This window comes from Sporosarcina trichiuri (assembly GCF_030406775.1).
GTDB lineage: Bacteria > Bacillota > Bacilli > Bacillales_A > Planococcaceae > Sporosarcina > Sporosarcina trichiuri.
Genome location: NZ_CP129119.1, coordinates 2,673,450 through 2,731,120, shown reverse-complemented (window position 1 = coordinate 2,731,120; position 57,671 = coordinate 2,673,450). Strand labels below are relative to the sequence as shown.

Here is a 57,671-nt window from a genome sequence, read left to right as displayed (position 1 = left end):
GCCACATGGAGGGCTGTCGGGAATGTATCGTTCGAACTCTGCGATTTGTTGACGTCGTCGTTCGGATGGAGACGTTCTTCGCTGCCCCATTCTTCGAGGAGCTGGTTGCCGCGGTTTGCGAGCACTTCGTTCATATTCATATTCGACTGTGTGCCGCTGCCTGTCTGCCAGACGACAAGCGGGAAGTGTTCATCCCACTTTCCTGCAAGCACTTCATCCGCTGCCTGTGCGATCGCTTTCATCTTCGGTTCGGACAGGTTGCCGAACGAGTGGCTTGCGATGGCTGCCGACTTCTTCAGATGCGCGAATGCCCGGATGATGCCGGTCGGAATGCGCTCGCCGCCGATTTTGAAGTTCTGCTTACTGCGCTGCGTCTGTGCGCCCCACAGTTTGTCCGCAGGGACTTGAATTTCACCAAATGTATCGTGTTCAATGCGGTACTCCATCCTGAAAACCCCTTTTCGCAAATAATTTCACTCTCTTTCTATCATGCCGCAACTCGGCGGCAAAATCAAAGATATTCGATAGGGGATGAATGCAGAAAAGCCCGCCGGGAACGAAGCGGGCCTTACATTACAGTTCCTGGCGAAGCGCATCGATGACATCGATCTGTGTCGCTTTGCGGGCAGGTCTCCACCCGGATACCATCGCAACCGAGAGACTGATGGCCGAAGCGATCAGCACGAGCTGCCATGGGATGATCGAGAAGGTCACATTCAGTTCACTGAATTCCTCTTCGCCGAGCGCAGCGCCGACAATGAGCGGGAGGATATAATTGGCGAGCAGGCTGACGCCGTATGACAGAATGACCGCAATCACCGTACCGATCAGACCGATCCACGCACTTTCCAGGAGGAACAGCCGCTGGATGAGTTTCGGCTTCGCGCCGAGTGCTTTCATCACACCGATTTCACGCGTCCGCTCCGTCACCGCCATCGTCATCGTGTTGAAGATGCCGATCGACGAGATCAGGATGGCGATCGTACCGACGAAGATCAGACCTGCCTTCAGGGCAAGGAAGAAGACGTCGATCTGATCGAGTTCCTCGGATATCGAATAGACGTCATAGCCATCGTCCTTCAGTGTCTGCGTAATCGATTTCACATGTTCGAGTTCATCCGCATAGACATTGAGGTTCTGTCCGAACAGTGGATCGCTGTTTTCTTCCGACACTCCGTCCTGATAGATTGTCTCAAGCTCCGGGATGAGCGCAGCGTCGGCGTATACACGGTTATCCTGGATGAAATCCTTGGCAGGGGCTTTTGCGATGCCGACAATCGTCAGTTCCACGGGCTTGCCGAATGACTGGTCTTTCATGTAGTCGCCGAGTTCGTACGTGAATGTTTTGCCGAGCAGAGGCTCTTTATACGTCGGCAATTCCGGGTCCTCGGCCGTTGCGTCATCTGTCTTCTCTTGGGCAGCTTCTTCATCAATGAGGCTTATTGCGAAGTCATGACCGACGACGACTTCATGCGCGTCTTCCGGCAGCCGCCCTTCATCGAGCGCAAACCCGGCTTTCGCCTCTTCCTCAAAATCAGAGACCGACAGTGTACTGTGGCCGGTGAAGCCGTCGAGCTCCATCTTCTGCCAGGCTGTGACACTCTGACGCAGCACGACCGCATTGACATGCCCGATCTTCTTCATGTTTTCCGCTTTCTCTGCATTCAAATCTTGCGCATACACCTCGATCTGCGTGACGAGCCGGTTGTCGAGGATTTCCTTGCGCAGCGTGTCCTGGATGCCGAAGCCGACGGACGCCAGGATGATGAGGAAAGCCGTCCCCATTGTAGCGGCGAGCACCGTCATGAACACACGCAGCCGGTTCTTCCGGATATGCTGCCGGACAAAATCGAACTGGTCCTTAACCTGCATGACGGGCACCTCCTGCAAGAAGCACGCCATCGTGCATCTGATAGACCCGGTCCGCCGTGTCGGCCACTTCGTCGTCATGCGTGATGATGACGAACGTGATGCCGCGTGTCTTGTTCAGCGACCGGATGAGGGTCAGGATTTCCTGCTCGGTTTCCGAGTCGAGACTGCCCGTCGGTTCATCCGCAAAAATGACCGGCGGATTCGTAATCAATGCGCGCGCGATGCTGACCCGCTGCTGCTGGCCGCCCGACAGCTCATTCGGGTAATGATCGCGGACTCCCTGCAGGCCGACCTGCTTCAGCAGTTCCGTCACTTCTGCGCGACGCACCGTCCGGCTAACCCCTTTCAGCTTGAGCGGCAGTTCGATATTCTCAAACGTCGTCAAGCCGGGCATGAGCTGGAAGTTCTGGAAGATGAAACCGAACTGATCAAGCCGGAACGCCGCGCTTTCGGTCTCATTAAACCCCGAAGTCACCGTTCCGTTCACTGTGATCGTACCGGATTCCGGCTTCAGGAAGCCTGCCAGTATGTGCAGCAGTGTCGATTTGCCGGAACCGCTCCGGCCGACGATCGAGACGATCTCCCCTCTGCCCACTTCGAGCGTCAGGTCTTTCAGGACCGGCACCGGCCGCTCCTTGCCCTTCTTTCCTATTTTGAATGAATGTGATATATGTTCTGCTTTGATCACCATTGTGTCCCCCTTGGTTTTGCTGATAGACCAAGTATGACAGGCAAATCTTTAGATAAAGTGTGCAGGGAAATGAAGAAATTCTTAAGATTGGAAGAGTCGCGCAGGGGGAGGTGCATTGCGCCGCGGCCGAGGGGCGCTGGAGGACTGAATTGTGAAGTTATGAGCACTGGAACGTGGTTTATGATCACTTTTTTTGATTTATGATCACTTCGGAGAGTTTATGAGCGGAAACCTGTGTTTATGATCACTTTCGCTGATTTATGAGCGGTTTGACCAGGTTTATGATCACTTTGCTCTTGGCAGCACTCCCCGTCCCCGATCTCGCCTCAGAAAATATGAGCGCAGCGGAGCCGGCAAGCCAGCCCTTGACTTCTTCATTTTGCGCGGCCCGGGAGTTTGAAGTTGCAGCAGTTGAGCCGCGGCCGAGGGGCACTGGAGGACTGAATTGTGAAGTTATGAGCGCTTGGGTGTGGTTTATGATCACTTTTTTGATTTATGATCACTTTGGGGAGTTTATGAGCGGTTTGGCGCGGTTTATGAGCACTTTCAAGTTTTTCATGAAGGTTCCTCCATAACAAAAACTGCCGCTCCCCAGTTCAGGGAGCGGCAGCTGCATATCAGTCTTCTGTTTGCTTCGGTTCGTTCTTGGATGGCTCTTCCGTCGTTGCCGCGAGCGGCGAGCGGGATTTCTTCAGTTCGTCGGTCAGGCTGTCGATGCTCGGGCGGACAGATCCTTTGCCGGCGTAGCTCTCGAGCATCTCCTTGATGTTGAGACCAGTTGTCGCGCCGAGCGATTCCTGCATGGTGGACATGAGGTCGGTGGCGTAACCGGTGACTTTGTTGGCACCGCCGCCTTCCCCGCTGCCCGTGTCGACGACCGTGATCTTGTCGATGTTGCTGAGCGGACTCGCGACCTGCTTCGCATACTCCGGAAGCATGCCGACGATCATGTCGAGCATCGCGGCCTGGCCATAGTGTTCGAAGGCTTCTGCGATTTTGCGCTTCGCTTCCGCTTCCGCGAGACCTTTCAGGCGGATGACTTCCGCTTCGGACTCACCCTGTGCGCGCTGGGCGTCGGCGCGTGCCGTACCGTCGAGACGGACTTTCTCCGCATCGGCCGCTGCACGTGCTTCGATGCGGTATTTCTCGGCATCGGCTTCCGCGAGCTGACGGGATTTCTCCGCGGCTGCGTTCTGCTCGACGGAGTAGCGGTCCGCATCCGCTTTCTTCTTCACTTCGGAGTCATACTGGCGTTCACGGCGCTGGATCTCTTTCTCTTCGAGTTCGATCTGCTTCTGACGCTCGATGATCCGGATCTGCATTTCCTGTTCCATGACTTCCTGCTTCGAGCGTGCTGTCTGCAGCTCATACGCCTGGTCGGCACGGGCCCGTGCAGCATCCTGTTCAAGACGGTAACCCGCCACTTTCAGCTGGTTCTCTTTTTCGGCTTCTGCAATCTCCGTGGCACGCTCGATTTCCGCTTTCTGCGCTTCCTTCGAGGCTTCCGCGTTTTTAATCCGCGTCTCTTTTTCGGAAATCGCTGTGGCAATGTCCGCATCCCGTTTCACCTGTGCGATCCGCGGCTTCCCGAGCGAGTCGAGGTAGCCGTTCTTATCGCGCACATCCTTGATGGTAAAGGATACAATGACCAATCCCATTTTCGCTAGATCCTGGGAAGCAACGCGCTGCACTTCCTGTGAGAACTTGTCACGGTTCTTATAGATCTCTTCGACGGTCATCGACCCGAGGATCGAGCGCAGGTGACCTTCGAGCACCTCTTTCGCTTCATTCTCCCGGTCTTCCTTCGACTTCCCGAGGAACTGCTCGGCGGCAGTCGCGATCTCGGAGATCGAGCCGCCGATCTTGATGATCGCCGTGCCGTCCGCCATGACTGGTACGCCTTGCTCCGTATACACTTCCGGTGTCGTCACTTCCAGTTTGCTCGACAGCAGGCTGAGCGGTGTCGCCTGCTGGAATACCGGCAGCACGAATGTACCGCCGCCCCGGATGATCTTCACTCTGTTTCCGGAGTCATCCGTATGGACATTTTTCGATCCCAAATAGCTGCCTGTCACGATCAGTGCCTCATCCGGACCGACTGTACGGTACTTCGTGACGTACACGAGAATAACGGCTAACACAACAAATACGGCGATGGCAATGGCAATCCACATCGCTGGCAATTCTGCTGGCATGTCTTTTCCCCCTTTTTTCTGCTAAAAAGTTATTTGAAACGGAAAGGCTCGTATTCTTTGACGATGAACGTCCCGGCCGTCACCTCGATAATCAGAACTTCCTTCCCGTACTCGATTGGGGTGTTCTCATAGCCGGCGGCCCGCTTCGACAGCAGTCCGTTGACCGTCTCGATGACGATCTCCCCGAATCCGTCCGCCGGAATCGGGACAATCACCTTCCCGACCTTACCGGCAAGCGATTCATCATTATAGGCAAGCGATACTTCTGCGGATTTGAGCGGCAGCAGGATGAAGAAATACAGCAGGAAATCAAGCACGGCTGATGCCGCAAGTGAAATCGCCAGAACCCAGCCGCTGCCGAGCCCCGTAACCAGCTCCAGGATGTATCCCCATGTCGCCGTCAATGTGACGAACGGAAGCAGCACAGCTGGATCGAGCAATGGATGAAGTTCACCGGATCCATCTGTCAGATCACTGAAGAATAAGTATAACAGCGTAGCAATCCCTGAAATGATAAGGACAGGTAAGTATAGGTCGCCGATCGGGATTCCGAACACTTCCATTTCAAACACCTCCTTTGCCTATTGTATACGGGCAAGCAAGCGAAAGGATTCATTCCGCTGAAAAAATTTTGAATAATGCACTAAAAGTGAGAGAAGGCTGACAAATATGAATAAAAAATGGATAACCGGATGCAGAACTCGAGAAAATTGTCGAATCCTGAAAAAATCTATTCGTCTAAACGGCGGCGGTTTGCTATGATAGATGCGTTATCAAATTATTACATTCCGAATATCCGGATGGAGGTCAGCCATGTTCAGCCCGAGAAAAACAGATCCTTTCTTTGCAGCCCTGGTCGCCATTGCCGAACACGTGCAGGAAGCGATGCACTATGCAAATGATTATAAAGTGAATTCCGCTGCCGACTTGAAAGAAGTCAGCATCAAATTGAAGTGGTATGAAACGGAAGGCGATGATCTGATCCACGACCTCATCACCAATCTCAATACCTCTTTCATGACACCGATCGAGCGGGAAGACATCCTGCAAGTGGCCATCAAAATGGATGATATCCTCGACGGTGTCGAACATTTCGCTGCCAACCTGGAAATGTTCTCGCTCACGGAAATCGACGGATATATGCACAAATTCATGGAAAACATCGTGAAAAGCTCGGACGAAATCGTTAAAGCGATGAAACTGCTGGAGCGCAAGAAACTCGTGGAGATGCGCGAACACGCTGTCAGCATCAAGGAGTACGAACGCATCTGCGACGAAGTGCTGCGGACATCCATCAAGCAGCTGTTCGTGACGGAGACCGATCCGATCCAAATCATCAAATTGAAAGATATCTATGAACTGCTCGAAGAAATCGCAGACTACTGCCAGGATGTCGCCAATCTGATTGAGACGATCATCATGCGGAACGCCTAAGGAGGCCTACAATGGATATAGTTCTCCTTCTGACGATCTTAATCGTCGTCTGTGCACTCGCCTTCGACTTCATCAACGGATTCCACGATACTGCGAACGCAATCGCGACGTCCGTTTCCACACGGGCGCTGAAGCCGCGTGTGGCCATTCTGCTGGCGGCCACCATGAATTTCGCCGGCGCCCTGACGTTCACAGGGGTCGCAAAGACGATTTCAAAGGACATCGTCGACCCGTTCACACTGGAAAACGGCTCCCTGGTCATCCTGGCCGCCCTGCTGTCCGCAATCATCTGGAACTTGGTGACTTGGTATTTCGGTATCCCGTCCAGTTCGTCGCATGCGCTGATCGGCTCGATCGCGGGTGCTGCGATTTCAGCAGCCGGTTTTGCGATCCTGAATTACAGTGGATTCATCAAAATCCTGGAAGCCCTGCTGATCTCCCCGGTCATCGCAATCGTCGGCGGCTTCATCGTCATGTCGCTGCTGCGCCGGGTGCTGAAGAACCGCAACCTGTTCAAGGCGAACAAGCGCATCCGCTATCTGCAGATCTTGACGGCTGCAATCCAGTCATTCACGCACGGAACGAATGACGCGCAGAAAGCGATGGGGATCATCACGATGGCGCTGATCGCGGCCAACCTGCAGACCGGTGACGACATCCAGATGTGGGTCCGCATTGCAGCGGCCACCTCGATGGGAATCGGCACCTCGATCGGCGGCTATAAGATCATCAAGACCGTCGGCGGTAAAATCATGAAGATCCGGCCGATCCACGGTGCGGCGGCCGATCTCAACTCGGCTGCCATCATTTTCGGTGCGACGCTTCTCCATCTGCCGGTCTCCACCACACATGTCATCTCTTCGTCCATCATGGGCGTCGGGTCTGCACAGCGGGTCAAAGGCGTGAAATGGGGCACAGCGAAGAAGATTGTCATCACCTGGGTGATCACGATGCCGATCTCCGCAGCCATGGCAGCGGTTCTGTATCAATTGCTGGACTTGTTCTTTTAATTTGAATCGTATGGGTTGCACTCCCAGAACACCTCTGTTATGATAAAGAAGAATTATTTTTGTTCGGTGCGATGGTCGAGGTGCACTTGACCCTTTAAGACTTGAGCAAGGATAGTAACACAATGTATGCTGGTTGCATACGAGGAGGAAACAAACATGGAACATGGTAAAGTAAAATGGTTTAACGCAGAAAAAGGTTATGGCTTCATCGAGCGTGAAGATGGCGACGACGTATTCGTACACTTCTCAGCTATCCAAGGCGAAGGCTTCAAGACTCTTGAAGAAGGCCAGGACGTAACTTTCGACATCGAGCAAGGCCAGCGCGGTCTTCAAGCTACAAACGTTGAAAAGAACTAATTGACTTCACCCTTACAAAACCGCTCCCTCCGGGGGGCGGTTTTTTTATGGTTCTGGGCTTGCTGCGCGCGCGTATCTCGGCCTGGGCCGCGCGTATTTGGACTGGCGCCGCGCATATTTCCGGGCGCGCGCGTATTCTCTCCCCGGCCGCGCGTATCTGCTCCCCGGCCGCGCGTATTCTTCCCCACAAATCAGTTCCCTTCCCGGCAGTGAGCCGCTATGATGAAGGAAAGGATTTCCTGAGAGAAAGAAGGAGTATGCCATGAAGACGTTTTCAAGATTTATCGCCGCTCGCTACAAATGGGTCATCGCTGCCTGGCTCGTACTGCTGGCCGGGCTCGCCGTCTTTGCAATCCGGCTGCCGGGCCTGCTCGAAGGAGATGGGTTCCGGATGGACGGCGAACAGGAAGATGTCTCGCATATCCTGACGCATGATTTCGACCAGCCTGATGAAACGATGTTTCTCGTATTCGAGCGGAAGACCGACAGTGAAATCCAAGACGCCTTGTCCGCGGTCAGCCGGCTGACACTCACGGAAAACATCGTGTCCCCGCTCGATGAACCCGATCAGCATAAACCGGATATCTCCTATGCTCTCCTGCAGTTCGATGACAGTGAAAGCGATAAATCCGACATCGTCTCCAAAATCCGAGACGCGGTCGGCACCGATGACGGCATCACGCTGACCGGGCAGTCCCCGATCACGAAGGATATCAATACGGCGAGCCAGAAAGACCTGATGATCGCGGAAGCCATCGGACTGCCGATCGCCCTGATTGTGCTGCTGTTCGCATTCGGCACCGTGACCGCATCGCTCGTGCCGATCCTGATCGGTGTGGCGACGATCATTCCGTCATTCGGCATCCTGGCGCTGTTCGGCAAGTATGTCGACCTGTCCATTTTCGTCCTGAATATTATCCCGATGCTCGGTCTGGCGCTCAGTATCGACTTTGCGCTGCTGTTCATCAGCCGCTACCGGGAAGAGCGGAAGCTGCAGCCGATCCCGGGCGCTGTGCGGACAACCATTGAAACCGCCGGCCGGTCGATCATCTTCTCGGCATTCTGTGTGTTCATCGGTCTCGGTGCCATGCTGCTCATCCGGGTGGACATCTTCCAGAACATCGCCCTCGGCGGTATGATCGTCGTGACGATGGCGGTCCTTGCGTCGATCACCCTGCTGCCGTCCGTCCTGCTCGTTTTGAAGGAGCGGATCGACAAAGGGAAAGTGCTCCGTGTGAAGCATGACACGGACGGCTGGCGGAAGTTCGCAGAAGGCGTCATCAAGCGGCCTGTCCTGATTACGATTGTCGCGCTTGCTATCTTGGGCACGGCGCTCATTCCCGTCCGCAACATGACCCTCACCATCCCGCAGATCGACTCACTTCCCCTCACGTATGATACCCGATCTGCGTATGAGCATATGGAAGATGCATTCGGCATGCGGGATGAGTCGACCGCCTTCGTCATCGCCGAGCGGGACGGCGGCTGGACTGACGATGACGGGCTCGATGCCATGAAAGATGTACAGGAGGCGCTCGAACAAGATCCGCTCACGGGGCAGGTGACGACTGTGTTCAGTGAGAGCGGCATCGGGGACCCCACCGTCTTCAGCCAGGCACTTCAGGTCCCTGAACAGCAGGCAAAACTCGAGCCCCTGCTGGACGCCTTCACATCAGGGGACCGGCTCATGATTCCGGTCACTCTGAACGCCGACGGGGCCTCCACGGAAGCGCAGGACTGGGCTCGCACCTGGTCGGAGAAGGATACTCCCTGGGACATGAAAATCGGCGGAGAAGCGAAATTCAACCAGGAGATTTTCGATGAAATCGCGGACAATATCGTCTATGCTCTGCTGATCATCATCGTCTCGACATTCATCATCCTGATGCTCGCATTCCGGTCGCTGCTCATCCCGTTCAAGGCGATTGTGATGAACATCGGCGGCCTGTCCGCATCGTTCGGCCTGCTCGTCTATATTTTCCAATATGGCCATTTCGGACTCCATCCAGGGACGATCGCGCTCATCATTCCGGTCATCGTGTTCAGTCTCGTGTTCGGATTGAGCATGGACTACGAAGTGTTCCTCATCTCACGGATGCAGGAATCCTATCTTGAAACCGGTGATAATGACCGATCCACGGTGGAAGGGCTTGCAGCGACAAGCAAGGTCATCACTTCGGCGGCCCTGATCATGATCGTCCTGACGGGCGCCTTCGCGTTCACGGACGTCATGCCTGTCAAACAGATCGGCGTCGGGATCGCCATTGCGGTCGCCATCGACGCGACCATCATCCGTCTGCTGCTCGTGCCGAGTCTCATGAAACTGTTCGGTGACTGGAACTGGTGGCTGCCGTTCCGGAAGGACAAATTTCAGTGACGGATGAAAAAAGGCTGCTGCGCGGGAATCCGCACAGCAGCCTTTTGCATTTCATTGGATCACATAGACCGACTCCGCCGTATAGCCGGCGGCAGCCGGGCCGTTCTTCTGCTCATCCTGCTTGAACGTCGCCAGCATGAGCCAGATAATGACCGCCACGACAATGATTGTAATGGCAATGATGCCGATGGTCACCGTCCTGCCTTTCATTCGATCACCCCGTCGTCCCCGACTTTCCGGAAGCCTTCTTCTTTCAAATAGTCGACCGCTTCCTGGTAATCCCCGAAGCTGTCTTCCAGATTGAGGCCGTGGTAGACATTCCACGCATCGAGCTCCTCTTTCAGTTCCAGTTTCGAATTGTTGCCGTCCCGCCAGACCTCTTCGACTGGTTCCCGGTCATCATTGCTTTCGGACAGTCCTTTGATGGCATCCTCGATCACCTGGCGCAGTTCCGCTTCCGACGCTTCCCGCACATTGACGAGACCGCGGCCGTCCGGTTCGTATCCCGGTATATCCGCCACGTACACGAACGCATTGCCGTTCGGATGAAGATGCTGCACGACGACCGTCTTGTCGAACTTACTGTCGAGATAATGGTAGTTGACCCGTTTCATGGAGACGTCTTTCCTTGTCAATTCCGGGTAGGATTCAATAATTGCCTGTTTTTCTTCAAATGTCAGCATTGCTCGTCCACACTCCTCGTTTGGTTCGTTTCAGTATATCATGATTCCCCGTCCACCAATAAGCCGAACATACGGGCGAAGCCGACCGCCTGTTCACTTGATACGCGGCAGCCTTCCAGTTTTGAAGGGGTCACTTCGAGCCGTTCGAACCGGCAGTCCGACAAATCGATGCCGGCGAGGTCCGTCTCCCTGAAATTCACGTTCTCCAGCCGGCTGTTCTTGAACGATACCGGCTTCAGTGTACACTCGAAGAAGTCGGAATCCGACAGCTGGACTTCATTGAATTCCGCCCGCACCAGCCCGGAAAAACTGAAATTGCTGTAGCGCATGTCACATTGGGTGAACAGCACATCGGCAGCGGACGCCTGGGAAAAGTCCGCGCCCGTCAGCTTGCAGTTGACGAATTCACATCGCCGCACGTCCGCCCGCGCCGCCAGGACGTTCGAAAAATCGCATCGTTCGAACACCGTATCGATGAACACCGCCCCCGCCAGGTCGTTTTCCGCGAACGAACAGTCCGTCAGCACGGCATTGTCCGCGGTCAGTCCAGCAGTGTCTATGCTGCTAAAGGATTCATTCGCGAGTACGCAGTCCCGCAGTATCGGTCCGGCCTCCGCCGGTTCGCGAAGTGCCGTCAGTTTCGGCGTCTTCCGTTTCCATGCTGCCATGTCCATCATCTCCTTACCGCGTTTTCCACTCGGTGATCAGCACGATCAGGATGACCACTGAAAATGCCAGAATGTAGAACCAATCCGGAACCGCACTCAATCCGCTGAACATTGCCGTCACACCCTTCTCCATATGTGTCTGTACTCTTTCTTCTGAGTATACCTGCTTTCCCCTTTCCTGAACACCGGTTCACTCCGAGGAAAAAGTGTTCCTGCTGTATCCGGACAGCCCCTGCAAGGTATACTGGAGACAGGAGGCGACTGATGTGAAACGACTATTCCTCTTCATCCTGCTGCTGGCTGCCATCTACCTTGCAAAACCATACTGGGAAGAACCGGTCTCGAAATACGCCGACCTCTCCTTCCTGGATCCCGTGGATGAAAAGCTCGAAGGCATTATTTCCGTAGACACGATCGAATCGACATACCATACATTGCGCGACGCGACGGAAGAACTGATCGGTATCGTTTCGTCGAAAACCGATACTCTCCGTGACGCCAAGCAGCCCGTCGAAAAACCGGCGCTTGCAGCACCAACAGCTACGCCGATCTCCATCAGCAACCTGGAAATCGGTTCATCCGCCGCGGATGTCACGGCCGCCCTTGGCAAACCGCTGAACCAGTCGCTGAATGAGTACGGCACCGAATGGAACACCTACCATACCGACTATCAGAATTTCGTCATGGTGTCATTCGATGAAAACGATAAGGTCGCTGCGCTCTACACGAATGATGACCTCATTTCATCCACATCCGGCGTCCGGTACAAATCTGCTAAGGCGGATGTGCGGAAAGCGCTCGGGCAGCCGCTCACCAAGATGAGGAAAGGACTGAACGTTTATATGCTGCAGGACGATGAAGGCATGGACCTGTTCAAGCTCGGGGACGTATACGCCTACGTCTTCTATGATCTCCATCAGGACAGCCAGGTGACCGCCGTCGAACTGGTTTCGGCGGATCTCGAAGACCGGAAGAAAGGGTTGTATGGCGAACGGAGTGAAGCGCTGCGCAAAGGGTTCGAACAGCAGCTGTTCCATCTGACGAATGCGGCGCGCGTCCGCCATGGCCGGTCCATCCTCACCTGGGACAGCGCCGTCGCTGCCACTGCGCGGAAGCACAGTAACGACATGGCGGAACACTCGTATTTCAGCCATGACAACCAGGAGGGACAATCGCCGTTCGACCGTATCAAGGAAGACGGCATCCGCTTCAAACGGGCCGGCGAAAATCTCGCCTATGGCCAATCGAGCAGCATCTTCGCCCACGAAGGGCTCATGAACTCGAAAGGCCACCGGGACAATATCCTGCTGAAAGGCTACAGCAGTCTCGGCATCGGCGTCGGATTCAGCAAGGAGCAGCAGCCGTACTACTCGGAAGAATTTTTGCTGCGGTGATACTAAAAACCAGACCGTCCTCAGCGAGGCGGTCTGGTTTTGTTTTTGATTCACATGTGATTTCCCTGCTGGATCGCAGTGGTGCCCCTTCTATCTGCGACTCGCACGTTCTTTTCCTGCCGAGTCGCAATCGGAACCCTCCTCGTTTCATCAGGCCGCCGGTAAAGCGGCCGATCCGATAAGATAGGTGTCGAGCGGAACGAGTTTACCGTTCACTTCGAATTGGATCATGTTATCTTCCCCCTGACGCTGGAGTTCGAAGACATGGAGTTCCGTTTTGTCCGATCCGCCAGTTGTATCCAGACGGAACGTGACAAGGTCCCCATCGGTTTCGACCGACGAGGTGACACTGCCTGATGCACGGAAGACGAGATAGGACGCGCTGTCCCCGGTGCTGATCATATAAAGGTTGTGCTTGCTGCCCAGCATCTCCTGTTTCGTGATCATGTCCTGGACCTTGGCCGGGACGTTCTTGACTTCCTTAATATCAGCGCCTTTTGACTGGCATGCTGTGAGCAAGAGCACAGCGAAGAGCACCATTGCCATCTTTCTCATCTGTCATTCCCCTTTTCTCTGGGCGCCCCCTGTCCATAGTGAGACTGGCGGCCATGTGAATCTGCACGTAGTGTTTCAGCAGTCAGATAACTGAAGTATAGCACAGGTATATGCTGAAATAGCGGATAATTGGAAAAATAAAAAGCATTGCGCAGGGCAATGCTCGGACTATCCGTTTATTTAATTGGCCGAAAGGTGTTTCCGGGATCACTTGGCTTCCAATGCACCGCACACGATCCGATCGCCGGAATCGCCGGCCGGGTCGGTTTTGTAATCATCGGGTCCTGCGTGGATGACGAGCGCACTGCCGTCTTCATCGAGAAGGGAGTTCGGTTTCCCTTTCTGCAGGGTCACATTGTGCATGACCACTTTCACGGCGACTTTCCCGCTCTCGCCGACTTCCAGGTTCGGCAGATCGCCCAGATGGTACCCTTTCGGATTATCGAACCCATGCTGTTTGCCGGTCGGATTGAAATGACCGCCCGCCGATTTGAAGTCAGGCGGCGTGCAGACCGCTTTCTCATGCAGATGGATGCCATGAGTGCCCGGCGCCAGTCCTTCCGCCCGTACGCTGATCGTCAGTGCACCATTCGCTTCCGTGAAATGGGCTTCTCCGATTTCCTTGCCGTCCGTATCGATCAGGACGGCTTCCGCGGTCATCGCCGCCTCTGCGCTGACAGGAAGTTTTGCGTCTTTCGGATTACAGCCGGTCATCATGGCAAGACACAGCATGCCAGCCGCCGGCAGTAAGAATTGTTTTAGTATCATAATGGTTGGTCACCCTCCTTACAGGAAGGGTGGCTGGAAACCTGAGGATTATACGCCTTATCTTAGCTGGACTGCATCACTCATCTCCAGCACATCGAAGACGTCCTTCTGGATGATAAGTGACATGATCTTGCCGTTCTTCTTGAAATAATGGACATTGCCGACACGTGCCTCGGTCATCTCGGTCCAGCCCCATTTTTCGATTTCCGCCAAGTAGGCGGCGGGCGGGGTTCCGTCTTCATCGCCGATGCCGGCCAGCTTGTACTTTGCCGACTTGGCGATCTCTGTTGTGCAGTCTTCCGGTTTCAGCTCGTAGGCGTTTTTCGGCACGGGGAACCCCTCATTGATCACCGCCATCCGGTAGCCGTCTTCATGCGCGAACGTATAGGCGCAGCCGGATAGCAGCAGCACTGCGCCCAGCAGCAGCAGACCTGTCCATTGTTTCATCCCACTGACCTCCCGAAGTCGTTCTCATACTTCAAGCTTACTTCATAAGTCTGCCGCTGTCTCGGGCGTTTTTGTGACAGTACCTCCCTATTTGGGTTGCGGATCCTACAGAAAATGCTTCGCAAGGCGAAGCACACAAGCCAGTCTTGGTTTGTTTGCTGCGCGGCAGTCTTTGGGTGGATAAACAGGAAAACCGGCCGCGAGTAAGGGCTGCGGCCGGTTGGTTTATGAGCGGGTTGCGCTGGTTTATGAGCGGTTCTTCATGGTTTATGATCACTTTCCGCGTTTTATGAGCGGTCCCCATGATTTATGATCACTTTCCGCGCTTTATGAGCGGTTCCCTGTGCTTTATGATCATTTTCAGCGATTCATGAGCACATCGCCGAGTTTACTAATCATTCGCCAGGGTGTACGAGCGGGCGGCCCCGATCACTTCAGTTTCTGGATGATACACACTTTCAGATAGTTGAATTCCGGATAGTCACGGTTTGTGCGGAAGTCTTTCGGCAGTGATGAATCTTCCAGGATCTTATAACGGTGGCCTGCCGCCTTGAACGCTTCGTCGATGAACCCCTTGAATTTTTTCATGCTGAAGCTCGCGTTGTTCGTCGACGCGACGATGATGCCGTTCTTCTCAGTGATGGCGATTGCATCCTGCAGCAGGGCCGGGTAGTCCTTCGCTGAGCTGAATGTCGCTTTCTTCGAGCGCGCGAAGCTCGGCGGATCGAGGACGACGACTTCGAACTTCAATTCATGGCGCTTCGCATAGCGGAAGTAGTCGAACACATCCATCACTTTGATGTCCTGTGCTTCGTAATCGATGCCGTTCACACTGAACTGTTCGATGGTCTTTGCGAGACTGCGTTTCGCAAGATCGACACTCGTCGTCTTCACCGCGCCGCCGAGCGCTGCGGCGACGGAAAATGCGCCTGTGTACGAGAACGTATTCAGCACATGCTTGCCTTCCGAGTAGTTATCGCGGAGCGCCTTCCGGACGTCGCGCTGATCGAGGAAGACCCCTGTCATCGCCCCGTCGTTGAGATCGACTGCGAAATTCATGCCGTTCTCTTTGACGATGAGCGGGAAATCCGCCGGCTCGCCGGACACATAATCATCCTGATCGATGTACTGCCCTTTCGTATCGAACCGTTTCTTTTCGTAGACCGCCTTCGCGTCCGCAATCTTGTCGAGCACGCTATACACGTGATGCTTGAGCGTATAGATGCCTTCACTGTACCAGCTCACCATATAATACCCGTCGAAATAATCGATGGTCAGCCCGCCGATGCCGTCCCCTTCCCCGTTAAACAGGCGGTAGGCGGTCGTCTGTGTGTTCATGCGGAAGCTTTCCCGGCGCTCGAAGGCCGCTGCCATGCGGGATTCGAAGAAGTCGAAGTCGATCGCTTCCTCCTCTTTCCGGGTCAGCACCCAGCCGACCCCTTTGTTCTGCACGCCGTAATAGCCTTTGGCGATGAAACGGCGGTTCCGGTCCACAAGACGGAGCAGGCTGCCCTCTTCTTTCAGCACGTCCGGATTCATGACGGCATCTTTCAAAATCAGCGGATATCCTTTCCGCAGGCTGCTGGCGCTTTTATCGTTTACAAGTACATCAATTGTTTTCATCGTGTCATCCTTTTTGCTCCGGCCGCTGAGTGCTGCCGCGCGTTTTTTCCATTATCGCACGTTTCCGTCCGGATTGCGACGGGTTCATAAGATCACCCGGTCTTTCCGAGCCGACGCTTCATTAGGAAGCCCGGTTTCGTCTCAGCCAGCAGGATCGCTGCCAGGATCAGTCCTGCGCCGATCAGCATCCGTCCTGTGACCGCTTCATGCAGCAGAAGGATCGAAAAAACCATGCCCCATAGCGATTCCATCGACAGCAGGATCGCCGCTTTCGTTTCGGTGACATGTTTCTGGGCGACCGTCTGCAGCAGGAATGCAATCGTCGTCGAGAAGACTCCCAAGTACAGCAGCGCGGCAGCCGACTCCGGCGTTACCGGGATTGCGGCTTCCCCGCGCGCAATCACTGCCAGCCAGGCGATGACCGCAGCCGCCGCCATCTGGATAAGTGTCAGTATGATGGCATCTTCCGTCTTCACGAACTGGCCTGTGTAGAAAATATGGAAGGCGAACATCACCGCACAAAGGAGTGACAGCACATCCCCCGGATTGAGCGTCAAAGAGCCGTTCATGGACAGTAATGCAATTCCTGCCATCGCAAGAAACGCACCGGTCACCTCGAATGCACCGACCCGCTTGCGGTAAAGCACGAAGGCGATGAACGGCACGACAAGCACGTTGACGGCCGTCAGGAATGCGTTGTTCGAAGGTGTCGTGAATTGCAGGCCCACCGTCTGCAAGGCGAAGGCACTGTACAGGAAGATCCCAAGCAGACTTCCTTTCCAGACCGCCGCAGCGGTCACTGACTTCAATTTCCTATGGAACACGATGCCGAGCAGAACGGCACCGACCGCAAACCGTCCCGCGAGAATCTGGTATGGACTGAAGTAATCGAGTGCAATGGCACTTACCGGAAAGCCTGTCCCCCAGATGATGGCCGTGACCAGAAGGCCGATTTCCCCTATGTATTTCCTCATGATGCTTCCCCCTGTCTGTCTCCAGTATACAGGGCGGCCGGATGCCGGCGGAAGCGGAACATGAAAACCCCCGGGATTGTTCCTCCCGGGGACCATCCATTATTCAGGAGTTGCTGCTGTGGCTGCACTTGCGATCGCGTCATCCCAATCCGGGGCGTCCACTTCAAGCGGCACTTGAGCACGCTTCGCTTTCACCGCGGAATAGAAGAACAGCGCAACGAGGAAGATCGAGATGACACTCGCCCCGATCAGCGACACTTCCATCGGCAGCCGGAACCCGATCGGCGCATTCAGGATATATGTGGTCGTCGCCATGAGCATGAATGTGCCAGGCACAAGCGCAATCCAGTAATTCTTGCCGGCGATGAACAGATACATCGCAGCGACGAACAGGGCAATGACGGCCGTGGACTGGTTCGCCCACGAGAAGTAACGCCAGAGGATATTGAAGTCGACGAATGTCAGTGCGATCGAAACGGCGAACAGCGGCAAGGCGATCCAGAGCCGGCTCATGACCTTCAGCTGCGGGAACTTGAAGTAATCCGCGATAATCATACGGGCACTGCGGAACGCCGTATCGCCGGATGTAATCGGCAGGATGATGACACCGAGAATGGCGAGGGTTCCGCCGACCGCGCCGAGCATAAGAGTCGATGCTTCGCTGACAATCATGGCAGGACCGCCTGCAGCGAGCAGTTCGTTCAGGCCGACCGGTCCGTTGAACAGCGCCATGCCGGCCGCTGCCCAGATCATTGCGATGACCCCTTCTGCGATCATCATGCCGTAGAAGATCTTGCGGCCTTGTTTCTCACGCTGAGTCGTCCGAGAGATGATCGGCGTCTGGGTCGCGTGGAATCCGGACAGTGCGCCGCATGAGATCGTCAGGAACAGCAGCGGGAAGATGGGAATGTTATCCGGGTGCAGGTTCGTCAAAGACAGTTCAGGGATCGGCGCCCCTTTGATGAGCATGCCGCCGCCGACACCCAGCGCACTGATGATCAGCAGCAGGCCGAAGATCGGATAGAACCGGCCGATGATCTTATCGATCGGCAGCAGCGTCGCCAAGATGTAATAGATGAAGATCGCTGCAACGATGAGACCCATCGCCATCCAGCCGTTCATCAGGTTGTACAGGAGGCCTGCAGGTGCCGAGACGAACACCGTTCCGACCAGCAGGAGAAGTAAAATGGCGAAAGCGTTTACAAGGTGCTTCATGAATTTCCCGAGGAACTTGCCTGCAAGCTCCGGCAAGTGTGCCCCGCGGTTCCGGATGGAGATCATCCCGGTCAGGTAGTCATGCACTGCGCCCGCAAAGATTGCACCGAGCACGATCCAGAGGAATGCGACCGGACCGTACAGCGCTCCCATGATCGGACCGAAAATCGGGCCGACCCCCGCAATGTTCAGCAATTGGATCAATGAGTTCTTCTTCGTATTCATCGGCACGTAATCGACGCCGTCCTGGTTCGCAAACGCAGGTGTCTGCCGTTCTTCTTTCACGCCGAACACCCGCTCCACAAACTTACCGTACGTGAAATACCCGACGATCAGCAATGCCACCCCAAATAGAAACGTATACATATATCCCCCGTCCTTTCTCTGTCAGAAGTCTGCCTTGATTATAAAACAACTATTCTAACAATTGGCCATTCCGGGGATATCATGTCGTTTCTTCCTTCTGACGTGCCGGATCTCCGTACTGACGTGCAGCTTGTCACCCTTCCAGCTTACGCCGCAGCGCTTTGGCATAATTCCGGCTGACGGAAAGCTGTTCCGGCCTGCCTTCCAGTTCAAGCTGATAGGCGCCGTTGAACCAGGGGGTCAGGCGGCGGACGTGCGCAAGGTTGACCAGATAGCTCTTATGGATGCGAAAAAACGAGAAAGGGACGAGACGTGCTTCCAGATCTCTCAGCGGAAGCTTCACTTCGTGCTCCCCTGTCCGCGTGATGACCCGCGTCCGGTTCTCTTCCCGGCTGACGTACAGGATGTCAGGGATCGGCACGTACTCGATTTCCCCCTCCCGCTCAACAGCGAGCCGGCCGAGCGGCTGCCGGGCCGGTGCTTTCCCGCCTGCCGGCCGCTTTGCGCGGATCCGTGTGAGGGTCTGGGCGAGCTGTTCCTCTTCGTACGGTTTCAGCAGATAGTCGACCGCATCCACACGGAAGGCGTCCGCTGCGAACTGGGGATAGGCGGTCGCGAACACAAGATGCGGCGGATGCTTAAGACCGTTTGCAACTTTTGCCGCTTCGAGGCCGTTCATCTTCGGCATCTCGACGTCGAGGAACAGGACATCGGGCTGCAACTCGATCGTTTTGAGGATCGCCGCATCGCCCGAGTCCGCCTCTCCGACAATGTCAACGTCCGGATGGCGTCCGAGCAAATAGATGAGTTCCTCCCGGGCGTAGCGTTCGTCATCCACCACAAGAATCCGGATACTCATACGTGCACCTCCTCTTTCACTGTCTGCGGGATCCGGAACCGGACAACCGTCCCTTCGCCTTCAGGGACCCCGAACCGGAGGCCCGCTTCGCTGCCGAACGACATGACGAGACGGCGGTGGACATTATAGAGGCCCATCCCTGTTCCGGTAGCCGATTCGACAGGTTCCTCGCCAAGAAGCGGCAGCCGTTCTTCCGCAATCCCCTTGCCGTTGTCCCGGACCGTGATCACGGTCTCCCCTTCCTCCAATCCGATCGAGACGGTCACCACACTGCCGCTCGCCATATCGGCGATGCCATGCTTGACAGCGTTCTCGACGATCGGCTGAAGCGTCAGCGGAGGGATCAGCTGCGACAGTACGGATGGATCGACGTCGAGCTCCACCGTCAGTTTGTCGACGAACCGCGCCTGCTCGATCTGCAGGTAGGCCTGGACATGGGCCAGTTCCTGCTCGAGCGTCACACGCATCGCCGTTGTCCCTTCAACGTTCTGCCGCAGGAACTTTGACAGCGACATGAGAAGCTGGCGCGCCTGGTCCGGATCGGTCCGGATCAGCGAAATGATGACATTCAGGGAATTGAAGAAGAAATGCGGACTGATCTGTGCCTGCAGCGCTTTGATTTCCGCATCTTTCGCGAGTTCGTGCGCCCGTCCTGCGGCTGCGATCTCGAGCTGGTCGCTCAGCAGCGAGCTGAGCCCGTCGATCAGTTCGATCGTCACATCCGTGATCGCCTTCTCCGATGGATAATAGAGTTTCAGGGTCCCGACCACTTCATCGCGCTGCTTGAGCGGCGCAATGACAGCAGCGCCGAGCGGACAGTGCGCTTCGATGCAGTGGATCGCCCCGTCATCCGCTGTGACACGGCGGCCGTGCTGCAGCACTTCCTTCGTGATCGTCGTCTGGATCGGGCTGTGCGGCTGATGATGATCGCTCGCCACACCTACATGCGCCAGGATTTCGGACTGGTTCGTCATTGCCACTGCGCTTGGCTCCAGTTCCCTGTACAGGATCCGGCACACAGCGTCGCATGTCGCCGCCGTCATCCCCTGCCGCAGATGCGCAAGCGTCTGATTGGCGATGCGGAGCGTCTTCTGCGCCTGTAATGCGGTCGCCTTGTCCTGATCGCTCAGCACGTTGTAGACGATCAGCAAGAAGATCGCCGTGCCGAGTCCGTTTGCGAGTATCATTGGCAGGCCGATCGCCTGGACGAGCGACCAGGCTTCCGTGAACGGCTTCGACAGGATGAGGATCAGCCCCATCTGCATCGCTTCCGCCAGAGCACCGATCGCAAATGCCATGACCGGATGGACGGTTTTGCCTTTCCGATAGAACCAGCTGGCGAGGAGCCCGGAAAGGATTGTCGACAGGCCGCAGGAGAATGCGGTGAACCCGCCGAGCGTCATCCGGTGGAGCCCGGCGATCAGACCAGCGCCGAGACCGAGCCGCCAGCCGCCGAGAAGTCCGGCGACCACGATGCCGATGACGCGGGAGTTTGCGATCGCTTCATCTCCGGATAAATTCATTGACACACTGTTGAAGTGCAATGTCTGCGTACTGAAGGCGACGCCTAAATATGTACCGATCACGCCGAACGCCCCGAAGAACAAAATGGCATTCACCTTCTGGCGCCGGGTGAGCGTATCCTGATGGATGAGCTGTTTGAAGAACCGGAACCGTGTCAGGATGAACGCCACGGCGACAATCGTCCCGACCCGTTCGAGCATGATGATGAGCAGATCGAGCATAGCGGCCGCCCCCTTTTCATCTGATTATAAAGTGAATTCAGTCACTTCGAAAGAGGGAAACGCAAGGCGCTCCCCTCTTTCAGCTATCCAGGAACCGGGACAGGAGTTCGGCAGCCGTTCCGCTGCCCGCCGCGGAAACCCCTGTTCCTGCCCACAAGGACATATACTCCGCATCCCCGCGTGCGGCCGCTTCCTTCCGCAGCCGTTTCGTCAGATCGTTCTGGAACGGATACGGCGCAAGCGGAGCTCCGTCCATCCGGTCGATGAACGTATTGCGGATGCCGCGCGCCGGGCGTCCGGAGAAGACAGACGTGATCACCGTCCGGTCATCCGCCGCTTCCTGGACCGCCTGTTTGTAAGCAGGCGCTGCCCCGCTTTCTTCAGCCGCGAGCAGAACCGTACCGATCTGGACAGCGCATGCACCCGCATGGAGCAATTCCCGCATCCGGCTCGCGGACATGATGCCGCCTGCTGCAATCAGCGGGATCTCCAGACTCCCGGCAGCCTGCTGCAGCAAATCATCGAGCGGCACAAGCGGACCGCCGGGCGCAAAGGATCCCCGGTGACCGCCCGATTCCGATCCTTGCAGCACGGCCATATCCATGCCGGATGACTGGACAGCGGCCGCCTCTTCGAGTGTCGTCGCCGTGCCGATCGTCAGGATTCCGGCCTGTCGCAGCGCCTGCATGGTTTCCATTGACGGCAGACCGAACGTGAACGAACAGACGGCAGGCTTCTCCTCCAAAACCACCTGAAGCTGTCCGTCAAACTCCGGTTCCGACAGCGGCGCCTTCCAGAACGGCAGGCCGAGCTGTTCGCCGATCGGCTGCAGCGCCTCATACGCCCGGCGCACGTCCTGCTGATCGAACACCGGCTCATCCGGAACGAACAGATTGACCGAGAACGGCTTGTCCGTCAGCTGGCGGACCGCCCGGATGATGTTCCGTGTCGATGCCGCATCCAGGTAGCCGGCACCAATCGAACCGAGCATACCCGATTCCGTGCACGCTGCAACGAACTCTGCTGTCGTCACGCCTGCCATCGGCGCCTGGATGATCGGATGCTTCAGGTGGAATCTGTCAAGCGGATTCATCGGACTGCCTCCCTTCATTCCAATATGTCGCAGACCCTGCCGACCTGGCCGTCTTCGAGCCGCACTTTGATGCCATGCGGGTGGTGCGCGGAATTCGTCAGCAGATCCTTGACAACCCCTTCCGTCTTCACCCCGCTCCGCTGGTCTTTCTTCAAAATCACGTTCACCCGGAGACCGGGGCGGATATCGCTTCGATTCTTTCCATCCATCGCATGATCACTCCTTTCCTATCAGTGTAGCATATCCTGTGGAATCGGCTGTTTCTGCAGGAATCGAATGGGTTGACGGAAACTTGTTCACCCTATAAACTAGTAAACAGTTTAGGGGGTGTACGATGATGATGAAAGATACATTGCTGGAGGCAATCGAGCTGTTCGAAGAAGTGATGATCTACGGAACTGAGCATTTCCTGAAGTCCGTGCAGGCACCTGTCTGGAAGGAGTATTCCCCGGAACAGATCCAGACGCTGAAACTGCTGGCCGCCTACGGACCGCTGTCGAACGGCAAGCTGGCAGAATTGCAGGGCGTCCATAAGAGCGCCATCACTGCGCGCATCAAGAAGCTCGAGGACAAAGGGCTCGTCTGTACGGAACGGTCGATGACGGATCAGCGGTCGAAAACCGCCGGCCTGACCGCAGAAGGGCAGGAGATCCTCGAGACATCGAACCGCGCACTGAACGAAACGATCACCCGGATGTTCGAGAAGGAAATCTCTGAGGATGAGCTGCGCGCCTTCGTTCAGACATTCCGGAAAGTGAAGGACATCTTGAAAATGGAGGAAACTGACCAATGAAGACCATCTTGAAATTCCGCTGGCCGATTTTCATCGTCCTCGTCGGACTCGCCGTCGGCCTGCTGTTCGTCGCACCGGACCTCGCCAAACAGGCGGAAGAGGCCGGTTCGTTCCAGCTATCGAAGGATGCCGATTCCCAGAAAGCGGCGGATATCCTGGAGAAGGCGGGCGCGTCGGAAGACACCCTTTCGCTCGTCTATGACTACGACAAAGCGATCACGGATAAAGACAAAGACTCGATCCGTGATACCGTCAAAGAAATTGCAGATCTCGGAAAACCCGTCACAGATGTGATGGAGCCGTTCGAAAGCAAGGAAGTTGAAGAACAGCTCGTGTCCGAAGACCGCAAAACGGTCCTCGTCCCGATCACAGTTGACGGAACCGATGAAGAGATCATCGACCTGAGCGATAAAATCCGGTCGGAGATCCTTCCAAAGGACACGACAGTCTACCTGACCGGGGAAGCGATCATCAATAACGACGTCAACGACAGCGCGCAGGAAGGACTGAAGAAGACCGAAGTCATCACAGTCGTCCTCATCTTCGCGCTGCTGCTGATCGTGTTCCGCTCGATCGTGACACCGATCGTTCCGCTCATCGCTGTCGGGATCACCTACCTGCTCAGCCAATCACTCGTTGCGTTCTTCGTCGACTGGTTCGGCTTCCCGGTTTCGAACTATACGCAGATCTTCCTGGTCGCGATCCTGTTCGGGCTCGGAACCGACTATTGTATCCTGCTCCTGAGCCGGTACAAGGAAGAGCTGATCGAAGGACATGAAATCACGGAAGCGATCGTCAATACGTACAAAACTGCCGGCCGGACGCTGATCATCAGTTCACTTGCCGTGTTCATCGGGTTTGCAGCTATCGGCTTCGCCGACTTCCCGATCTTCAAATCCGCCGTTGCGGTCGCCGTCGGGATCGCCGTCTTGATCCTTGTGCTGTTCACGGTCGTCCCGCTGTTCATGATGCTGCTGAAAGACAAATTGTTCTGGCCGTCGAAACAAGCGACAGCCCACAATGACAGCAAACTGTGGATCGGCTTCAGCAAGCTGTCCGTTGCACGGCCTTTGCTGTCGATGGCAATCGTTGCAATCATCACTGTGCCATTGCTGCTGACGTACGACAACGATCTTTCCTTTAACACAGTGGACGAAATCGACCAGTCGAAAGAGTCCGTCAAAGGGCTGAACCTCATTTCAGAAGGATTCGGGAAAGGGGACTCCCTTCCTGTCCAGGTCATCCTGAAAGATGACAGTTCCATTGTCGATGAGAAAGACGTTCCCTATCTCGAGACAATCAGCCGCAACTTGGAAAAAGTCGACGGCGTCAAATCCGTCCGGACGATCACCCGCCCGACAGGCGAACAGATCGAGGACCTCGATGTCGATCATCAGCTCGGTCTGATTGCAGACGGCCTGAACGATGCCAATGACGGCATCAAGCAAGTGCAGGACGGCCTTGGGCAAGTCGAAGGCGGACTGAACGATGCGGCCAGTCAGCTGCCATCCGGCTCGGAGGCCTCTTCAGGCGGCGCAGGTCTGCGCCAGGCCGCCCAAGGTATCGGGCAGATCAACGCCCAGCTCGGCCAGATTGCCGGCGGCTTGTCGCAAGGTATGCCGGCTGCACAGGCTGCGGGCGGACTGAATGCTCTCAGCGGGGAGCTCGGCAAGATTTCCAGCAGTCTGAACGGGGCTGCCAGTCAGATCGAAGGCTCCGGCTCCCAGATCGGACAGCTCAGCGGCGGTCTCGGCCAGCTCGCGAAAGGGGTCACCGATTCGAAGAACGGGCTGACTGACATCAGCAAAGGGCTCACCGAAGTGACCGATATGCTGAAGGACATGAGTGACACGCCGAGCATCCGGGATACCGGCATCTACATCCCGTCCGGCACGCTCAAAGAAGAAGAATTCCAGCCCGTCGTCGACCGCTATACGTTCGGAGACGAGACCGGCATCCTGATGGAAGTCATCCTGGAAAACGATCCGTATTCACGCGAAGCGATCCAGACGGTCCATGACATCAAAGACAGCGTGAAAACATCTGTCATTGGCACACCGTTCGAAAAGACGGACGTAGCGTTCGCCGGGATTTCCAGCATGAACTCGGATCTCGATGACATTTCATCAAAAGACTTCACACGTACGGTAACGATCATGCTCGTCGGTCTGTTCATCGTCCTGACGATCCTGTTCCGCTCCGCAATCATGCCGCTCTATATGATCGGCTCCCTGCTGCTGACGTATTACACGTCGATCTCCGTGACGGAGCTCATCTTCGTCAATGGTCTCGGCTATGACGGCGTCAGCTGGGCCGTACCGTTCTTCGGCTTCATCATGCTGATCGCGCTCGGCGTCGATTACTCGATCTTCCTGCTCGACCGCTTCCGCGAAGAGAGCATGAAAGGCAGCAAGATCGGCGACGCCCTGCGCATCTCGATGGCGAAGATGGGCACAGTCATCATCACCGCCGCCGTCATCCTCGCCGGCACGTTCGGTGCGATGATGCCGTCCGGCGTCCTGAGCCTCGTGCAGATCGCGACCATCGTCATCACCGGCCTCCTGCTGTACGGCCTCATCATCCTGCCGCTCCTGATCCCGGCGATCACCGTATCGTTCGGCCGCGGCGTCTGGTGGCCGTTCCGCGGGTGACGGAATATCGATAATCGAATGAAACCGCCCGGAACAAGCATCTGCTGTTCCGGGCGGTTTTTCATTGTAGTTATGGAGTTATCAGCAGACACTTACCTTTCATGGACTATCTTCGGATTTAATTGGCAAGCCGGCTCTTCCTCACTTCCCGCACAGCCACCATCAGCAACACAATCGCAATTACCAATGTAACGGGCAATGCCACGTACCACATCCGACTGTTCTGCTGCTGGAGAAGATCGCCCGGTAACAGGTTCAGAAAGGGGTTGATCCACCCGGGGATGAACGCCCCGAACAGTTTTGTGAGACCGTAACCTGCGCCGAGTGTTCCGAGGACAGCGGCCAGCACGGGCAGCGTCTTCTTCACATACGGGGCTGGGACATAACTAGCCTCCAATGAACCGAAAAAGCGAATCCTCACTGGTTTTTAGTGAGAATTCGCTTTTTTCTTTCCCAAGTCCCTTGTTTCTAACTGGTGGACCTACTCACGGCCGTGTATTTTCGTAAATTCACAGCCATGAACGCAAATCCCATTTCATTCCTTGCTTTCTCAAGCCCCCTCACGGAGAATCGAGTGAACGCCAAATTCGCCTTCAGAAATCCAAAAACTGGTTCTACATCAATCTTTCGTTTCCCGTAGAGTGCACCGGTTTTCTCTTCTGAAAGCTTCTTGCGAACAATGGTCTTATGTGCTTCCCATGTTTCATTTACGGCTAATTTGCGATTGTTCCCTTCGGTCGCTTTTGTACAGCTGGCACGCAAAGGACAATCTGAACAGTTTTCACATTCGTAGATTTTGTAATGGCGTGTGAACTCATACTTATCCGTTCGTTTCGCAAAGTGACTGAATCCAAGCTTCCGGCCATTTGGGCAAGTATACACATCATTCTGTTCATCATACGTCCAATTCGCTGTGTTGAACGGATCCTCTTTCCACTTCTTTTTCTGTTCCTTGCGGTACTGGTTGTAGGTGATTAACGGAACTCGCTCACGGTTTTCCAGAATATCTCCATAGTTTTGTTCACTCCCATACCCTGCGTCTGCGACAATGTGGGGAGGGAGGTTGAAGAAATCTTGTTCAATTCGATCCAGAAACGGAATGAGTGTGCGGGTATCCGTGGGATTCGGATAGAGATCGTACGCAAGGGCATATTGACCTTCAGTCGCGACTTGTACATTATAACCGGCCTTGAGCTGACCGTTTTTCATGTGATCTTCCTTCATCCGCATAAAGGTGGCGTCATGGTCCGTTTTCGAATAGCTGTTCCGAGCACCGAAAATTTCCATGTCCTTGCGGTATTTCTCTTTTCGCCGCAAGAAGTCCTCAAATTGTTTTCGATAGTGTTTGGGTTCTTTTCGTTCGGAACGAAGCTTCTTGCGAACATGGGTATCATCGCTCGCTTCAATTTTTTGATCATACTCCTGGACGTTGTCTTCCAATTGATTCAGGATGCTGGATAGCTCGTCCGCCGAAAGTTCCTCCGCATCTTCTCTTTGTATCGCCGGGATGATATTCTTTTCCAACAGTTCCTCGTACATCTGATTCGATTTCTCCACCAGACCGGCACTGTACCGTTCCACTGCCTTACGCCAGACAAACGTATACTTATTCGCATTGGCCTCCAGTTTCGTACCATCGATGAAGATGGCTTCTTCATCAATGCGCTTCTCTTCGACCAGCCGGCAGCGAAATTGGACAAAGCACTGACGCAGTAATTCCTGGACTTGCGGATGGACGCGGAAACGATTGATCGTGCGATACGTTGGTTCGTACCCTTGCGCCAGCCACATCATGCGGATACTGTCTTTCAAAAGAGCTTCGATTTTCCTGCCGGAAAACACGGATTGTGTGTAGGCGCAGAGAAGAATCTTCATCATCATACGAGGATGATATGCAGGACATCCGGTTTCACGTAAAAAGCCTGTGAAGGCTTCTTAGGGGATGGATTCGACCAAGTCATTCACAGCGTAGGCAATATCATCTTTTTGCAATTTCATTTCCATATCAAGCGGCAAAATAAGTTGATTCATGGTATACTCTTTAAACATAGGGAGACCTCCGTTGATGGTTTGTGGTGAATCTATTTTAACAGAGAGTCTCCCTATTTACTTGTCTAAAAGATCAAAAGAACGGGCCTGGAGGTTTTATTCCTCCGGGACCCGTTCTTTTTAATGACTGGGTTTTGTCCCAGCCTCTTTCATGGTTTACAAGCCATTCCGGCAATGGTACCCTATTCACCGGACCAATCATCCTACAACTTTCAGGAGGGACGCCATGGTACGCAAAACACATCGCAAATCGCTGGTGGAGCAGGTGGCTGAACAGATGGAGCAGCTCATTGAACAGCAGCACTGGACCGTCGGCATGAAACTTCCGCCTGAAATGGAACTGATGGCGGAATTCGGTGTCAGCCGCAATACGCTGCGGGAGGCCATCCGGGCGTTAGTGCACGCCGGGTTATTGGAAACGAAACAAGGCAGCGGCACTCTTGTCCGTTCATCCAGTACGCTCGGCAGCGCATTGGCGCGCCGAGCTAAAAAATCCACGATGCTTGAAACACTGGAAGTCCGAGAAGCGTTGGAAAAGCAGGCGGCCCAGCTGGCCGCTGCACGAAGAACAGAGACGGATTTAACAAACCTGGAAGCGTGTATCCAGAGCTGCAGGCACGCCTCTGCACACGGAGATGTGGAGCAGTTCATCACTTCCGACCTGCAGTTCCACAAAAACATCGTGCTCGCTTCCGGCAACCCACTGCTCGTAGATCTGTATGAGCATATGACCGGCATTCTGTATGCTTTCATCCAGGACGTCCTGGCGATGGAGCCTGCCCTGCAGAAGAGTCAGAAGGTCCATCTTGAATTGCTGGAAGCCATCCGGAAACAGGACCCGGAATCGGCAGCCTGCTATGCAGCGCGTGATATGAAGATGCTGAAAGAAATGATTTTGGATGCACGGGAGGAATCGTATGAAGAAACAAACCGCAACATTGGCAGATAATCGTACAGCAAAAACAGGGTGGCTCCTGCTGATTGGGGTTATATTGGTAGGGTCGACGCTACGGGTGCCCATCACGTCAGTCGGCGCACTGATTCCGTTCATCCGCGATGACCTCGGTATCAGTAATGCGGCGGCCGGGCTGATCACGACATTGCCACTGCTGGCCTTCGCGTTCCTCTCCCCTTTCGCCCCGAAAATCGCCAACCGGATCGGAATGGAATGGACAATCGCACTGTCGACCTGCCTGCTGATTGCCGGGATCCTCGTCCGCTCCGTGACAGGGATCGGTTTCCTGTTCACCGGGACGGTGCTGATCGGCTTGGCGATCGCCGTCGGCAATGTGCTGATCCCCGGCATCATCAAGATGAATTACCCTCTGAAGATCGGTATCATGACTGGCATTTACGCCATCTTCATGAATATCTTCGGCGCGCTCGGGTCAGGAATCAGCGCCCCGCTCGCTAAATCAGGTGATCTGGGCTGGCAGGGAGCGCTCGGGATCTGGGGAGGGCTGGCAGCCATCGCACTGCTCATGTGGCTGCCGCAGCTGCGCAAGCCGCGGGATGCCTCCCCTAAAGTGAAGGTGGACACGAAACAGAAAGCCAGTCTATGGAGTTCTCCACTCGCCTGGAGTGTGACCCTATTCATGGGCTGCCAATCTCTTGCCTTTTACACATTGATTACCTGGATGCCGGACATTCTGCGGTCGATCGGCTACACGGCGGACGCAGCAGGCTGGATGGTCTTCCTTATGCAGGCCGCATTGATTCCGACCACGTTCATCGTACCGGTCGTTGCGGAGAAATTGACAAACCAGGTCGGAGCATCAGTCGCAACGGCTGTCCTGTTCATCGTCGGGTTCAGCGGACTGCTGCTTGGCATCCCGACATTCATCCCTCTCTGGGCAATCCTGCTCGGAATTGCGGGCGGCAGTGCATTCAGCCTTTCCATGATGTTCTTCACAATCCGGACGGATGACGCACAAGAAGCGGCAGAGCTGTCCGGAATGGCCCAATCGTTCGGGTACTTGTTAGCTGCAGGCGGCCCTGTCTTTGTCGGGATCCTGCACGATCTGAGCCACGGCTGGTCCTTGCCGATCCTTTTCCTGATCGCCATTTCCACCGTAATTTTATTTGCGGGTATTGTATCCGGTAAGAAAGGGACCCTATCCGAACGATCCGGCCAGCAGGATAAAACAAGTGCGATCACCAAAAGGTAAAAAAGTTCCTGAATAGGCGGGATGAGTTCTCCGTGTCTGGATACGATGACCACTTCATCGCTATTGACAAAATCTTCTTCTACTCATTTCAGTATGACATCACAGCTTCTCGATTTTGACGATTCCGACAGTGTTCAGCCGTGACGTCTGTTAGCTTCGCCTCAAGCAGCGGAGTGTGTAACGCCAAAACCTAACAACTGAGTGGTAGCCAGCTCACACGTCCTAAAGAAAGAGCCTTGGGGAGTATGCACTCTCCAAGGCTCTTTCTTTTACGTCAGCGACTTTTTTCGGCCTACTCAGCAATTCTTACTGAAATCAAACTATCTCTTCCTCCACAAACGCGCCCGTTAGTTGAATTATTTATTTGGATTACGATCAATGAACTCCTCTATATCCGCTTGTAATATATAGACAAGTTCGAAATAATGTTTTTCTGAAAGCGTACCTTTTTCTCTCCACTTTTGCATTTCTTTATAGTGAAAATCCACAAAATAACTCACTAAATCCCTTCTTAAAACACCTTGCTTTTCAGCCATTTCAGCAATAGAAAGTCCCTTTTTCCAATGCTCATCATACTCCTTCTTATCCATACTTAATAAAGCATAAATCGAATCATAATCATATTGAAATTGATAAACTACTGTCCCTTCTTCACTTTCTGCACTATAATTTCCTGCTAGAGCAATTGGAGATAAAACTAAACAAAAGGCTAACAAAAGAAACATCCTTTTCATACCCATTTTCAACATGGACTAATATCACCTCCTTTTTCTTAGTTCTAATTAATTTGTGTAGTTTTATTTACTTCATGCTCATTAGCTAAATAAAAAAGACCATCAGTTGATGATCTCTTTTTGTTCAACTCAAATTCCCACCTTTTTAATAAATCTTTAGAAATCAATAGAATTTGCTATCTGAACTAAGACTTCAGGTGTTACTATGTCAGAAACCTTTTTATCAATACTAAAAACGTATTGCCAATTATCTCTTTCAAATACTAACAAATTAAAATCAGGAATTGGTTTTTCCATATACTTTGCAACTTTTCCGTTATTCAGCTGGAATTTTCTTGAAACATACTTTTCACTAAATTCGATTTTATGATTAAAAGGATGAACATCAATTTTGAAATGATTTTCAGGCAACTGATCATTAATAAATGTCACTTCAAATGTGTCATTAATGTCGCCATCTAAATCATTAAACCTACCCAATTGATGCGTAAAGCTTATCGGCGGCACTCTAAGCGGAAGCTTAAGTTTTTGTTTGAAATGCTGTTCGAAATCATCCAATGCACCCTCCACAGTTTTGTAACCTATTTCAGGATAAGCTTCTTCATAACTACCGGGTTTATCGTTAGCAACTGCATATATTGTTAACAAACAAAATGAAATCAACAAAAGCGAAAGAGTTCTGATCACTTTTTAACACCTCTAATTATCTTTAGGTGTATTGTTCCCAGCATCATTAAAATTATCATATTGACATTGCAAATTGATCAAAACGGCCCTATTGTTGTGGAGCACTTATGCATGAATAGCACCCGTTTATGAACTCGGATAAATCAACGACATTTTAAATTCCTGTTTTATACTTAAATATATTGTTTTCTCTTTCCCAACTTGATACGTTTTTATCGAATTTAGGCAGATTAACATCAGAAAACTCAAGCTGTTTCATCAACATATCATGAGCCATGTCAATTAAATCTCCCGATTCGTTTTGCACTGTACCATCGGGATTTTCTTGTTGTTTGGTTTCCATAACAAGTATTTTATCTCCATTTGCTTTCACAACATACTTGCGAATATAACCATCTTCGTTTCTTATTTCAAACTTAGGTTTCCCGCTTGCTTTCTTTTCATCATCATCATCTAAAAATAATGCTGAAATACCTTCGCTCTTTTCTTCGTTTTTCCAAAAACCAAAGTACCCTAAAGTGTTTGGTGGATTTGAATTCACTCTCATAATTACCCTCCTAATTTATTTAAATGGCCCTATTGTTGAAAAAGCGCAAATCCTTCTTCAAGAATTGCGCCCAATTATCTCTTAGTTATTTAATATTCAAAAGCTCTCTTGACCTCTTCCCACTTAGATCCGGTTTTATCTTCCTTTTTCCAAACTTCGCCCGTAATTGTGTCATACATGTACATAACTCCATCTTGGACGATCATTCTCTGTGAGTCATCAACTGGCGTGTCCTGTTGATTAATACTTTCAGCAACCTCACTGAGACCGCTCGAAATAAATCCACCCGCAAGCAAGACACTAATGCCTAAAAAAATAAAAACGCCATTCTTTATTTTGTCCAATTTTATTCACTCCCTTGACTCAAACAGAATACGTACACTTGGAGGTTAATTTCATTACCATCTTATACTGTAAAATGGCCCGATTGAGAGGAACAACACTGACTATTGTAAGAGCACATTTATCTCCAATGTAATAGAAGGCACTCCCACCACTATTTCAACTCGACTGTAATAGGTTCAAAGTCAATCCGTTTAGAATCGCTTTGACTATTGCTCGCATGCGCAAATGGATAGAATGTAATGGATGTTGCTTTCGGATTAAGCCCATTTACCGTTGCATTCCATGTTATATCTTCACCAGAATCCGCACCTGCCGTTCCTACTCCGCCGTTATATGGTACTTTGTATTCTTTTCCTAAATTATCGATTGCACTTAACTCTGCTTCAACAGCCATCCAATCATCATGAACAGAAGGATCCACATCTTGTAGATAATTGATTGATAAGTTGACATCTGTTTTTACTGCATCTATTAATTCTACCGTCACGCCTTCTGCGCTAACACTTTTTTTGATAGGAATAAATGTTCCATCCAGTGCATTTAAAGAGAAGGCGAAGTTCCAATCGCCTTCAAGTTCTGTTTCATCAGGAAGAACTACTTTAGGCTCCCACGAAATGTTCACTATGTCCTTTTGTTTTTCCGGACTTTTCAATTTCATCATACCAACAAATCCAATTCCATCTACATATTCGCCTTCATACCCTCCTGCACTTCTTTTATTATTTATAGTCGGCTCCTCAGACAGAGGTAATTTCCCTAAATCCTGATCTGACTTAACTGTAAAGGATAGTGTGACCACATTCCCGTCGTAAAAAGCTTTCTCGATTGTAATATCAATCCCCTTACTTTTTGAAACTAACCCGAGATCAGTACTAACCTCTTCATATGCTCGATAATAATCTTCCTGTAAAATAAAGTGATCAAAAGCATAACCCACCACTGGTATTTGAGTAACAAATTTTGCAAATGCCGGAGAGACATATGCAGAAGAAATCGTACATAGAGAGAGAATCGCCACGGCAGATGTGTATTTAAGCGCTCTCTTAAATGTAACTTTTCTCCGTTTTTTCTTTCCAAAAGCTTTATCTAAAATTAGTTCCAGCTCTTCCGAAGGCACAGGTATTTCATTAAGTGCTTCTTTAAAACGATTTTGCTCGTTCATCTGTATACACTCCTTTTAACATAGTTTTAAGTTTTGATAAACCTCTTTTGCCATTTGACTTTACAGTACCGAGTGGCTCATCAAGTGCATTTGCTATTTGTTCAAACGTTAAGTCTTCATAATACTTCAGAATCAATACAGTTTTATATTTCTCGTCTAAGTGGTAGATTGCATTTAGCAAATCTATTTTTTCATCGGATTTTGTGTTGGTCATGCTGTAGGATTGCATTTTCAGATCATCCATTAGAACAATTTTCTTTTGTTTTTGTAGCACATCAAGCGATACATTAATACAAATTTTCATTAGCCAGGTTGAGAAGTACCTTGGTTCTCTAAGCTGATGGATTGACTCTATGGCTAAGAGTGCTGTTTGCTGGAATATGTCTAATGCATCAGGTTTATTTCCGACATAGCTATAGCCAGTTCGATAAATCTTCTCTTTTTGCTGTTGAATTAAATACAATAGGGCCTCGCGATCTCCCCCGATTGCTTTTATGACTTTCTTTTCATACCCCATTATCTTTTCACCGTCCTATCTATTAGAGAGTGAATGGTTGAAAAAAGATGCAACTTTTTAATTTGTAATCCAAAGATTGCTGTGAGTTGTCACTTTAGGAGTTAATTCTCACCTGTTTTGAGTGTTACTTTGCATTGGTCCAAATAAAAAAGAGATGGCAATCGCCACCCCCATAACTTCTTGTGCTACAATTGCGCCCGTTTATGAAAAGTATTAAAAGTTCTTTTATTAATTTTTGCTCATTCTAGCATTTCCAGATTTGCTGTGAGGATGATTTTTCTTGTGATTTAAAAGCATTAAAAATATCCCGATTATTGCTGTAATTAAAACTGGAATAAACATTTTATTCATGAGACTGTAAAGCAGCACGACAATGAAAATTACAACGATTAAAGAGTGAAAGGCATAATACTTTTTCAATTTAGTTACTCCTCTACTTCGTTTTTATCTGGCCCTTTAACGGCACAATCCTTATTCCAGAATTGCCCCCGTTAGTTTAACTAAAGCCCATGGACGCAGTAGTCCACATAATAATCGTAAACGATATAATAAGCCAAACTGTATTTGCTGTCGTTTTTTCTTCATGTTTTACCTTTTTTAATATAGAAACCAAATTCAAACAGAATATAATGCACCAAATAGGCATCAACCACCATCCTATCCAATACAAGAAAGCGTATAATATTTCCATATTTTATCTCCTTGAAGTTATTTGCCATTACTTAGCTAACTGGCCCGTTTGTGGAAGAGTCGACGCTCTCTGACTCCTCCTCAAAACCTGGTACTCTGCTTCCATTCTATCATACCGACTATTCAAAAATCTCATTTCCTCCAAATTTTCATGGAAAATATCGGTTGTACAGATCATAGCGCAGTTTTCCGCTCAGTTGTGCATAGATCTTGGTGGTTTCACTCTTTTCATGACCCAGGAGGCTTTGGATCACTTCGAGCGGTGCGCCGTTGTCGATCATGTGCGTCGCATAACTATGACGCAGCTGATGTGGATGGATGGTTTTCGTCAATACGGACCGCTCGGAAATCTGCCGGATGACATACCGCAGGGAGTCGATGCTCATCCGTCTGATCGGTTTCCGGGTTGTCGTGAACAGGCACGGTTCGCTGTCTGATCGTTCCTGCAGGCTGCGTTTCAGCCAGATTGCGCAGCGGATGCTGAAATAGACTTCCCGTTCCCTGTCCCCTTTCCCGCGGACGATGACCGAGTTCGTGCCGAAGTCAATATCCAGCCGATCCAGCGCCGCCACTTCGCCGATCCGGCAGCCGGTCGAGTAGAAGAATTCGAAGATCGCCTTTTCTTTTGCTGTCCGGCACGCTTCCCGTAAGTATTCGATGTCCTGCTTGGTCAGGAACTTTGGCACCCGTTTCCCGGCTTTCGGCTCCTTCAGCTTGGCCGCCGGGTTTTTCCGGATGATGCCTTCTTCGTGCGCCCATCTGAAAAGTGAGCGGACGAACCGGACCCGGTGGCCGAGACTGGATGGCTTCAGGTACTCTGCCGCTTCGGCCAAATAAGATTTCAATTCGTCCGCTGTCACCTCCTCCGCCTGCAGGTCCCCCAAGTACCGCTGCAGCAGATTGTGCTGGTAGCCGTACATTTTCAGCGTCGCTGAAGAGAACCCCTCGATCTTCTTGTCGGTGCAGTAGTTTTCCCACACCTCGGACAGCTTCATGAAGTCCACACTCCTCTTCTTCGTATTGGTATACTTTCGGGTTCCGGGTCGTGACTTGTCATCCCTTCTAGGCATGCACCTGCATTGTAGGCTATTTTAATCATTCTAGAAATCAAAGAGACTTATATTTATTATTTTCTCATCACTCACTAAAGAAGCTGCCCATGAACGATGCATAGACCACGCACAAAACCGCCCGGGACAGCGGACTGTCCCGGGCGGCATGCGGAGGTTGTTTCATAATTTGAGTTGATTATAGATAAATATCCGAGAACTCGTACTTGATGAGCTGATCTCGATCCATGTCACGGTTGCTCATTGGCGGCTGGCCGCTGCGGGTGCCTCCCGTTCCGATCGGAAGTTCGATCGTGAACGTGCTGCCTCTGCCAAGGGTGCTTTCCGCCCGGATCGTGCCGCCATGCAGCTCGGCCAGTGACTTTGCAATCGGTAGGCCCAGCCCGGTGCCTTCGGCGGTGCGGTTCAGGTTCCGGTTGACCTGCACAAATTTATTGAAAATCGATTCCAGATTGTCCGGATCGATTCCGATCCCTTCATCCCGGACCGAAATGCAGACGGTCTGTGCATTTTTCCGTTCGAGACGGATGAAGATCTCCTCACCCGGTACGGAGAACTTGATGGCATTCGAGATGAGGTTGAGCAGCATGCGGTCGAATTTGACGATGTCGACCGGCAAGATCAGTTCCTCCACTTCCGGGTCGAAGACGATGCGGATCCCTTCGGATTTGGTGTATTCCGTGACGGAGTCCACAATCCGGTCGATCATGTCGACGATGTTGTAGTCGGCCGTCTGCAATTCCGACAGTCCCGATTCGATCTTGGAGATATCGAGGATGTTGTTGATGAGCCGGTTCAGGCGGTAGCAGTTGCCGACCGTCCGTTTGTTGACGTCCCGGATCTCCTCCCGTACCTCGTTCAGGCAGTCCTTCTCCACGTACAGATCCAGCAATTGCGCTCCGCTCATGATGACGGTCAGCGGTGTCTTTAGCTCATGGGACGTGTTGATGAACAGGTCCTCCTGATCTTTCAGCAGTTTTTCCATGGATCGGTTCGCCATCTCTTCGTCGGAGATATCGATGCCGAGCGCGATGATCTTCTCCACCTCTCCCTGTCCGTTCATGACCGGCTGGAAAATCGTTTTCGTATGGTAGGTGACCCCGTCCTTCGTGAACTCCAGCTTGTGGAGGTAGGACTCCCCGTTTGCGACCGCTTCGTCGATATCCTGAAGCAGCGTCTCCAGGTCCTCCGCCCGGTAATAGTTGAAAAAGTTCTTGCCGATGACATCCGCTTCCGTCCGGATCTCCGGCCATTCTTCCGAAAAGGCCTGGAACGAGAACCGGTTCAAGAAGATGATCGCTTTCGTTTTGTAATCGAATGACGCGTAATACAGGGAAATTTCATCGACACTTTCCTGCAGCGCGGTGAATTCCCTGCTTTCTTCATCCGACTCCGACCGGCCGCTGTTCAGCAGGCTGCGCATGTCACGGGTCTCCCCGATGAGCCTGTCCCGTTCTTCTTCTCTGGCGGTCGCATCGAAGAAGGTGACAACCAGATACTCCGGTCCCTCTTGCTCCAGGAAGCGTTTCAGCGTCACATCCCAGTAGGTGATGGTTCCTTCAGGGCCGGGCGCGGCAAGGCCGGTTTCATGGACCGAGGCACCGCGTTCCAGCAGGCCTGCAATCTCCGGAGGAAACTCCAGGCAGGTGCCGACCGACGCATCGGTCTCCATTCCAAGCAGTTGCAGCGTGTTCCGGAAATGGCTGTCATGTCCCCACAGACGACAATCCGGGTACTCGACGATCGCTGTGGAGCCGTTATCGATCGTGTCGGCTCCGCAGTAATTCCTCAGCAGGAATTCAAGCAGCGGGGTGTTCAGTTCTTCCATTTGTACATGATCTCTCCTGCGACGACCGTCATGACCGTCTTCGCGGCTAGAATATCTTCGCCCTCCACGGTCAGCAGATCACGGTCGAGTATAGTAAAGTCGGCATCAAAGCCCGCGACGATCTTGCCGCGGGTGCCCGATTTGCCGATTGTGGCGGCACTGCCCGATGTGAAAAGGGCGACGGACTCAAAGCGGGTCAGTTTCTCTTCCGGCAGGTAGCCGTCGTGCGCTTCGCCCGGCTTCCGCCGGTAGGCGGCGGCAAAGATTCCGAGCAGCGGATCGACTTCTTCAACGGGTGCATCAGACCCACCGCCGCAGATGAAGCCGCGGTCGAGCAGCCGCTTCCAGGCATACGCCCAGTCCATCCGGTCTCCGCCGAGCCGGTCTTTCGCCCACGGGAAGTCGGACGGCACGAAGACGGGCTGGATGTCGAGAATAACCGGGAGCCGCGCGAGCCGGTCCACCAGGTCGTCGCGCAGCACGTTGACGTGGATGATACGGTCCCGTTTGCCTTCTGCAGGCGGGGCGGCTTCGATGGCGTCGAGCACTTTCTCGACCGCTTTGTCGCCGATCGTATGGACGGCGACCGCTTCGCCGTACTTGCGGGCGAGTGCGACGTGGTTCCGGATTTCATCGTCCGTCAAGACTGCCATCCCCGAATTTCCCGGATCATCCGCATACGGTTCACTCAGCAGCGCGGTGCGGCCGCCGAGTGCCCCGTCGATGAAGAACTTCATCTCCCCGCCGTGGATCCACGGTTCGTCGTACGCTGCCCCGTCTTCCATGAGCTGTTCGAATACGGTGGCCCGGCGCAGCAGGTGCGCCCGGAATTTCAGCTTATCCGCCCCGATCACGTTGCGGAATGCCTGCAGCGGATTGCGGTAATCGGCGTAGTAGCCGAGGTCGTCGGTGACCGCCCCGGTGATGCCGCGGGCGAGCAGGTCCTCGACGGATGCCTGCAGCGCGCGGGTGAGTGCCGCTTCGTCCGGCACCGGGATGACCGCTTCGACGAGATCGGCCGCCCCTTCGAGCAGGAGCCCTGTCGCTTTGCCGTCGCTGTCACGGACGATCGTGCCGTTGCCGGGATCGGGAGTTGCATCCGTGATGCCGGCCAGTTCCAGCGCTTTCGAATTCGCAAGCGCGGCATGGCGGCATGTCCGTTTCAGGAGCATCGGCGCGGTACAGACCGCATCCAGCTCCTCTTTCGTGACGATCCGCCGATCTTCGAAGTTGTTTTCATTCCAGCCGTCCGCAGTGAACCATTCCTCTGCCGGATGGTCGTTTGCAGCTGCTGCCAGCATCCCGAGCATGTCCTCCGCCGACTTCGCATATGAGAGATCGAGCTGCAGCGTACGGGCACCGTGACCGATCATATGCATGTGACTGTCGATGAAGCCGGGGTACATGACTGCGCCAGCGAGGTCGACCTCATTGTCCGCCTGCGGCCGTAAATCCTCCGCTGTTCCCACGGCAATCACTTTCTCATCCTCGACCAAGACAGCCCCGACCGTTTCGCCTTCCTTTGTCATCGTATAGATGGTGCCGTTATGCCAGACTGTCTTCATATCCCCCATCGACTCCTTTTTTCTTTCCAGTGTACTCCTGTCGGGAAGTTGAAGCAATATTCTGCTACACTGATAGTACAAGAACGAAGGAGGAGATCGGAATGGAGTTGGCGGTTTACTTAGCAGGGGAGATCCACAGTTCATGGCGCGAGGAGATCAAACAGAAAGCGGAGGCGCTCCGGCTTCCTGTCGTGTTCTATGGACCGATGGAAGATCATGACCGGTCGGACAATATTGGCGAAGAGATTCTCGGTGCGCAGCCCGATGCCATCGCAAAAGATGCCGCCGCCTCGAGCGTTAACAACTTGCGGACGAAGCTTCTGCTGTCGAAGAGCGATCTCGTCATCGCCCTGTTCGGCGAGAAGTACAAGCAGTGGAATACGGCGATGGATGCGAGTGCTGCCGTTACGATGGGCAAGCCGCTCATCCTGATCCGTCCCGAGGCGCATCATCACGCACTGAAGGAATTGTCGCGCAAAGCGGATGTAACCGTGGAGACGCCCGACCAGGCGCTGAAAGCCCTGAAGTATATTTTCGAATAATACGTGAATCGCCTTTCCGGCACTGTCCGGAAAGGTTTTTTCATCCGCCGGCTTCACGGCGGCTGGCAGGCAGCCGATACAATACATAACTTAGTCGTAACGATCCATCATCATCTATGAAGCGGGGTGCCCTGTGCGCAAGAGAACAATCCGGACGACCTATATCAATATCATACTCGCCCTCTGCGGGGCCATGCTGATCCTGCTCGGTGCCGCTTATCTGTACAGCACGTCCGTGTTCAAGAAGAACAGCGAAGCGATGGAGCAGCAATCGGAAAAAGCTGAAGTGATCGGGGAATTGTCGGACAGCATTTCCAATGTCTTTTTCCGGGCGCGCGGATTTTACGCATTCAAGATGGACAGTGAACTGGATTTGGCACACGAAGAATTGACCCATATCCGCAAAGTGAATGAGCGGCTGCTGGCATTGCCGCTGTCTGCAAAAGAACAGCAATTCGCACAGGAAATTACTGTGTTCATCGACCATTATGAAAACGCTGTCCTCCCGGCTGCCGTCAACTTGGTGGAAGAGGATGACTATGAAGGCTTGCGGGAGCTGTCCAGCAGCGGCGCCAACCTGTCCGTCAACCAATTCATCAAATACGCCGACCGCTACGGACAGCAGGCGGGACAGATGCGGGATGAGTTCTACAGGCAATCCGAGAAGCAGGTGAACCAGCTGTATCTGGCAATGGCTCTTCTCGGTGTATGCGGCCTGCTGTTCCTGATCCTGCTCAGCTGGCGGGTCGTCCGTCAGCTCATCGCCCCGATCGAGTCGATGACTGCTGCAGCCGAACGGTATGTCGATGCACAAGATGTCAATTACACACCGGAAACACGGCCGGATGAACTTGGCTCACTGTCCCGGTCATTTGCCGGCATGATGGCGACCATCCAGACGAAGGAGCAGGAGCTTGTTGCTCAGAATGAAGAGCTGCTGTCGCAGCAGGATGAGCTCCTCTCCCAGCAGGATGAATTGTTCAGCCACCAGCGGCAGCTCGAGGATGCGCTGTCGGAAGCCCGGTATGCGAATATCCGTGTGGAACGGTACAGCGGTCTGAGCCATGAGATCTCCTTCTCGGATAATGTCCGGGAAATCGCTGAAGCGACCCTGCAATATCTGGATACGCTGTTTGGTGTCGATAAGGGGATCATCCACGTGCCCTCCAATGATGTGCATGTCCTGCGGGGGATTTCCGAAGAGAGGTACAAAGCGTATGATGACGCACATACAGGCTCCCTGGCGCGACTGAAGCAGGAGCCGTGTTTCCAAACCGAGCGGTCATTGGCGGACGGCACGAAGGTCTTTGACCTGTTTGCCGCCCCTGTCGTATCAGGAGATGACTACAAAGCGCTGTTTGTCCTGTCGCGAAGCAGACGCCCGTTCACGGAAGAGGATCAGGAAGACCTGTTCAATCTGGCCAAACGGGTAGCGCTTGCGGTTGACCGGGTCGATCAGCGGACGACGATCAGCCGCGAACGCCAGCTGAACCAGACGATCCTGGATAATCTGGCGGAGGGGATCCAGTTCGTCTCCGCCGACGAAGCCGACGTGCAGGTGAACGATGGGCTCGCCTATCTGCTGAATGTTCCGGCGTCCGACCTGTCAGGAGCCGGCTGGTCCGCCGAACTCGCGCAACGAAGTGAAGACCCTGCCGCACTGCTGGTATTCATCCGCCAGGCGCTCACCGGTGAGACCGGCGGCCTGGCCGAGACCGTCTACACACTGACCGGGGAGACGCCGGTCGTCGTCGCGCTGTACAGTTCTCCAGTGCACCATGACGGCAGGCGGATCGGCACGCTGTTCGTCCACCGGGATATCACGCAGGCATTCGAGGTCGATAAAATGAAGACCGAACTCGTGTCAACGGTTAGCCACGAACTGCGGACCCCGTTGTCGAGCATCCTCGGATTCACCGAGCTGCTGATCGGAAAAGAGATGGATACTGCCCGGCAGGCACGATATCTGCAGGCGATCTATAAGGAGGCGAAGCGTCTGACGTCGCTCATCAACGACTTCCTCGATGTCCAGCGGATGGAATCCGGCAGCCAGGAGTATTCCATGCAGGATGTCAATGTGGCGTCCATCGCTGACCAGACGATCCAAAACTTCTCCGTTCCCGCCTCCCACACGATCCGGCTCGAACGCCTGACAGACCAGGTCTGCTGCATCGGTGATGAGGACCGGCTGATCCAAGTGTTCACAAACCTGCTGAGCAATGCTGTGAAATTCTCGCCGGACGGCGGCACTGTGACAATTACTCTGGCTGCTGCTGGCAGTGATCTTCAGGTGACCGTCCGGGACGAAGGGATCGGCATTCCGGCTGACCAGCTGAAGCATATGTTCGAGAAATTCTATCGGTTCGACAATTCATACAGCCGGAAAATCGGAGGCACTGGACTTGGCCTGGCGATCTGCCGCAAGATTATCGAGAAGCACGGCGGGGAAATTTCCGTGGAATCCGAAGAGAATGCCGGCACCTCCGTCCGGTTCACTCTCCCGCTGCAAGGGAGGGCCGCCGAACAGTCCGCCGAACGGAGCGGGCAGCCGGAGATTGTTGTTGTAGAAGATGATGCGAGCATCGCCCTCTTGCTGGAAGAGGAATTGAGCCAGCATCAGTACGAAGTGATCCGCTTCAGCGACGTTGCACACTCGTTCGCCTACGCGAAGGAGCACACACCGGCGTGCATGGTCATCGATCTGATGCTGCAGGAACAAGAAACAGGCTGGGACCTGATCGGAAGATTGAAGGAGGATCCGGTGACATGCCACATCCCGATCATCATCTCATCGGCTCTGGAACAGGAAGAAGAATTGACGCGTAAGTTCAATATCCGCCATTACATGACGAAACCGTACCCGCTGCGCACACTGTCGGAGACCGTCGCAGAAGCGATCCGGAAAGAAGACGGACGCATTTTGTATCCGTTACGAGAATAGGGAGGATGAAGAAGGCAGCCGGACAGGATCCGGCTGCTCTTTTTGGTTGGGATGATGTCTTTGAGATTGGAGCGGTCTGCTGCCGGTATCGTGCACTCGGCATGCGGAGGGACCCCGTGTCCGCCGTCACTCCACAGAAAGTGCGCAGCGCAGCGGAGCCGGCAAGCCGGTCTTTTGACTTGCTGGCTGTTCGCGCGGCCCGGCGGGGTGCCGGAAGCGGGGCGGGCGCCGCGAAATTGATGCCGTGCGGGGAGCCATTTGTGAAGTTATGAGCGCTGCGGACCAGTTTATGAGCGGAATTTTGCGTTTATGATCACTTTGGCCAGTTTATGAGCGGTTCGTTGCGTTTATGATCACTTCCTGCGTTTTATGAGCGGTATGGCTTTGTTTATGAGCACTTTTCCTCACACTGCACGGTCCAGTGAAAAAATCCCACGCGCGCAGTTGCGGGCGTGGGATTCTCAGGGTCATCATTCATCCACTTGCAGCACTTGGCGGACGAGCGCCACCAGTTCGGCCGGGCTGAATGGTTTTGGCATGAAATAAGCGGCGCCGAGTTCCGCGGCAAGGTCACGGTCCGATTGCTGGGCTTTGGCCGTCAGCATGATGACCGGGATACCGAGTCCGAGCGGCCGCAGTTTTTCGAGCACTTCCGGTCCTGTCAGGCGTGGCATCATATAGTCGAGCAGGATCACATCATAACCGCCGGCTGATGCCTTCTCAAACCCTTCCTGGCCGTCCGCGGCTTCCTCGACCTCGAATCCTTCGAAAGAAAGCGTGTCTGCGATCAGCATGCGCAGAATCTCTTCATCGTCCACTACGAGAATCTTTTTGCTTTCTTTCATTCTTCCTGCCTCCTCTTTCTGTTAAAACATCCGGGACGCCAAATTCTGGATACGCGCCAGCATATCTTTATTCCGGAATGGCTTCGTCAAGTAATCGTCTGCGCCGAGTGCAAGGGCTTCCTTTATGTCTTCTTCGCTGGCCCTCGCTGTCATCATCGAGACAAGGACGTTGTTCAGCTCCGAGCGTTTCTTGAGCTGCTCGAGCACCTCCAGTCCATCCATTCCCGGCATGACACCATCCAGCAGGATGATGAAATTCGTATCTTCATCATACCAATCCGTCCTAAGGAAGGTGACGCCGTCTTCGAACAGGCGTACCGACAGCTCGATGTCCGGCAGACGCCACTGGGCCAGCTGCTCTTCCAGCATGGTACGGATCAGCAAGTCATCATCGATAATGATGACCTGCAGTTTCCGTTTCACTTGTGCCGTTCCGCTTTCATAAACAGCCGTCCGGTTGCGGCCCGACCGCTTCGCTTCATACAGTGCCTGGTCCGCTTCAATCAGAAGGGTCTCGAGCTCGTGTGTATATTCGGCGATGCCCGCAGAGAACGTCACCGAGAAGGAGCCGCCCGCTGCTTCGAATTCCTGTTCGTTGAACGCCGTATGCAGCCGCTCCGCGAAGGTGTAAGCTTCGCCTTTGTGACCGTTGACCAGGATGACGAATTCCTCACCGCCAAACCGGAAGATGCTGTCGGTCTCCCGCTTTTCCGTTTTCGCGATATCGCTGAACCGCCGGAGCACCTCATCCCCCGTATGATGGCCGTATGTATCATTGACGTGCTTGAAGTGATCGAGATCCACCATGACGACGGAAAATGGATCCCCTGTCCGTTCATGTACGCGGAGTGCATGGTCCAGCATCTCCGTCAGCCGCTTCCGGTTCCCTGCGCCAGTCAGGCCGTCCGTCGTGATGGACTGACTGATTTTTTTCCGCAGCATATCCCGGTTGAACAAGTATGGCAGGAACAGTGTCAGATCGAGCGGCTTCTGGATGAAATCCATCATTCCGGATCTGTATGCTTCTATCATGATCTTATTTGTCTGCTCACTGCTCATGAGCATCGAGATGACATGCCGGTCGTTCGCTGTATCGCGGATTTTTCCGAATAGCTCGGTACCTGTCATATCAGGCAGCTGCATATCAATCATAAGCATATTCGGTTTCATGTCGTAAAATTGCTGAATACCGCGCATACCGTTCATGGCCACCAGGACCTGGGCGCCCAGCTGTTCGAGCAGGTCTTTGACAAACGAGACGAACTCCAGATCATCGTCGATCACCAGGACGAATGTATTGCGGTCGAACCGTTCGGAATAGACTGCCGGTATCAGACTGCCCCGGTCCTTTTTTTCATTGCCCGCTGCCAGCAGCCTGATATTCTTCTTGAAGTTTTTCAGAGAGGACACGGGTATGCTCGCGTCATCATCTTTTGACAGGATCTCCAGGTGCGCGCTGCAGAACTCCGCCAGATCCGTCAGACCGATCGTTCCTGATGTACCTTTCAATGTGTGCAGGAATGCATACAATTCAGATTCGCTGACTGTTTTTTGCACACTCCATTTCGTGAAGGCCGTCTCTATTTTTTCAGTTAGCAGTTTTTGATACTTCCCATAGTCCATGCAAACACCCCCCATCCCCGACAAGCACCTGGACGACTCTGTCTGTATAGAAGAAAACTGAAGTCCTGTATGATTCCCCCGGACTTCAGTTCAAGCCTTGCTGTATTACTCCGTACCCATTTCCTGCTTCACGACATTGACGATCCGGTTGCTGTAGCTCTCGCATGCATCTTCTGTCGGCGCTTCCACCATGACCCGGACGAGCGGCTCCGTTCCGGACGGACGGACGAGCACGCGTCCCTCGCCGGACATTTCCCGTTCAACTTCCGTGATGATCGCAGCGACTTTTGCATTGTCCGTCACGCGGTGTTTATCGGTGACACGGACGTTGACGAGTTTCTGAGGGAAGATGGTCATCCCTTTCGTCAATTCGGACAGTTTCTTGCCGGTCCGTTTCATGATGCTGACGAGCTGCAGTCCTGTGATCAGGCCGTCTCCGGTCGTGTTGTAGTCCAGCAGGACAATATGGCCGGACTGTTCGCCGCCGAAATTGTAGTTGTTCTTCCGCATCTCTTCCACGACATAACGGTCGCCGACAGCCGTCTGGGCGCTGTGCATGCCGTTGTCTTCGAGTGCTTTGTAGAAGCCGAGGTTGCTCATCACGGTCGAGACGATCGTGTCTGAATTCAGTGCACCTTTCGAACGGAGGTAGCTGCCGATCACATACATGATCTGGTCACCGTCGACAATTTCCCCGGTCTCATCGATTGCGATGACCCGGTCCCCGTCACCGTCGAATGCAAGGCCGATCTGCGCCCCTTTTTCCACGACCAGTCTGGCGAGCTGCTCAGGATGTGTTGAGCCGACTTCATCATTAATGTTGAGACCATTCGGGGAAGTCCCCATCGTCGTGAGATCTGCTTCCAGATCAGCAAAGACATGCGTGGCGATCGTCGATGTCGCACCGTGTGCACAGTCAAGAGCGATATGCATATCTTCGAAATCACCGTCAATCGTCTGCTTCAAGTATTGGATGTATTTCTGGCAGCCTTCAAAGTATTCCGTGATTGTTCCGACTTCTCCGCCAACCGGACGCGGCAGTGTATCCTCTTCGGCATTCAGCAGCTCTTCGATTTCAGATTCCAGCTGATCGGACAGTTTGAAGCCGTCTGAACCGAAGAACTTGATGCCGTTATCTTCAACAGGGTTGTGGGACGCGGAAATCATGACGCCGGCCTGCGCATTCATGGCTCTTGTCAGATACGCGACACCCGGTGTGCTGATAACGCCAAGGGTCATCACTTCGACGCCTGTTGACAGCAGACCTGCGGTAAGCGCGCTTTCGAGCATCTGTCCGGAAATACGGGTGTCTTTTCCGACGAGCACACGGGCTCCGTCCGAAGAATGCTGTGTCAGGACGTATCCGCCGAACCGCCCCAGTCTGAAAGCAAGTTCAGGTGTCAATTCCTTGTTCGCGACGCCTCGTACACCGTCCGTACCAAAATACTTAGTCATTTTCATTCTCCCTTTCGATCCTATCCTTTGTTCGTTCTATTATACTTGCTCAATCCGTATGGTGACTTCTTTGAAACCGACCTCAACCTGTATACCCGGAGGGACCTGTATCGTAATCCCCGCAGTGTGTTCACCTGCTGTTGTTATGGAACTGGCATCTGCTGTGATGCTGATGTCCGTTTCCTCCAAGGCAGCGATTGCCTGTTCTTCCCCTGTCAGCGTCACGGCAGCTGCACCGTCTGCTGGCTTGCTGATGGTACCGCTGAACTGTTTATCCAATCCTTGTATGCCAATAGGGATATTGGTGAATTTTTTCGTTTTTTTTTGTGAGGCGGCTTCCTGCTCTGCAGCAGAACCGGCTCCTGCAGGTTCTTCGCCTGCAGCTAAATCCGAGCTGTTTTCTTCCTGATTGGAAACGGCAGCGGCCTCTTCATCGGCCTGCCCCGGTTCGTCCTCGGTGTCTGCGGCGTCTCCATCCACCTGGACGTCAATGGTAATATCGACTTTGTCCTTCGACAGCTTGGAGATCCCTTTCGGCTTTTCCAGTCCGACCGTCTGTTTGCCGTTTCCTGAAATCTTGCTGAGGTCCACGCTCGCCGTCACCTGCTCGACGGCATCAACCGCTTTTCGGGGTCCATAGACGCTGACCGTCTTTTCGTCGGAGGTCAGTGAGTTGACCGTAATTCCCTTCTTAGGCTCCCCGGTCTGTTTTACAACAACAGGAACTTCCTTATGATACGCTTCCACGTCGACCTTCACGGTCACTTCCTCCGGTTCGATCGTGACATTCAGTTTGTTGAGATCCCTGTCCAAGACCCGGACCCGTCCGACCTGCTCGAACGACTTGCTGATCTCCTCTTCCCCCGTGACGGATACTTTGACAAAGCTGATCGCTTCCACCGCACTTTTCGCACCTGTCACTTCAATTGTCGACGGTTCCACTTCCATGTTCACCAGCGTGTAGTCTTCCGCGAGCATTTTGTCATTCAATTCGGGGTCCACCCGGAAGGACTTCGATATCTTCTCTTCAATATTGACGTTGATGGTGGCGGGCTCCAAGTGTACTTCCAGCTTATCCGACAGGTTTTCGTGCTGGATCTGGACCGTGTGGCTGCCCAGCGTCATGCTCCGCAAGTCGACTTTCAGTGCGAAGTCCTTCATCAGTTTCGTGGACTGCACGAGACTCGCCGGCCCTTTGATGGTCATGTTGACTGTTTCAGGCACACCGGTGACGACATAGTTTTCGTTATCGTAATAGACTTCCACAGGGACGTCGCGGATCATGTCCACCGAATCCCCTGTGCTCGCAAGCGAAGAGCTCTCCATCTCGGCACGGACGGAAAAAAACAGGAAGAGCGCCAGGGCGAGTGCCGTAAGCCGTAAAAACCAGGGACTGTCCATGAATTTATCCATTTTTCCGTTTCCCCCATTTCCAGATGGAGTTGACGCCGAGTGCTGACGCCGTATCACCGAACCACGCGAGACGGACGATCCGTTCAAATTCCTCCATCGTCACATTCCGGTTGATCTCCCCGTCGATCGTGACGCTGACGGCTCCCGTCTCTTCCGACACGACGATCGTGAAGGCATCCGTCACTTCGCTGATCCCAAGTGCCGCCCGGTGCCGTGTCCCGAGTTCTTTTGAAATGAACGGGCTTTCGGACAACGGCAGGTAACAGGCAGCAGCAGCTATCTTGTTTTTCTGCACGATGACAGCGCCATCATGCAAAGGCGTGTTCGGAATGAAGATATTGATGATCAGCTCGGATGAAATATCCGAGTTCATCGATATGCCTGTCTCGATATATTCACTGAGACCCGTTTCCTTCTCAACGGAGATCAGCGCTCCGATCCGGCGTTTCGCCATGTAGCTGACCGACTTGGTGAACGCATCGATCAGACGGTCGCGTTCCTCTTCCTCCTGCATCTGCGTGCGCGCAAACAGACGGCCGCGTCCCAGCTGTTCGAGCGCGCGCCGGAGTTCCGGCTGGAAGATGATGATGATTGCGAGGAATCCCCATGTCAGCACCTGTTCGACCATCCACTTCAGCGTATCGAGACCGAGGAGATCGGTCAGGATCCTGACGATCAGGATGACGAAGATCCCTTTCAGGAGCTGGACCGCTTTCGTTCCTTTGATGATTGTGATGAGCTTATAAACCACAAACCAGACGAGAAGCACATCCAAAATGGATTTCAATACTTCCACTGCGTTCATATCTGTGATCATTCCCCAATCCGGCATGCGCTTCCCCTACCTTTACAGACAAATTTCCAATGTATGTTCAGTATACCATACAGCTCTTGCGGTATTGTATTCAGACGGTGCAGTCCCAATGTAAGTTCCGCGAAAAAACCGACAGGCCCATGCCCGTCGGTCAGTCTGAATCCGGTTGTTCCGTCTCCTCAGGAACAAGCCCTTTGAATGCGGTTTTGATTTTGTACCAGAGCCAGTCGAACAGCTTATCGATTTCCTCAATATTGCCAGTCACGACTGCTGTCGATGCCATATACTTCTCTCCGCGGATAACGGTGACATTCCCGTCGACTTCCCCTTCGATCCGCAGGTCGCCGTTCTTGACGACCACATCCCCTTTGACAACCTCTCCTGCCGGTACGACGACAGTGTCGCCCTCAATGACAAGATTCGGCTGCATAGTGACGACTAGCTGCTCACTTGTATTATAACTGGAGAAGAGGGCTGCACTCATCAGGATCAGGAACAGTGCGGCAGCCGAGAGCATCGGATGCTTGCGGAGCCAGCGGCTGGCAGCGGACCTCTTCTTAGCTGTGGTCTCCGGCAGGCGGGCCATAACCCCTTCGGCAAACCCTGCTGGTGCCTTGATCGGCTCAGCCAGCCCGAGAAAAGCTGCAGTGCCGCTCAGTTCATCGAAAAGCCGGCTGCATTCTTCGCAGTCTTCCAGATGTTCATGCAGTTCTCGTTCATGCTCAGGTGCAATCTCTCCATCCAGGTACTCGTGCATGTACTGGACAACTTCTATTGGACATTTAGTCATCCTTACCCCTCCTACATTGTACCCATCTGTTTTCGTAAAGCTTCCCGTCCTCGGTGCACGCGTGTTTTTACGGTGCCGAGCGGGATATCCAGTATGTCCGCAATCTCCTGAAGCGGCAGTTCCTCCATATAGCGGAGCGTGATGACGGACCGGTATTTTTCCGGCAGCCGGCCGATTTCATACTGGACCCGCTCCTGGGTTTCCATCCGTTCCACTTCCTCATCGGGAAGCTCCTCGGATGCCGCAATCTGGGAGTACATATCCAGCCCTTCCGTTCCCGGGACCTGCGCATCCAGTGAATAATCCGGTTTCTTCTTCCGGATGCGGTCAATGCAGAGATTGGTCGCAATCCGGAAAATCCATGTGGAGAATTTCCGTTTTTGGTCGAACGTATGCAAATTGGAGTACGCGCGGACGAACGCTTCCTGCGCGATGTCCTGTGCCTCTTCCCGGCTGCCGAGCATCCGGTAGCAGACGTGGTACAGACGGTGCTGGAACAGCAGTACTATTTCTTCAAAGGCATCCTGGTTTCCTTTCAGCACTTCATTTATCCGTTTATTGATCAATTCATCCAACGACTCTCATCCTCCGCTTCTTCTGCGGCTGTCCCTTCCTATACGGGCGAAGGGGTCAACAGGTTTCATTCATGTTGAATTTAGTTTACCAAATTTCCTGCTGGATTTCTCTGTTATTTCTAAAGCTCGTTGAAATAGAAAAAAGGCTGCCCGCTGACGTCACATTTTTGTGACGCCGGGCAGCCTGTATTTATAAGGATCCGTCTAGCCTGCTTATAGAAGCTTTTCACCGAACAGTGAGCCGATGAGTCCGACGGCCACGTCCGCTGTCGCATTTTTGTCATCCAGGATCGGGTTCACTTCCACGAATTCCGCTGACGTCAGCAGGCCCGAGTCCTGAAGCATCTCCATCGCCAGATGACTTTCACGGTAGCTGATACCGCCCGGCACCGGCGTTCCGACACCCGGTGTGTACAGTGGGTCCAGGCCGTCGAGATCCAATGACAGATGCAGTCCGTCAACGCTGCGGGATTTCAAGTAGTCGATCGCTTCGTTCATGATCGCTGTCATCCCATCCCGATCGATTTCATGCATCGTGAAGACTTTGATGCCCAGTTCTTTGATGAGCGCCCGTTCCCCCGGATCCACCGACCGTGCACCGATGATGACGACGTTTTCAGGCTTTATCTTCTGACCGTCTTGGTACAGGTTGACGAGACGCTCGTGACCGATCCCGAGACTTGCCGCGAGCGGCATGCCGTGGATGTTGCCGGATGGCGATGTCTCACTTGTGTTGATGTCCGCATGGGCGTCATACCAGATGACACCTAGATTGCTATAGTGATCGGCCAGACCGGCAAGCGTACCGATCGCCATGCTGTGGTCGCCTCCGAACACGAGCGGGAACCGCTTTGACGACACGATCGCCGCCACCCGTTCCGCCAGTTCAGTACAGGCAGCCGTGACTTCCTCCAGATTCTTCAGACCGCTCGTCTCCTGTCCGACGCGTTCGCCGACTGGGACATTGACGTCTCCTGTGTCTGTCACATCATGCCCGATCGCTTCCAATCGCTGTTGGGCACCTGCATAGCGGATGGCACTCGGCCCCATATCCACGCCTCTTCGGCTCTGACCGTAATCAAGCGGCATGCCGAGCAGTGAAATGTTCAGTTGCTGTTCCATAATTCGTTCCCCCCGGAATATTCTTTGTCTGTCGCTTTCATTGTAGCGTCTTCAGACAAATGGCTCAACCGCGCATTTTCAAGCATATTTATTCACTTAGCGGTGTCCGGTTTCCGTACGAGCCCGAATGCTTCCGTCTCCGGCAGCGGCCGGCTGTAATAATAGCCCTGCCCTTCCCGGCAGCCGAGCCGCTTCAGGATGGCTGCCTGTTCTGCCGTTTCGACGCCTTCAGCGATGACGTTCAGTCCCGCCGTATCCGCCATGGTGACGATCGCCTGGATGATGGCACGGCTGTTCTCACTTGTCTCGACGTCCCGCACGAACGACATATCAATTTTCAGGGTTTCTGCAGGGAATTCACGAATATAACTGAAAGAGCTGAATCCCGTCCCGAAATCATCGATGGATACGCCAAATCCCAGGCTCCTTAGCTGCCGCAGCGAAGATCCCATCTCCAGCCGATCCGCGAACGCACTTTCCGTCACTTCCATTTCGATCAGATGCGGGTCGATCCCGGTCCGCTTCGCCAGCTTCTCCACGAAAGCGATGAGCCCCGGACTTTCCAGATGAACGGCCGAAAGGTTGACTGCCAGCGTGACAGGCCGGACGGTTTGACCCTGCAATGTCTTAGCTTTCATGAACACTTCTTCGAGAATCCATTCACCGAGGGGGATGATCACTTTCGTCTCTTCGGCAATTCCGATAAATTTGCCGGGCGGAATTCTCCCGAGATCCGGGTGCTCCCACCTGACCAGCGCTTCGAATCCGACAATATATCCGTTCGTCAAGTCGACCTTCGGCTGGTATTCCAAGACGAAGTGCTTTTCTTTCACACTTTTCCTCAATTCGTTCTCGAGAATGATCCGGTCCAGGGACTGGGTGTACATATCCGCCGTGAAGATTGCGAATCCGGAGCCGCCCTGGATTTTAACGGACTGCATGGCCTGCTCGGTCGTCGTCATCAGACCGGGGACTTCCACAGCATGTTCAGGAAACATGGACAGCCCGCAGCTGACGGATGGATTGTACAAATTCCCGGCTACTTCCACCGGCTCTTCCAGCAGCTGATGAATGGCCTCTGCCTGTGCGTACAGCCCTTCTTCCGACTCTCGGCTGTTCAGGACAAACGCGAATTCATCGCCCGCTGTCCTGCCGCAGATCGAACCCTGCAAATGTCCCGTAAGCCGTTCCGCCATTATCTTCAGTATGTCATCGCCCGTATCATGACCGAACGTTTCATTGGCATACCGCAGTTTATCGATATTCACATAGACAAGACCTAAACTCCGGCCTGAGTGCTTCGCCTGTTCCAGCTCCCTGAACAGCTCTTTCAGGAAGGCCCGCCTGTTCAGCAGACCAGTGAGCTGATCTGTCGATGCCAGATCATGGATCAGGAGCTCCTGTTCACGCTCCGCGGTCACGTCATGGAACGACAGCACGCTGCAGTCCTTGAACTGCCCTTCCGTCTGGACGCGGGCCAGTTTTCCGCTCATCTGAAGAATTTCCTGGCCGGCGGAACGGAGCCGGAATTCCGCATCCTGCCGGTATCCTGCTTCAGCAGATGAATGAGCTGCCGCAGCCTTCAGGAACCGTGCTTCTTCCGTCGGCATATGATCTAGCAATTCGGGAGTGTTTGAACCAAGCAGCTTCTCAAGTGACGGGGAACAATACTGGGTGCATCCATGCCGGTCGAGCACAGCGACAAAGTCTCCGGCATCCTGTGTGATCAGCTTGTACAGTTCCAATTGTTTCTGCAGTGCCGCCTCATTGTTTTTCTTATCGGTTATATTGTGCCGGATGGAGATGTATTGAACAGGGATGCCCCGCTCATTCAAGAACGGGACGATCGTTGTATCCACCCAATACAGCGCACCACCCTTGGCCCGGTTGCAGATCTCACCGCGCCAGATCCGGCCGCTGCCGATTGTCCGCCACATGTCCTTGAAGAAGTCGGGCGGATGATAACCGGAATTGACAATCGACTGGTTGGCACCGAGCAGCTCGTCCACTGGATACTTCGAAAGTCTTGAGAAAAAGTCATTCGCATACAGAATCGTCCCCGTCCGGTCCGTGACAGCGACTATCGCTGAATTGTCGAGGGAATAGACGATGTCATTCAGCAGCTGTTCGGTTGAACCGTGCTGCAGAGACTCGCTGATGTTTCGGATCATATCATGGTGTCTGGTCATACAGCGCCTCTTTCATCCAGAATACCTGGTGTTTTTATGAGTAATCCATTAATCCGGAAAGACAAAAAATCCTTTCTCCCTGTATGGAGAAGGATAGTTACTATACAGTATAGATATCGGCATCTCAGCTATACATTCCATTGCTGAGCAGCTGAAAGTCTCTTCAGAAGCATGTATTTTTACATCTCATCAGGTGTGCCATGCAAGTAAAAGTGGCTGGGGTAGCTGGATTCGAACCAACGAGTGACGGAGTCAAAGTCCGTTGCCTTACCGCTTGGCTATACCCCAGTAATCAAAAAAAGCGGCTGTTCCCTGCACCTTTGTCCGGCACATTTAGAGAATACCCTTTTCTGCAGTTTTTATTCAAGTAAAATGGTGGTGGGGGACGGATTCGAACCGCCGAACCCGGAGGGAGCGGATTTACAGTCCGCCGCGTTTAGCCACTTCGCTACCCCACCATCTGAGTCGTCCTGAGCTGATAAGCGTGCATGGCAACATCGCTTATCGGTATGTAAAGGAACAAACATGGTGACCCCTACGGGATTCGAACCCGTGTTACCGCCGTGAAAGGGCGGTGTCTTAACCGCTTGACCAAGGGGCCGTTCTGGTATGTATACAGTCTGATTGCATTCTGGAGCTTCCAACCGGATTCGAACCGGTGACCTCTTCCTTACCATGGAAGCACTCTACCTGCTGAGCTATGGAAGCATGCGCATGGAAATGGCTCCGCAGGTAGGACTCGAACCTACGACCGATCGGTTAACAGCCGATTGCTCTACCACTGAGCTACTGCGGAATCATATGAATGTTATTTCAAAGACAAGAAAAATTATAACACAGTCGGACAGGAAAGCAAGCCTTTTCTGTACACACTGTCTTTTCCTCTTCAGGACTTTTACATAATAGCATGGGCCGCGCATACTGGTCAAGCCTTTCTCATACAGTACAGTAACCGAGTTGAAAGGAGCCCGCCGCGCTGAAAAGAATAGGTATCGCCATACTGGTCTGCATACTTCTTGTCATCCTCCTGCCTGCTGCAAACACTGCACCGAAAATGATTGATGTATTCCGCGCCGCGAGCGGACCGGATGTCATTGTCAAAGGAACAAAAGGCACCTCACTGACGATTGATCTGTCGTTCGGCGACGAGCCGGTCGAGGAATGGATCGCCGGGCTCTCGGCACCCTATCCGCTGCTGATGATCGATCCGGCCTGGGCAGAACGATTCCCCGATTCCGCACAGCTTATCAAGGAAAAAAACATACCGATCTCCCTTCTCGGTGAGCCCGGCGCCTCATATGAGGAAGACCCTGCCCGGTTCAACCGCCAGCTGGAACACTTCACCGGGATTTTCGAGAAGAAACCGCTCTGGTTCCGAACACAGGATGAGTACTTTCCGAAAGTCCTGAGAGATGTGCTGTGGGAAAAAGAGATCAACGCGTTAGGATCCTCCACCCGCTGGAGAGGCGGCGTCCTTCCTAAAGTGAAGGAAGGAGATATCATCGCCGTGTCACTCGACCGTCGTCAGCTGGTGTCCCTTGATGAAGTGAATGAGCTGCTCGCAAGCCGTCAGTTCCAATCCGTCGAAGACGTCCTGTTTACGGTGGACATCAAGACCAAAAAAATACCGGAATGAATAAAAGCGCACAATCCGCTGTGGATGTGCGCCTCTTGTCATTTCACTTTTACCGCTTTCTGTTTCCGACGCTCCGCTTTCCGGGCGTCGAGTTTCGCCTTATCTTCATCCGACTTCCGATTGTACTTCGGAAGCGCGAGAAGCTGATAGGCATTCACCGCCACGAGCGGGAACAGCATGATCGTCACCCATGTATCGACTTCGCCTTTACGCACCATCAGTGCAGGCAGCCATTCGAGCGTCGTGATGACGATCATGAAGAACAGCGCCGATATGAGGATATGTTTTTTCGTCCATTTCGCCTTGAACCACGCCGTCACTGCTGCAGTCCCGACAAGTACGAACAGAAGCACCATATAGAGCACAGTACGCCCGGTATCATCCGCAGTCAGACGGAAACGGAAAAAGACCAGGTCGAACAAAACGACAACAATCAGCAGCAGCTGCACCCAGTTCCACAATGTCAATGTCCGGAACAGGTTAACTCCGAATTGATGTACTGACAGATAGGCAAAAAAGCCCATCTGGGCAATGACACTCATCGTGAAGCCCAGGAAGATCATCCACAACAGTGCCCCGATGAATTGAAAAATCTCACCCGATGATAAGTATGAGTAGAAGAAATCCCAGCGTACGATCAAACCGACCAGACCGGTGATCCCGCCGCCGAGCAGCAGCGCGCGTAAAAAGAATTTTATCCAATTTCGTATAGTCACAACAGCGTTCCCCCGTTTTCCTTACTGTACCCAGTGTACCAGCGATTTCCCGAAAAATCTATTTCATTACACAGCGTTTGCATAATCGGCAGGAAGATGTGAACAATAATTGAAAAGCCTGCGGAGGGATCTTGCACTCATGAAAAAATTCACAGTATCTCTGCTTCCCGTCCTTCTGTTGACCGCCGCCTGCACGCAGCAGGCCAATCCCCCCTCGTACGATGAAACGAAAAAGATGATGACGGACGCCATCCAGACCGAAGAAGGGAAAAAAGCGATCCGTCAGCTTCTGACGGAAGAAGAATTCAGGAAACAGCTCGTACTGGAGCAGCCCGAAGTGACCGCCGCCATCGAAACCACCCTGCTGTCCGACGACGGAAAAACGTTCTGGAAACAGACGTTCGAGGATCCGAAATTCCAGAAAACCGTCGCAGAAAGCATGAAAGACCAGCAACAGGAGATCATGAAAGCACTCATGGACGATGCGTCTTTCCAGAAAGAACTGGAGGAGTTCTTCGGCACCCCGGATATGCAGAAGCAGCTTGAAAACATCCTGCATTCCGGTTCCTTGAAGAAAGAGTTCCAGAAAGCGATCGAGGAAACGATCCAGAGTCCGCTGCTCCAGGCCAAGTGGCAGGAACTCATCCTGCAGGCCGGCGAAGTGAAACCGACGGAAAAGGATAAAGGAAAAGACAAACAGGAAGGCCAGGACAAAGAAGAAAGCGGAGGGGGTCAGTAACCCGCTCCGCTTTTCCGTCATTTCTTCGTTTCACCGATCACTTTAGCAGCGATATCCAAGTATGTCTTTCCGATCGGGTGGTCCTCCGCATAGACGGAAGGGGCGAAGTCCTCTTCGTCCCAATCCGGCTGACCGAGCGGAATCTGGCCGAGCAATTCCGTACGGAGTTCTTCCGCCAGGCGCTTCCCTCCGCCCGAACCGAATACATATTCCTTTTCACCGGTCGTTTTCGATTCGAACCAGGCCATATTTTCGATGACACCGAGCAGGGCATGATCTGTCTGCAAGGCCATCGCTCCGGCCCGTGCGGCAACGAATGCAGCCGTCGGATGAGGGGTGGTCACGACGATTTCCTTGGATGCCGGAATCATCTGGTGGATATCGAGGGCGACATCCCCTGTGCCAGGCGGCAGGTCGAGGATCATGTAATCGAGATCCCCCCACTCGACGTCACGGAAAAACTGATCAAGCACTTTCCCGAGCATCGGTCCCCGCCAGACGACAGGGGCATTGTCTTCCACAAAGAAGCCCATCGAGATCATCTTGACGCCTTTCCGGTCCACCGGGATGATCCGGTCTCCGCGGATGACTGGGGATTCCGTGACGCCCATCATATCCGGTACACTGAATCCGTAGATGTCGGCGTCGATCAGGCCGACCTTCTTGCCTTGACGCGCAAGCGCGACTGCCAGGTTGACGGATACCGTCGACTTGCCGACGCCGCCTTTCCCGGATGCGATGGAGATGAACGTCACATCATTCAGCGGTGACAGCAGATCCTGCGCTTCCGCCGCGGTGGCTGTACCGCGGAACTTCTCGATCGCTTCCTGCGGGAGTTCCTCAAACCGGATGCCGACGGAATCGGCACCCGCTGCTTTCAACACTTCCACGACTTTCGACTGCAATGCCATCTGTTCGGCGGTGTTGATCTTTGCAATGGCCAATTTTACACTCACATGTTTTTTCTCGGACTTCAGCGACACACTGATGATGCCGCCTGTTTCCGCCAACGGTTTATGTAAAAAAGGATCGCTCAGTTTCCCGACGACTTCACGCATGTTCTCTTCTTTCATCAAAACGGAACACTCCTTAGAGGTTTAGTACATTCACCCCCAAGTATAGCACAATCGTCCGGATGC

Annotated in this window: 53 protein-coding genes, 5 tRNA genes and 1 pseudogene (1 of these 59 only partly in view); 14 read left to right on the top strand and 45 right to left on the bottom strand. The window is 53.4% G+C overall.

Translation table 11 applies throughout. The features are described 5' to 3' along the window. From fumC to QWT68_RS13760, 5 genes are all read right to left on the bottom strand, one after another. On the bottom strand, positions 1 to 446 hold the 5' portion of the coding sequence (gene fumC / locus QWT68_RS13780) for a class II fumarate hydratase (protein WP_040285554.1). Its footprint begins 937 nt before the window's first position; the window shows 446 of its 1,383 coding nt (coding positions 1–446); its start codon is at positions 444 to 446; the stop codon falls past the left edge of the window. A gap of 127 nt (positions 447 to 573) precedes the next feature. Next, positions 574 to 1,872: an ABC transporter permease gene (locus QWT68_RS13775; RefSeq protein ID WP_040285553.1), complete on the bottom strand. Its 1,299-nt coding sequence runs from the start codon at positions 1,870 to 1,872 to the stop codon at positions 574 to 576. Then, the gene (locus tag QWT68_RS13770) at positions 1,862 to 2,560 is read right to left on the bottom strand and encodes an ABC transporter ATP-binding protein (RefSeq protein WP_290148682.1); all 699 of its coding nucleotides are present in this window, start codon (positions 2,558 to 2,560) and stop codon (positions 1,862 to 1,864) included. The genes QWT68_RS13775 and QWT68_RS13770 overlap by 11 nt, the downstream gene beginning before the upstream one ends. Before the next feature lie 620 nt (positions 2,561 to 3,180). Beyond that, positions 3,181 to 4,737 (bottom strand): flotillin lipid rafts scaffold protein FloT, encoded by a 1,557-nt coding sequence (gene floT / locus QWT68_RS13765; RefSeq protein WP_431312226.1) that lies wholly within the window; start codon positions 4,735 to 4,737, stop codon positions 3,181 to 3,183. Between the two features lie 50 nt (positions 4,738 to 4,787). Beyond that, entirely contained in the window at positions 4,788 to 5,321 is a 534-nt protein-coding gene (locus tag QWT68_RS13760) for an NfeD family membrane protein (RefSeq protein ID WP_179860736.1), read from the bottom strand. A 250-nt stretch (positions 5,322 to 5,571) separates the two neighbouring features. Between QWT68_RS13760 and QWT68_RS13755 the strand changes: the two genes are divergently transcribed. From QWT68_RS13755 to QWT68_RS13740, 4 genes are all read left to right on the top strand, one after another. After that, a complete protein-coding gene (locus QWT68_RS13755) occupies positions 5,572 to 6,192 on the top strand; it encodes a DUF47 domain-containing protein (RefSeq protein WP_040285551.1) in 621 nt (206 codons plus the stop codon). 11 nt (positions 6,193 to 6,203) lie between these two features. Then, positions 6,204 to 7,202: an inorganic phosphate transporter gene (locus QWT68_RS13750; protein ID WP_040285550.1), complete on the top strand. Its 999-nt coding sequence runs from the start codon at positions 6,204 to 6,206 to the stop codon at positions 7,200 to 7,202. Positions 7,203 to 7,358: 156 nt separating this feature from the next. After that, the gene (locus QWT68_RS13745; RefSeq protein ID WP_040285549.1) at positions 7,359 to 7,559 is read left to right on the top strand and encodes a cold-shock protein; all 201 of its coding nucleotides are present in this window, start codon (positions 7,359 to 7,361) and stop codon (positions 7,557 to 7,559) included. 262 nt (positions 7,560 to 7,821) lie between these two features. After that, on the top strand, positions 7,822 to 9,936 hold the full coding sequence (locus QWT68_RS13740; RefSeq protein ID WP_290148680.1) for an MMPL family transporter: 2,115 nt from the start codon (positions 7,822 to 7,824) through the stop codon (positions 9,934 to 9,936). Positions 9,937 to 9,987: 51 nt separating this feature from the next. On the opposite strand, the gene QWT68_RS13735 is transcribed toward QWT68_RS13740, so the two are convergent. Genes QWT68_RS13735 through QWT68_RS13725 form a run of 3 tightly spaced genes read right to left on the bottom strand, consistent with a single transcriptional unit; the run spans position 9,988 to position 11,287 of the window. Then, complete coding sequence (locus QWT68_RS13735) at positions 9,988 to 10,146, bottom strand: hypothetical protein (protein WP_290148679.1); 159 nt, start codon at positions 10,144 to 10,146, stop codon at positions 9,988 to 9,990. Next, positions 10,143 to 10,619 (bottom strand): hypothetical protein, encoded by a 477-nt coding sequence (locus QWT68_RS13730; protein WP_290148678.1) that lies wholly within the window; start codon positions 10,617 to 10,619, stop codon positions 10,143 to 10,145. Before QWT68_RS13730 ends, QWT68_RS13735 begins: the two co-directional genes overlap by 4 nt. 38 nt (positions 10,620 to 10,657) lie before the next feature. Continuing rightward, positions 10,658 to 11,287: a pentapeptide repeat-containing protein gene (locus tag QWT68_RS13725; RefSeq protein ID WP_290148677.1), complete on the bottom strand. Its 630-nt coding sequence runs from the start codon at positions 11,285 to 11,287 to the stop codon at positions 10,658 to 10,660. A 266-nt stretch (positions 11,288 to 11,553) separates the two neighbouring features. On the opposite strand from QWT68_RS13725, the gene QWT68_RS13720 reads away from it, so the two are divergent. Continuing rightward, positions 11,554 to 12,681 carry a CAP domain-containing protein gene (locus QWT68_RS13720; protein ID WP_290148676.1) on the top strand — a complete coding sequence of 376 codons (1,128 nt, stop codon included), beginning with the start codon at positions 11,554 to 11,556 and terminating at the stop codon, positions 12,679 to 12,681. A gap of 150 nt (positions 12,682 to 12,831) precedes the next feature. Here QWT68_RS13720 and QWT68_RS13715 read toward each other — a convergent pair whose 3' ends face one another. The 10 genes from QWT68_RS13715 to QWT68_RS13670 all read right to left on the bottom strand — a co-directional run bounded on the left by QWT68_RS13715 (position 12,832) and on the right by QWT68_RS13670 (position 22,535). Beyond that, positions 12,832 to 13,236, bottom strand: coding sequence for a hypothetical protein (locus tag QWT68_RS13715; RefSeq protein WP_040285545.1), 405 nt, complete (start codon positions 13,234 to 13,236; stop codon positions 12,832 to 12,834). A gap of 207 nt (positions 13,237 to 13,443) precedes the next feature. Continuing rightward, entirely contained in the window at positions 13,444 to 14,004 is a 561-nt protein-coding gene (locus QWT68_RS13710; protein ID WP_290148675.1) for a superoxide dismutase family protein, read from the bottom strand. Positions 14,005 to 14,061: 57 nt separating this feature from the next. Continuing rightward, on the bottom strand, positions 14,062 to 14,451 hold the full coding sequence (locus QWT68_RS13705) for a hypothetical protein (RefSeq protein ID WP_040285544.1): 390 nt from the start codon (positions 14,449 to 14,451) through the stop codon (positions 14,062 to 14,064). 429 nt (positions 14,452 to 14,880) lie between these two features. Next, positions 14,881 to 16,074, bottom strand: coding sequence for a class I SAM-dependent rRNA methyltransferase (locus tag QWT68_RS13700; RefSeq protein WP_040285543.1), 1,194 nt, complete (start codon positions 16,072 to 16,074; stop codon positions 14,881 to 14,883). A gap of 92 nt (positions 16,075 to 16,166) precedes the next feature. Then, positions 16,167 to 17,048 carry a DMT family transporter gene (locus QWT68_RS13695; RefSeq protein ID WP_040285542.1) on the bottom strand — a complete coding sequence of 294 codons (882 nt, stop codon included), beginning with the start codon at positions 17,046 to 17,048 and terminating at the stop codon, positions 16,167 to 16,169. Positions 17,049 to 17,147: 99 nt separating this feature from the next. Continuing rightward, complete coding sequence (locus QWT68_RS13690) at positions 17,148 to 18,629, bottom strand: carbon starvation CstA family protein (RefSeq protein ID WP_290148674.1); 1,482 nt, start codon at positions 18,627 to 18,629, stop codon at positions 17,148 to 17,150. Positions 18,630 to 18,762: 133 nt separating this feature from the next. Continuing rightward, on the bottom strand, positions 18,763 to 19,488 hold the full coding sequence (locus QWT68_RS13685) for a LytR/AlgR family response regulator transcription factor (RefSeq protein WP_290148673.1): 726 nt from the start codon (positions 19,486 to 19,488) through the stop codon (positions 18,763 to 18,765). Beyond that, positions 19,485 to 21,233 carry a sensor histidine kinase gene (locus QWT68_RS13680; protein WP_290148672.1) on the bottom strand — a complete coding sequence of 583 codons (1,749 nt, stop codon included), beginning with the start codon at positions 21,231 to 21,233 and terminating at the stop codon, positions 19,485 to 19,487. The genes QWT68_RS13685 and QWT68_RS13680 overlap by 4 nt, the downstream gene beginning before the upstream one ends. 79 nt (positions 21,234 to 21,312) lie before the next feature. Further along, positions 21,313 to 22,326: an NAD(P)H-dependent flavin oxidoreductase gene (locus QWT68_RS13675; protein ID WP_290148671.1), complete on the bottom strand. Its 1,014-nt coding sequence runs from the start codon at positions 22,324 to 22,326 to the stop codon at positions 21,313 to 21,315. A 14-nt stretch (positions 22,327 to 22,340) separates the two neighbouring features. Beyond that, a complete protein-coding gene (locus QWT68_RS13670; RefSeq protein WP_290148670.1) occupies positions 22,341 to 22,535 on the bottom strand; it encodes a YwbE family protein in 195 nt (64 codons plus the stop codon). A 125-nt stretch (positions 22,536 to 22,660) separates the two neighbouring features. Between QWT68_RS13670 and QWT68_RS13665 the strand changes: the two genes are divergently transcribed. After that, entirely contained in the window at positions 22,661 to 23,119 is a 459-nt protein-coding gene (locus QWT68_RS13665) for a MarR family winged helix-turn-helix transcriptional regulator (RefSeq protein ID WP_244898662.1), read from the top strand. Further along, entirely contained in the window at positions 23,116 to 25,770 is a 2,655-nt protein-coding gene (locus QWT68_RS13660; protein WP_290148669.1) for an MMPL family transporter, read from the top strand. The genes QWT68_RS13665 and QWT68_RS13660 overlap by 4 nt, the downstream gene beginning before the upstream one ends. A 118-nt stretch (positions 25,771 to 25,888) precedes the next feature. Here QWT68_RS13660 and QWT68_RS13655 read toward each other — a convergent pair whose 3' ends face one another. Both QWT68_RS13655 and QWT68_RS13650 read right to left on the bottom strand, forming a co-directional pair. Next, on the bottom strand, positions 25,889 to 26,137 hold the full coding sequence (locus QWT68_RS13655; RefSeq protein ID WP_040285535.1) for a hypothetical protein: 249 nt from the start codon (positions 26,135 to 26,137) through the stop codon (positions 25,889 to 25,891). After that, positions 26,134 to 27,819, bottom strand: a pseudogene (locus tag QWT68_RS13650) (IS1182 family transposase). Before QWT68_RS13650 ends, QWT68_RS13655 begins: the two are co-directional and overlap by 4 nt. 226 nt (positions 27,820 to 28,045) lie before the next feature. Between QWT68_RS13650 and QWT68_RS13645 the strand changes: the two are divergent. Together QWT68_RS13645 and QWT68_RS13640 are read left to right on the top strand one after the other, a co-directional pair. After that, entirely contained in the window at positions 28,046 to 28,768 is a 723-nt protein-coding gene (locus QWT68_RS13645; RefSeq protein WP_290148668.1) for a FadR/GntR family transcriptional regulator, read from the top strand. Next, positions 28,737 to 29,987 carry a CynX/NimT family MFS transporter gene (locus tag QWT68_RS13640; RefSeq protein ID WP_040285533.1) on the top strand — a complete coding sequence of 417 codons (1,251 nt, stop codon included), beginning with the start codon at positions 28,737 to 28,739 and terminating at the stop codon, positions 29,985 to 29,987. Before QWT68_RS13645 ends, QWT68_RS13640 begins: the two co-directional genes overlap by 32 nt. Before the next feature lie 356 nt (positions 29,988 to 30,343). Here the strand turns inward: QWT68_RS13640 and QWT68_RS13635 are convergent, their stop codons facing one another. From QWT68_RS13635 to QWT68_RS13595, 9 genes are all read right to left on the bottom strand, one after another. Next, on the bottom strand, positions 30,344 to 30,736 hold the full coding sequence (locus QWT68_RS13635) for a hypothetical protein (protein ID WP_290148667.1): 393 nt from the start codon (positions 30,734 to 30,736) through the stop codon (positions 30,344 to 30,346). Between the two features lie 141 nt (positions 30,737 to 30,877). Continuing rightward, a complete protein-coding gene (locus QWT68_RS13630) occupies positions 30,878 to 31,408 on the bottom strand; it encodes a hypothetical protein (protein ID WP_290148666.1) in 531 nt (176 codons plus the stop codon). Positions 31,409 to 31,562: 154 nt separating this feature from the next. Continuing rightward, positions 31,563 to 31,955 (bottom strand): hypothetical protein, encoded by a 393-nt coding sequence (locus tag QWT68_RS13625; RefSeq protein WP_290148664.1) that lies wholly within the window; start codon positions 31,953 to 31,955, stop codon positions 31,563 to 31,565. Between the two features lie 89 nt (positions 31,956 to 32,044). Then, a complete protein-coding gene (locus tag QWT68_RS13620; protein ID WP_290148662.1) occupies positions 32,045 to 32,299 on the bottom strand; it encodes a hypothetical protein in 255 nt (84 codons plus the stop codon). Positions 32,300 to 32,451: 152 nt separating this feature from the next. Further along, on the bottom strand, positions 32,452 to 33,462 hold the full coding sequence (locus tag QWT68_RS13615) for a DUF4179 domain-containing protein (protein WP_290148660.1): 1,011 nt from the start codon (positions 33,460 to 33,462) through the stop codon (positions 32,452 to 32,454). Next, positions 33,440 to 33,979, bottom strand: a complete 540-nt coding sequence (locus QWT68_RS13610) for a sigma-70 family RNA polymerase sigma factor (RefSeq protein WP_290148658.1) — start codon at positions 33,977 to 33,979, stop codon at positions 33,440 to 33,442. Before QWT68_RS13610 ends, QWT68_RS13615 begins: the two co-directional genes overlap by 23 nt. Before the next feature lie 839 nt (positions 33,980 to 34,818). After that, positions 34,819 to 35,664 (bottom strand): tyrosine-type recombinase/integrase, encoded by an 846-nt coding sequence (locus QWT68_RS13605; protein WP_040285531.1) that lies wholly within the window; start codon positions 35,662 to 35,664, stop codon positions 34,819 to 34,821. Between the two features lie 253 nt (positions 35,665 to 35,917). Further along, positions 35,918 to 37,567, bottom strand: a complete 1,650-nt coding sequence (locus QWT68_RS13600; RefSeq protein WP_290148656.1) for a sensor histidine kinase — start codon at positions 37,565 to 37,567, stop codon at positions 35,918 to 35,920. After that, positions 37,555 to 39,132, bottom strand: a complete 1,578-nt coding sequence (locus tag QWT68_RS13595; protein WP_290148655.1) for an amidohydrolase — start codon at positions 39,130 to 39,132, stop codon at positions 37,555 to 37,557. The genes QWT68_RS13600 and QWT68_RS13595 overlap by 13 nt, the downstream gene beginning before the upstream one ends. A 101-nt stretch (positions 39,133 to 39,233) precedes the next feature. On the opposite strand from QWT68_RS13595, the gene QWT68_RS13590 reads away from it, so the two are divergent. The 3 genes from QWT68_RS13590 (at position 39,234) to QWT68_RS13580 (ending at position 42,887) form a co-directional block, all read left to right on the top strand. Beyond that, entirely contained in the window at positions 39,234 to 39,674 is a 441-nt protein-coding gene (locus tag QWT68_RS13590; protein ID WP_040285529.1) for a YtoQ family protein, read from the top strand. Between the two features lie 133 nt (positions 39,675 to 39,807). Further along, entirely contained in the window at positions 39,808 to 42,615 is a 2,808-nt protein-coding gene (locus tag QWT68_RS13585; protein ID WP_290148653.1) for an ATP-binding protein, read from the top strand. Between the two features lie 5 nt (positions 42,616 to 42,620). Further along, positions 42,621 to 42,887: a hypothetical protein gene (locus QWT68_RS13580; RefSeq protein ID WP_290148651.1), complete on the top strand. Its 267-nt coding sequence runs from the start codon at positions 42,621 to 42,623 to the stop codon at positions 42,885 to 42,887. Between the two features lie 198 nt (positions 42,888 to 43,085). Here QWT68_RS13580 and QWT68_RS13575 read toward each other — a convergent pair whose 3' ends face one another. From QWT68_RS13575 to QWT68_RS13510, 14 genes are all read right to left on the bottom strand, one after another. Then, on the bottom strand, positions 43,086 to 43,460 hold the full coding sequence (locus QWT68_RS13575; protein WP_040285526.1) for a response regulator transcription factor: 375 nt from the start codon (positions 43,458 to 43,460) through the stop codon (positions 43,086 to 43,088). Positions 43,461 to 43,481: 21 nt separating this feature from the next. Next, positions 43,482 to 45,083 (bottom strand): diguanylate cyclase, encoded by a 1,602-nt coding sequence (locus QWT68_RS13570; RefSeq protein ID WP_040285525.1) that lies wholly within the window; start codon positions 45,081 to 45,083, stop codon positions 43,482 to 43,484. Positions 45,084 to 45,188: 105 nt separating this feature from the next. After that, positions 45,189 to 46,538 carry a phosphoglucosamine mutase gene (glmM, locus tag QWT68_RS13565; protein WP_040285524.1) on the bottom strand — a complete coding sequence of 450 codons (1,350 nt, stop codon included), beginning with the start codon at positions 46,536 to 46,538 and terminating at the stop codon, positions 45,189 to 45,191. 39 nt (positions 46,539 to 46,577) lie between these two features. Further along, positions 46,578 to 47,951: a CdaR family protein gene (locus QWT68_RS13560; protein ID WP_290148648.1), complete on the bottom strand. Its 1,374-nt coding sequence runs from the start codon at positions 47,949 to 47,951 to the stop codon at positions 46,578 to 46,580. Further along, a complete protein-coding gene (cdaA, locus tag QWT68_RS13555) occupies positions 47,944 to 48,783 on the bottom strand; it encodes a diadenylate cyclase CdaA (protein ID WP_040285523.1) in 840 nt (279 codons plus the stop codon). The genes QWT68_RS13560 and cdaA overlap by 8 nt, the downstream gene beginning before the upstream one ends. 133 nt (positions 48,784 to 48,916) lie before the next feature. After that, positions 48,917 to 49,555 (bottom strand): anti-sigma factor family protein, encoded by a 639-nt coding sequence (locus QWT68_RS13550; protein ID WP_040285522.1) that lies wholly within the window; start codon positions 49,553 to 49,555, stop codon positions 48,917 to 48,919. A gap of 11 nt (positions 49,556 to 49,566) precedes the next feature. Further along, positions 49,567 to 50,130 carry an RNA polymerase sigma factor SigW gene (sigW, locus tag QWT68_RS13545; protein WP_040285521.1) on the bottom strand — a complete coding sequence of 188 codons (564 nt, stop codon included), beginning with the start codon at positions 50,128 to 50,130 and terminating at the stop codon, positions 49,567 to 49,569. 213 nt (positions 50,131 to 50,343) lie between these two features. After that, the gene (gene rocF, locus QWT68_RS13540) at positions 50,344 to 51,252 is read right to left on the bottom strand and encodes an arginase (protein ID WP_290148646.1); all 909 of its coding nucleotides are present in this window, start codon (positions 51,250 to 51,252) and stop codon (positions 50,344 to 50,346) included. A gap of 92 nt (positions 51,253 to 51,344) precedes the next feature. After that, positions 51,345 to 53,441, bottom strand: coding sequence for an EAL domain-containing protein (locus QWT68_RS13535; RefSeq protein ID WP_290148644.1), 2,097 nt, complete (start codon positions 53,439 to 53,441; stop codon positions 51,345 to 51,347). A gap of 213 nt (positions 53,442 to 53,654) precedes the next feature. Beyond that, positions 53,655 to 53,729 (bottom strand) — tRNA-Gln (locus QWT68_RS13530). 85 nt (positions 53,730 to 53,814) lie between these two features. Beyond that, a tRNA-Tyr gene (locus QWT68_RS13525) sits at positions 53,815 to 53,899 on the bottom strand. Between the two features lie 68 nt (positions 53,900 to 53,967). Beyond that, positions 53,968 to 54,042 (bottom strand) — tRNA-Glu (locus tag QWT68_RS13520). A 31-nt stretch (positions 54,043 to 54,073) separates the two neighbouring features. Further along, positions 54,074 to 54,149: transfer RNA gene (locus QWT68_RS13515), tRNA-Thr, on the bottom strand. A gap of 13 nt (positions 54,150 to 54,162) precedes the next feature. Then, positions 54,163 to 54,237 (bottom strand) — tRNA-Asn (locus QWT68_RS13510). A gap of 258 nt (positions 54,238 to 54,495) precedes the next feature. On the opposite strand from QWT68_RS13510, the gene QWT68_RS13505 reads away from it, so the two are divergent. Continuing rightward, on the top strand, positions 54,496 to 55,077 hold the full coding sequence (locus QWT68_RS13505; RefSeq protein ID WP_290148643.1) for a polysaccharide deacetylase family protein: 582 nt from the start codon (positions 54,496 to 54,498) through the stop codon (positions 55,075 to 55,077). Positions 55,078 to 55,115: 38 nt separating this feature from the next. On the opposite strand, the gene QWT68_RS13500 is transcribed toward QWT68_RS13505, so the two are convergent. Then, positions 55,116 to 55,793 (bottom strand): KinB-signaling pathway activation protein, encoded by a 678-nt coding sequence (locus QWT68_RS13500; protein WP_040285517.1) that lies wholly within the window; start codon positions 55,791 to 55,793, stop codon positions 55,116 to 55,118. A gap of 139 nt (positions 55,794 to 55,932) precedes the next feature. On the opposite strand from QWT68_RS13500, the gene gerD reads away from it, so the two are divergent. After that, entirely contained in the window at positions 55,933 to 56,532 is a 600-nt protein-coding gene (gerD, locus tag QWT68_RS13495) for a spore germination lipoprotein GerD (protein ID WP_040285669.1), read from the top strand. Between the two features lie 17 nt (positions 56,533 to 56,549). Here the strand turns inward: gerD and QWT68_RS13490 are convergent, their stop codons facing one another. After that, positions 56,550 to 57,605, bottom strand: a complete 1,056-nt coding sequence (locus tag QWT68_RS13490) for an Mrp/NBP35 family ATP-binding protein (RefSeq protein WP_040285668.1) — start codon at positions 57,603 to 57,605, stop codon at positions 56,550 to 56,552. Positions 57,606 to 57,671: the final 66 nt, after the last annotated feature.

Coding starts and splice junctions, on each gene's coding strand:
- QWT68_RS13775 (WP_040285553.1), bottom strand. CDS start 1,872: ATGCAGGTTAAGGACCAGTTCGATTTTGTCCGGCAGCATATCCGGAAG.
- floT (WP_431312226.1), bottom strand. CDS start 4,737: ATGTGGATTGCCATTGCCATCGCCGTATTTGTTGTGTTAGCCGTTATT.
- QWT68_RS13760 (WP_179860736.1), bottom strand. CDS start 5,321: ATGGAAGTGTTCGGAATCCCGATCGGCGACCTATACTTACCTGTCCTT.
- QWT68_RS13755 (WP_040285551.1), top strand. CDS start 5,572: ATGTTCAGCCCGAGAAAAACAGATCCTTTCTTTGCAGCCCTGGTCGCC.
- QWT68_RS13750 (WP_040285550.1), top strand. CDS start 6,204: ATGGATATAGTTCTCCTTCTGACGATCTTAATCGTCGTCTGTGCACTC.
- QWT68_RS13745 (WP_040285549.1), top strand. CDS start 7,359: ATGGAACATGGTAAAGTAAAATGGTTTAACGCAGAAAAAGGTTATGGC.
- QWT68_RS13740 (WP_290148680.1), top strand. CDS start 7,822: ATGAAGACGTTTTCAAGATTTATCGCCGCTCGCTACAAATGGGTCATC.
- QWT68_RS13735 (WP_290148679.1), bottom strand. CDS start 10,146: ATGAAAGGCAGGACGGTGACCATCGGCATCATTGCCATTACAATCATT.
- QWT68_RS13730 (WP_290148678.1), bottom strand. CDS start 10,619: ATGCTGACATTTGAAGAAAAACAGGCAATTATTGAATCCTACCCGGAA.
- QWT68_RS13725 (WP_290148677.1), bottom strand. CDS start 11,287: ATGGCAGCATGGAAACGGAAGACGCCGAAACTGACGGCACTTCGCGAA.
- QWT68_RS13715 (WP_040285545.1), bottom strand. CDS start 13,236: ATGAGAAAGATGGCAATGGTGCTCTTCGCTGTGCTCTTGCTCACAGCA.
- QWT68_RS13710 (WP_290148675.1), bottom strand. CDS start 14,004: ATGATACTAAAACAATTCTTACTGCCGGCGGCTGGCATGCTGTGTCTT.
- QWT68_RS13705 (WP_040285544.1), bottom strand. CDS start 14,451: ATGAAACAATGGACAGGTCTGCTGCTGCTGGGCGCAGTGCTGCTGCTA.
- QWT68_RS13700 (WP_040285543.1), bottom strand. CDS start 16,074: ATGAAAACAATTGATGTACTTGTAAACGATAAAAGCGCCAGCAGCCTG.
- QWT68_RS13695 (WP_040285542.1), bottom strand. CDS start 17,048: ATGAGGAAATACATAGGGGAAATCGGCCTTCTGGTCACGGCCATCATC.
- QWT68_RS13690 (WP_290148674.1), bottom strand. CDS start 18,629: ATGTATACGTTTCTATTTGGGGTGGCATTGCTGATCGTCGGGTATTTC.
- QWT68_RS13685 (WP_290148673.1), bottom strand. CDS start 19,488: ATGAGTATCCGGATTCTTGTGGTGGATGACGAACGCTACGCCCGGGAG.
- QWT68_RS13680 (WP_290148672.1), bottom strand. CDS start 21,233: ATGCTCGATCTGCTCATCATCATGCTCGAACGGGTCGGGACGATTGTC.
- QWT68_RS13675 (WP_290148671.1), bottom strand. CDS start 22,326: ATGAATCCGCTTGACAGATTCCACCTGAAGCATCCGATCATCCAGGCG.
- QWT68_RS13670 (WP_290148670.1), bottom strand. CDS start 22,535: ATGGATGGAAAGAATCGAAGCGATATCCGCCCCGGTCTCCGGGTGAAC.
- QWT68_RS13665 (WP_244898662.1), top strand. CDS start 22,661: ATGATGATGAAAGATACATTGCTGGAGGCAATCGAGCTGTTCGAAGAA.
- QWT68_RS13660 (WP_290148669.1), top strand. CDS start 23,116: ATGAAGACCATCTTGAAATTCCGCTGGCCGATTTTCATCGTCCTCGTC.
- QWT68_RS13645 (WP_290148668.1), top strand. CDS start 28,046: ATGGTACGCAAAACACATCGCAAATCGCTGGTGGAGCAGGTGGCTGAA.
- QWT68_RS13640 (WP_040285533.1), top strand. CDS start 28,737: ATGAAGAAACAAACCGCAACATTGGCAGATAATCGTACAGCAAAAACA.
- QWT68_RS13635 (WP_290148667.1), bottom strand. CDS start 30,736: ATGTTGAAAATGGGTATGAAAAGGATGTTTCTTTTGTTAGCCTTTTGT.
- QWT68_RS13625 (WP_290148664.1), bottom strand. CDS start 31,955: ATGAGAGTGAATTCAAATCCACCAAACACTTTAGGGTACTTTGGTTTT.
- QWT68_RS13615 (WP_290148660.1), bottom strand. CDS start 33,462: ATGAACGAGCAAAATCGTTTTAAAGAAGCACTTAATGAAATACCTGTG.
- QWT68_RS13610 (WP_290148658.1), bottom strand. CDS start 33,979: ATGGGGTATGAAAAGAAAGTCATAAAAGCAATCGGGGGAGATCGCGAG.
- QWT68_RS13605 (WP_040285531.1), bottom strand. CDS start 35,664: ATGAAGCTGTCCGAGGTGTGGGAAAACTACTGCACCGACAAGAAGATC.
- QWT68_RS13600 (WP_290148656.1), bottom strand. CDS start 37,567: ATGGAAGAACTGAACACCCCGCTGCTTGAATTCCTGCTGAGGAATTAC.
- QWT68_RS13595 (WP_290148655.1), bottom strand. CDS start 39,132: ATGAAGACAGTCTGGCATAACGGCACCATCTATACGATGACAAAGGAA.
- QWT68_RS13590 (WP_040285529.1), top strand. CDS start 39,234: ATGGAGTTGGCGGTTTACTTAGCAGGGGAGATCCACAGTTCATGGCGC.
- QWT68_RS13580 (WP_290148651.1), top strand. CDS start 42,621: ATGAAGAAGGCAGCCGGACAGGATCCGGCTGCTCTTTTTGGTTGGGAT.
- QWT68_RS13575 (WP_040285526.1), bottom strand. CDS start 43,460: ATGAAAGAAAGCAAAAAGATTCTCGTAGTGGACGATGAAGAGATTCTG.
- QWT68_RS13570 (WP_040285525.1), bottom strand. CDS start 45,083: ATGGACTATGGGAAGTATCAAAAACTGCTAACTGAAAAAATAGAGACG.
- glmM (WP_040285524.1), bottom strand. CDS start 46,538: ATGACTAAGTATTTTGGTACGGACGGTGTACGAGGCGTCGCGAACAAG.
- QWT68_RS13560 (WP_290148648.1), bottom strand. CDS start 47,951: ATGGATAAATTCATGGACAGTCCCTGGTTTTTACGGCTTACGGCACTC.
- cdaA (WP_040285523.1), bottom strand. CDS start 48,783: ATGCCGGATTGGGGAATGATCACAGATATGAACGCAGTGGAAGTATTG.
- QWT68_RS13550 (WP_040285522.1), bottom strand. CDS start 49,555: ATGACTAAATGTCCAATAGAAGTTGTCCAGTACATGCACGAGTACCTG.
- rocF (WP_290148646.1), bottom strand. CDS start 51,252: ATGGAACAGCAACTGAACATTTCACTGCTCGGCATGCCGCTTGATTAC.
- QWT68_RS13535 (WP_290148644.1), bottom strand. CDS start 53,441: ATGACCAGACACCATGATATGATCCGAAACATCAGCGAGTCTCTGCAG.
- QWT68_RS13505 (WP_290148643.1), top strand. CDS start 54,496: ATGATTGATGTATTCCGCGCCGCGAGCGGACCGGATGTCATTGTCAAA.
- gerD (WP_040285669.1), top strand. CDS start 55,933: ATGAAAAAATTCACAGTATCTCTGCTTCCCGTCCTTCTGTTGACCGCC.
- QWT68_RS13490 (WP_040285668.1), bottom strand. CDS start 57,605: ATGAAAGAAGAGAACATGCGTGAAGTCGTCGGGAAACTGAGCGATCCT.